The 54,973-nt window shown below is 62.9% G+C and carries 57 protein-coding genes and 1 pseudogene; 43 read left to right on the top strand and 15 right to left on the bottom strand.

Features of this window, described 5'->3' with window-relative positions; translation table 11 throughout:
- The first annotated feature begins 192 nt into the window (after positions 1-192).
- The 5 genes and pseudogenes from repA (at position 193) to DQ230_RS17520 (ending at position 5,661) form a co-directional block, all read left to right on the top strand.
- A complete protein-coding gene (gene repA / locus DQ230_RS12825) occupies positions 193-1,386 on the top strand; it encodes a plasmid partitioning protein RepA (RefSeq protein WP_009503867.1) in 1,194 nt (397 codons plus the stop codon).
- A complete protein-coding gene (gene repB / locus DQ230_RS12820; RefSeq protein WP_093744212.1) occupies positions 1,370-2,302 on the top strand; it encodes a plasmid partitioning protein RepB in 933 nt (310 codons plus the stop codon). The genes repA and repB overlap by 17 nt, the downstream gene beginning before the upstream one ends.
- Positions 2,303-2,515: 213 nt before the next feature.
- On the top strand, positions 2,516-3,730 hold the full coding sequence (repC, locus tag DQ230_RS12815) for a plasmid replication protein RepC (RefSeq protein ID WP_113913011.1): 1,215 nt from the start codon (positions 2,516-2,518) through the stop codon (positions 3,728-3,730).
- 169 nt (positions 3,731-3,899) lie between these two features.
- Positions 3,900-5,507, top strand: a pseudogene (locus DQ230_RS17490) (ParB/RepB/Spo0J family partition protein); the annotation flags it as partial.
- Between the two features lie 13 nt (positions 5,508-5,520).
- Entirely contained in the window at positions 5,521-5,661 is a 141-nt protein-coding gene (locus tag DQ230_RS17520; RefSeq protein ID WP_244512628.1) for a hypothetical protein, read from the top strand.
- A 156-nt stretch (positions 5,662-5,817) separates the two neighbouring features.
- Here DQ230_RS17520 and DQ230_RS12805 read toward each other — a convergent pair whose 3' ends face one another.
- On the bottom strand, positions 5,818-7,185 hold the full coding sequence (locus DQ230_RS12805; protein WP_113913010.1) for a sensor histidine kinase: 1,368 nt from the start codon (positions 7,183-7,185) through the stop codon (positions 5,818-5,820).
- Positions 7,182-7,841 (bottom strand): response regulator transcription factor, encoded by a 660-nt coding sequence (locus tag DQ230_RS12800; RefSeq protein ID WP_009503873.1) that lies wholly within the window; start codon positions 7,839-7,841, stop codon positions 7,182-7,184. Before DQ230_RS12800 ends, DQ230_RS12805 begins: the two co-directional genes overlap by 4 nt.
- 145 nt (positions 7,842-7,986) lie before the next feature.
- Here DQ230_RS12800 and DQ230_RS12795 point away from each other — a divergent pair, with 145 nt between their 5' ends.
- From DQ230_RS12795 to DQ230_RS12755, 9 genes are all read left to right on the top strand, one after another.
- A complete protein-coding gene (locus DQ230_RS12795; protein WP_113913009.1) occupies positions 7,987-8,304 on the top strand; it encodes a PepSY domain-containing protein in 318 nt (105 codons plus the stop codon).
- On the top strand, positions 8,261-9,646 hold the full coding sequence (locus DQ230_RS12790) for a ferredoxin reductase family protein (protein WP_113913008.1): 1,386 nt from the start codon (positions 8,261-8,263) through the stop codon (positions 9,644-9,646). The genes DQ230_RS12795 and DQ230_RS12790 overlap by 44 nt, the downstream gene beginning before the upstream one ends.
- Before the next feature lie 180 nt (positions 9,647-9,826).
- Positions 9,827-10,207 carry a PepSY domain-containing protein gene (locus tag DQ230_RS12785; RefSeq protein ID WP_009503876.1) on the top strand — a complete coding sequence of 127 codons (381 nt, stop codon included), beginning with the start codon at positions 9,827-9,829 and terminating at the stop codon, positions 10,205-10,207.
- 35 nt (positions 10,208-10,242) lie between these two features.
- Positions 10,243-10,713 carry a DUF2271 domain-containing protein gene (locus DQ230_RS12780; RefSeq protein ID WP_043872238.1) on the top strand — a complete coding sequence of 157 codons (471 nt, stop codon included), beginning with the start codon at positions 10,243-10,245 and terminating at the stop codon, positions 10,711-10,713.
- Between the two features lie 11 nt (positions 10,714-10,724).
- Entirely contained in the window at positions 10,725-12,932 is a 2,208-nt protein-coding gene (locus tag DQ230_RS12775) for a PepSY domain-containing protein (protein WP_113913007.1), read from the top strand.
- Positions 12,913-13,893, top strand: a complete 981-nt coding sequence (locus DQ230_RS12770; RefSeq protein WP_113913006.1) for an FAD:protein FMN transferase — start codon at positions 12,913-12,915, stop codon at positions 13,891-13,893. Before DQ230_RS12775 ends, DQ230_RS12770 begins: the two co-directional genes overlap by 20 nt.
- A gap of 5 nt (positions 13,894-13,898) precedes the next feature.
- Positions 13,899-15,806 (top strand): heavy metal translocating P-type ATPase, encoded by a 1,908-nt coding sequence (locus DQ230_RS12765; RefSeq protein ID WP_113913005.1) that lies wholly within the window; start codon positions 13,899-13,901, stop codon positions 15,804-15,806.
- Positions 15,803-16,504 carry a VIT1/CCC1 transporter family protein gene (locus tag DQ230_RS12760; protein ID WP_043872242.1) on the top strand — a complete coding sequence of 234 codons (702 nt, stop codon included), beginning with the start codon at positions 15,803-15,805 and terminating at the stop codon, positions 16,502-16,504. The genes DQ230_RS12765 and DQ230_RS12760 overlap by 4 nt, the downstream gene beginning before the upstream one ends.
- A 5-nt stretch (positions 16,505-16,509) precedes the next feature.
- A complete protein-coding gene (locus DQ230_RS12755) occupies positions 16,510-16,800 on the top strand; it encodes a hypothetical protein (protein WP_238987526.1) in 291 nt (96 codons plus the stop codon).
- A gap of 28 nt (positions 16,801-16,828) precedes the next feature.
- Here the strand turns inward: DQ230_RS12755 and DQ230_RS12750 are convergent, their stop codons facing one another.
- Positions 16,829-17,122 carry a hypothetical protein gene (locus tag DQ230_RS12750; protein WP_045685415.1) on the bottom strand — a complete coding sequence of 98 codons (294 nt, stop codon included), beginning with the start codon at positions 17,120-17,122 and terminating at the stop codon, positions 16,829-16,831.
- A 352-nt stretch (positions 17,123-17,474) separates the two neighbouring features.
- Between DQ230_RS12750 and DQ230_RS12745 the strand changes: the two genes are divergently transcribed.
- The 18 genes from DQ230_RS12745 to DQ230_RS12660 all read left to right on the top strand — a co-directional run bounded on the left by DQ230_RS12745 (position 17,475) and on the right by DQ230_RS12660 (position 33,709).
- Positions 17,475-17,945: a hypothetical protein gene (locus tag DQ230_RS12745; RefSeq protein ID WP_238987525.1), complete on the top strand. Its 471-nt coding sequence runs from the start codon at positions 17,475-17,477 to the stop codon at positions 17,943-17,945.
- Between the two features lie 40 nt (positions 17,946-17,985).
- Positions 17,986-18,924, top strand: coding sequence for an ArdC family protein (locus DQ230_RS12740; protein WP_113913003.1), 939 nt, complete (start codon positions 17,986-17,988; stop codon positions 18,922-18,924).
- 114 nt (positions 18,925-19,038) lie between these two features.
- Positions 19,039-19,473 carry an RrF2 family transcriptional regulator gene (locus DQ230_RS12735; protein ID WP_113913002.1) on the top strand — a complete coding sequence of 145 codons (435 nt, stop codon included), beginning with the start codon at positions 19,039-19,041 and terminating at the stop codon, positions 19,471-19,473.
- 12 nt (positions 19,474-19,485) lie between these two features.
- Entirely contained in the window at positions 19,486-20,382 is an 897-nt protein-coding gene (locus tag DQ230_RS12730) for an NAD(P)/FAD-dependent oxidoreductase (protein ID WP_113913001.1), read from the top strand.
- Positions 20,379-21,065: a class I SAM-dependent methyltransferase gene (locus DQ230_RS12725; RefSeq protein ID WP_238987524.1), complete on the top strand. Its 687-nt coding sequence runs from the start codon at positions 20,379-20,381 to the stop codon at positions 21,063-21,065. Before DQ230_RS12730 ends, DQ230_RS12725 begins: the two co-directional genes overlap by 4 nt.
- Before the next feature lie 139 nt (positions 21,066-21,204).
- On the top strand, positions 21,205-21,594 hold the full coding sequence (locus DQ230_RS12720; protein ID WP_113912999.1) for a DUF3768 domain-containing protein: 390 nt from the start codon (positions 21,205-21,207) through the stop codon (positions 21,592-21,594).
- A 152-nt stretch (positions 21,595-21,746) separates the two neighbouring features.
- Complete coding sequence (locus tag DQ230_RS12715) at positions 21,747-23,729, top strand: ParB/RepB/Spo0J family partition protein (RefSeq protein ID WP_113912998.1); 1,983 nt, start codon at positions 21,747-21,749, stop codon at positions 23,727-23,729.
- A 72-nt stretch (positions 23,730-23,801) separates the two neighbouring features.
- Positions 23,802-24,395 carry a hypothetical protein gene (locus tag DQ230_RS12710; protein ID WP_025042408.1) on the top strand — a complete coding sequence of 198 codons (594 nt, stop codon included), beginning with the start codon at positions 23,802-23,804 and terminating at the stop codon, positions 24,393-24,395.
- Positions 24,395-25,048 (top strand): DUF6927 domain-containing protein, encoded by a 654-nt coding sequence (locus tag DQ230_RS12705; RefSeq protein ID WP_113912997.1) that lies wholly within the window; start codon positions 24,395-24,397, stop codon positions 25,046-25,048. Before DQ230_RS12710 ends, DQ230_RS12705 begins: the two co-directional genes overlap by 1 nt.
- Before the next feature lie 126 nt (positions 25,049-25,174).
- Complete coding sequence (locus DQ230_RS12700) at positions 25,175-25,501, top strand: type II toxin-antitoxin system PrlF family antitoxin (RefSeq protein WP_113912996.1); 327 nt, start codon at positions 25,175-25,177, stop codon at positions 25,499-25,501.
- Positions 25,498-26,016 (top strand): type II toxin-antitoxin system YhaV family toxin, encoded by a 519-nt coding sequence (locus DQ230_RS12695; RefSeq protein WP_090270153.1) that lies wholly within the window; start codon positions 25,498-25,500, stop codon positions 26,014-26,016. The genes DQ230_RS12700 and DQ230_RS12695 overlap by 4 nt, the downstream gene beginning before the upstream one ends.
- Positions 26,017-26,271: 255 nt before the next feature.
- Positions 26,272-26,424 carry an antitoxin PaaA2 family protein gene (locus DQ230_RS12690; RefSeq protein ID WP_113912995.1) on the top strand — a complete coding sequence of 51 codons (153 nt, stop codon included), beginning with the start codon at positions 26,272-26,274 and terminating at the stop codon, positions 26,422-26,424.
- A gap of 102 nt (positions 26,425-26,526) precedes the next feature.
- Positions 26,527-30,789, top strand: coding sequence for a strawberry notch family protein (locus DQ230_RS12685; protein WP_113912994.1), 4,263 nt, complete (start codon positions 26,527-26,529; stop codon positions 30,787-30,789).
- Positions 30,790-30,910: 121 nt separating this feature from the next.
- Positions 30,911-31,297, top strand: a complete 387-nt coding sequence (locus tag DQ230_RS12680; protein WP_113912993.1) for a DUF6878 family protein — start codon at positions 30,911-30,913, stop codon at positions 31,295-31,297.
- Position 31,298: 1 nt separating this feature from the next.
- Positions 31,299-31,760, top strand: coding sequence for a DUF6915 family protein (locus DQ230_RS12675; protein WP_113913027.1), 462 nt, complete (start codon positions 31,299-31,301; stop codon positions 31,758-31,760).
- Between the two features lie 100 nt (positions 31,761-31,860).
- The gene (locus DQ230_RS12670; protein WP_113912992.1) at positions 31,861-32,181 is read left to right on the top strand and encodes a hypothetical protein; all 321 of its coding nucleotides are present in this window, start codon (positions 31,861-31,863) and stop codon (positions 32,179-32,181) included.
- 107 nt (positions 32,182-32,288) lie between these two features.
- Positions 32,289-33,017, top strand: a complete 729-nt coding sequence (locus tag DQ230_RS12665; RefSeq protein ID WP_113912991.1) for a DUF736 family protein — start codon at positions 32,289-32,291, stop codon at positions 33,015-33,017.
- A 155-nt stretch (positions 33,018-33,172) separates the two neighbouring features.
- Complete coding sequence (locus DQ230_RS12660) at positions 33,173-33,709, top strand: hypothetical protein (protein ID WP_238987523.1); 537 nt, start codon at positions 33,173-33,175, stop codon at positions 33,707-33,709.
- A gap of 399 nt (positions 33,710-34,108) precedes the next feature.
- On the opposite strand, the gene DQ230_RS12650 is transcribed toward DQ230_RS12660, so the two are convergent.
- From DQ230_RS12650 to DQ230_RS12630, 5 genes are all read right to left on the bottom strand, one after another.
- Positions 34,109-35,293 carry a TSUP family transporter gene (locus tag DQ230_RS12650; protein ID WP_162497440.1) on the bottom strand — a complete coding sequence of 395 codons (1,185 nt, stop codon included), beginning with the start codon at positions 35,291-35,293 and terminating at the stop codon, positions 34,109-34,111.
- Positions 35,290-36,390 carry a molybdenum ABC transporter ATP-binding protein gene (gene modC, locus DQ230_RS12645; protein WP_113912990.1) on the bottom strand — a complete coding sequence of 367 codons (1,101 nt, stop codon included), beginning with the start codon at positions 36,388-36,390 and terminating at the stop codon, positions 35,290-35,292. The genes DQ230_RS12650 and modC overlap by 4 nt, the downstream gene beginning before the upstream one ends.
- Positions 36,387-37,097, bottom strand: a complete 711-nt coding sequence (gene modB, locus DQ230_RS12640; protein WP_113912989.1) for a molybdate ABC transporter permease subunit — start codon at positions 37,095-37,097, stop codon at positions 36,387-36,389. The genes modC and modB overlap by 4 nt, the downstream gene beginning before the upstream one ends.
- On the bottom strand, positions 37,097-37,876 hold the full coding sequence (gene modA / locus DQ230_RS12635) for a molybdate ABC transporter substrate-binding protein (protein ID WP_113912988.1): 780 nt from the start codon (positions 37,874-37,876) through the stop codon (positions 37,097-37,099). Before modA ends, modB begins: the two co-directional genes overlap by 1 nt.
- A 64-nt stretch (positions 37,877-37,940) precedes the next feature.
- The gene (locus DQ230_RS12630; protein WP_113912987.1) at positions 37,941-38,312 is read right to left on the bottom strand and encodes a winged helix-turn-helix domain-containing protein; all 372 of its coding nucleotides are present in this window, start codon (positions 38,310-38,312) and stop codon (positions 37,941-37,943) included.
- 772 nt (positions 38,313-39,084) lie between these two features.
- Between DQ230_RS12630 and DQ230_RS12625 the strand changes: the two genes are divergently transcribed.
- The 6 genes from DQ230_RS12625 to DQ230_RS12600 all read left to right on the top strand — a co-directional run bounded on the left by DQ230_RS12625 (position 39,085) and on the right by DQ230_RS12600 (position 47,314).
- Positions 39,085-40,014, top strand: a complete 930-nt coding sequence (locus DQ230_RS12625; protein WP_113912986.1) for a DUF2493 domain-containing protein — start codon at positions 39,085-39,087, stop codon at positions 40,012-40,014.
- Positions 40,015-40,168: 154 nt separating this feature from the next.
- Positions 40,169-41,323 (top strand): SH3 domain-containing protein, encoded by a 1,155-nt coding sequence (locus DQ230_RS17515; protein ID WP_082899337.1) that lies wholly within the window; start codon positions 40,169-40,171, stop codon positions 41,321-41,323.
- A 359-nt stretch (positions 41,324-41,682) separates the two neighbouring features.
- Positions 41,683-41,889, top strand: a complete 207-nt coding sequence (locus DQ230_RS12615; protein ID WP_113912984.1) for a hypothetical protein — start codon at positions 41,683-41,685, stop codon at positions 41,887-41,889.
- A 502-nt stretch (positions 41,890-42,391) separates the two neighbouring features.
- Positions 42,392-42,985, top strand: a complete 594-nt coding sequence (locus tag DQ230_RS12610; protein ID WP_113912983.1) for a helix-turn-helix domain-containing protein — start codon at positions 42,392-42,394, stop codon at positions 42,983-42,985.
- Positions 42,972-45,305: a relaxase/mobilization nuclease domain-containing protein gene (locus DQ230_RS12605; protein WP_113912982.1), complete on the top strand. Its 2,334-nt coding sequence runs from the start codon at positions 42,972-42,974 to the stop codon at positions 45,303-45,305. Before DQ230_RS12610 ends, DQ230_RS12605 begins: the two co-directional genes overlap by 14 nt.
- Positions 45,306-45,313: 8 nt before the next feature.
- Positions 45,314-47,314, top strand: coding sequence for a type IV secretory system conjugative DNA transfer family protein (locus DQ230_RS12600; protein WP_113912981.1), 2,001 nt, complete (start codon positions 45,314-45,316; stop codon positions 47,312-47,314).
- Between the two features lie 469 nt (positions 47,315-47,783).
- Here DQ230_RS12600 and DQ230_RS17260 read toward each other — a convergent pair whose 3' ends face one another.
- The 4 genes from DQ230_RS17260 to DQ230_RS12585 all read right to left on the bottom strand — a co-directional run bounded on the left by DQ230_RS17260 (position 47,784) and on the right by DQ230_RS12585 (position 50,434).
- Positions 47,784-47,924, bottom strand: a complete 141-nt coding sequence (locus DQ230_RS17260; RefSeq protein WP_203228071.1) for a hypothetical protein — start codon at positions 47,922-47,924, stop codon at positions 47,784-47,786.
- Positions 47,925-48,032: 108 nt separating this feature from the next.
- Entirely contained in the window at positions 48,033-49,670 is a 1,638-nt protein-coding gene (groL, locus tag DQ230_RS12595; protein WP_113912980.1) for a chaperonin GroEL, read from the bottom strand.
- A gap of 44 nt (positions 49,671-49,714) precedes the next feature.
- Positions 49,715-50,002 carry a co-chaperone GroES gene (locus DQ230_RS12590; RefSeq protein WP_102869337.1) on the bottom strand — a complete coding sequence of 96 codons (288 nt, stop codon included), beginning with the start codon at positions 50,000-50,002 and terminating at the stop codon, positions 49,715-49,717.
- 195 nt (positions 50,003-50,197) lie between these two features.
- On the bottom strand, positions 50,198-50,434 hold the full coding sequence (locus DQ230_RS12585) for a hypothetical protein (protein WP_113913025.1): 237 nt from the start codon (positions 50,432-50,434) through the stop codon (positions 50,198-50,200).
- Between the two features lie 149 nt (positions 50,435-50,583).
- On the opposite strand from DQ230_RS12585, the gene DQ230_RS12580 reads away from it, so the two are divergent.
- Positions 50,584-51,318, top strand: coding sequence for a Crp/Fnr family transcriptional regulator (locus DQ230_RS12580; protein ID WP_113912979.1), 735 nt, complete (start codon positions 50,584-50,586; stop codon positions 51,316-51,318).
- Between the two features lie 58 nt (positions 51,319-51,376).
- Here DQ230_RS12580 and DQ230_RS12575 read toward each other — a convergent pair whose 3' ends face one another.
- The 3 genes from DQ230_RS12575 to DQ230_RS12565 form a co-directional block, all read right to left on the bottom strand.
- A complete protein-coding gene (locus DQ230_RS12575; protein ID WP_113912978.1) occupies positions 51,377-51,565 on the bottom strand; it encodes a hypothetical protein in 189 nt (62 codons plus the stop codon).
- Positions 51,566-51,778: 213 nt separating this feature from the next.
- Positions 51,779-52,192, bottom strand: a complete 414-nt coding sequence (locus DQ230_RS12570) for a hypothetical protein (protein WP_238987521.1) — start codon at positions 52,190-52,192, stop codon at positions 51,779-51,781.
- A complete protein-coding gene (locus DQ230_RS12565) occupies positions 52,189-52,614 on the bottom strand; it encodes a hypothetical protein (protein ID WP_113912977.1) in 426 nt (141 codons plus the stop codon). Before DQ230_RS12565 ends, DQ230_RS12570 begins: the two co-directional genes overlap by 4 nt.
- A 272-nt stretch (positions 52,615-52,886) precedes the next feature.
- Here DQ230_RS12565 and DQ230_RS12560 point away from each other — a divergent pair, with 272 nt between their 5' ends.
- The 4 genes from DQ230_RS12560 (at position 52,887) to DQ230_RS12545 (ending at position 54,863) form a co-directional block, all read left to right on the top strand.
- The gene (locus DQ230_RS12560; RefSeq protein ID WP_238987520.1) at positions 52,887-53,204 is read left to right on the top strand and encodes a hypothetical protein; all 318 of its coding nucleotides are present in this window, start codon (positions 52,887-52,889) and stop codon (positions 53,202-53,204) included.
- Positions 53,201-53,587, top strand: a complete 387-nt coding sequence (locus DQ230_RS12555) for a hypothetical protein (RefSeq protein ID WP_113912976.1) — start codon at positions 53,201-53,203, stop codon at positions 53,585-53,587. The genes DQ230_RS12560 and DQ230_RS12555 overlap by 4 nt, the downstream gene beginning before the upstream one ends.
- 92 nt (positions 53,588-53,679) lie before the next feature.
- A complete protein-coding gene (locus DQ230_RS12550; protein WP_238987519.1) occupies positions 53,680-54,057 on the top strand; it encodes a hypothetical protein in 378 nt (125 codons plus the stop codon).
- Positions 54,058-54,317: 260 nt separating this feature from the next.
- On the top strand, positions 54,318-54,863 hold the full coding sequence (locus DQ230_RS12545; RefSeq protein WP_203228070.1) for a hypothetical protein: 546 nt from the start codon (positions 54,318-54,320) through the stop codon (positions 54,861-54,863).
- Positions 54,864-54,973: the final 110 nt, after the last annotated feature.

Below are 54,973 nucleotides of genomic sequence, written 5' to 3'. Positions count from 1 at the left end.
GATATACGTCTTATAATGTATATCCGAAGGGTTCCGAAGACAAGCCTGCCGCAAACCCTAGCTACTCTTGTGCATGACGCAGCGACTGACACCAAATCTAGAAAGAGCTTGCACGAATCTGATAGCTCGGGCAATAGTCTCGATAAATAACGCGCGATCACATAAAAAACGCGCCCACGAATCGAGGCAGAGATGAGCGAAGCTGAGCAGGACTTGGACATTGCCATCGGGCACTACGCAGAGCTTCTTGCGTCCAATCTTCATGCGCAACGTGCTGCCCACTTCCCTCCCGACGCCAAAAAAGTCATGCGCAGCCTGACCAGCGGCGAGGCGGCCGAGTTGCTTGGCGTCGATCATACCTACCTTCGCAAGCTTCATCGAGAAGGAAAGATCGCTGACGTCGAAACCACTGCGGGCAGCCACCGGCGATATACCCTCGATGATATCTGGGAGATTCGCCACGCCCTTGAGGCAAACGCGAAGAAGCCTGGAACCTACGTTCCGGGGCGTCGTGCCGGTGACGAGCTTCAGATTGTTTCTGTTGTGAACTTCAAAGGCGGGTCCGGGAAAACGACAACATCCGCTCACCTTGCACAGCGCTTGGCTCTCAAGGGATATCGTGTCCTTGCGATCGATCTGGACCCCCAGGCATCCCTTTCCGCGCTGCATGGCATCCAGCCTGAGCTGGACCTGATGGAGGGTGGCACGCTGTATGATGCGGTTCGCTACGATGAACCGGTCCCGATCTCGGATGTGATCCGCAAGACCTACATCCGTGGTCTTGACCTGATTCCCGGGAACCTCGAGCTCATGGAATTCGAACATGAGACGCCGGCAGCCATTCAGCGTGGCGGCGCCCGCGCATTCTTTGCCCGTGTGCGCGACGCGCTCGACAGTGTCGAAGCGGACTATGACGTCGTCGTCATCGACTGTCCGCCGCAGCTTGGTTTTTTAACCATGTCCGCCCTTTCAGCATCTTCAGGGGTGCTTGTTACCGTTCACCCCCAAATGCTCGATCTGATGTCCATGTCGCAGTTTCTGCGAATGACCGCTGATCTGCTTGGCGTCATCCGGGATGCTGGCGCAAACCTTCGCTTCGACTGGCTGCGCTTTCTGCCGACCCGCTACAAGGTGGGTGATGCCCCGCAGACCGAGGTCATTGCATTTATTCGGGGTCTGTTCGGCAGGTCAGTCCTGACCAACCACATGGTTGAGTCTACTGCGATCTCTGATGCAGGGCTGACGAAGCAGACGCTCTACGAGGCCGACAAGAAGGACTTCACGCGTCAGACTTTCGATCGTGCAATCGAATCCATGAACGCCGTCAACGACGAGATCGCGGCGATCATCCAGAACACGTGGGGACGCAATGGCAAGAAAGCCTAAACTGGGACTGCCACTGCAGACCCTGCGCAACGCGCCCGACGCTCTTGAAGGGCGCAGGCTGCGCGGCGGCGTTTTCGAAATCGAGCCTGACCAAATCGAAACCACAGGTCGGCTCGATGACCGGCTGCAGATCGAGACTGCGGGCCTCAAGGCGTCAATTTCCAAGAACGGACAGCGAGTACCAATCCTCGTCCGGCCGCTTGATGGTGATCGCTACAGCCTGATCTATGGCCGTCGTCGACTGGAAGCTTGCAGAGAACTTGGGATCAAGGTCCGCGCCATTGTCACAGAGATGGAGGGCGATCAGGCACTTCGTGATCAGCTGTTAGAGAACCAGGAGCGGCGGGATCTAAGCTTCATCGAACGAGCGCTTGTTGCCGCAGCCTTGCTCGACGGTGACCATCTGAGCGCATCCGAACGCACTAACAAGGGTGTCGCCGAGGTTCTCAATCTGACCGAGGCAGGAGTGTCGCAGCTGTTAAGCGTGGTCCGCACCGTTGGGGAGGACCTGGTCCTCGCCATCGGTGCCGCTCCAGGCATTGGTCGGCCCAGGTGGGAAGAGCTCAAGAAGTTGCTGGGGGCTACGGATGCCGATCGCGAACTGCTTGCAGCTTTGGCGGCTGAGGCCAAGACATCCTACCAAGGCGGTATTGACGAGAAATCCGATCATGCATTTTTGGCCGTCCTCTCTGCTGCAGGGAAGCCCGAACAGACCACATCCTCGTCTCGCCCTCGCGGGCGGCCCGGCACGGTGATTCCGGGGGTCGGTGCCGCCACTGTCACGACCGGACGTCGTGGAAAGCAACTCAAGCTCGAGTTGAAGGCCGAGGAGAGCGATTTTGTCAGCTGGCTTGAGGGCAACGCCCCGCAGCTGATCGCCGAGCTTCACGAGCGCTGGAAGCGTTCGGAAGACTGAGGAAGAGCAACAATCAAAAAGGAGGCACGAGACAGGCAGAAAAGAAAAAGGCCCCGAGAAGCAAGCTTCACGAGACCTTTCTTAGGTTTCGTACGGGACCAGCCCGCTACAAAACTTCAGTTTTCGCACCTCTGAATGTAGCGATCTGGCCCCTTTCCCGCAAGCGCAAAGCGATTCGCGGGCCAGGGAAATTTTGCCTTCGTGAATGACATCATGGATTACACACCGATTTCGCCGTTTATGCGGCCGATATCGCACGCCCATCTGCGCGTGGTCGAGCGTCCTGAGGCGTCTGTTCTCGGCAGGCCCGTCAACAAGTGGGAGCTCCTCCGCGAGCTGTCCAAGGCACAGGCGGCCTTTGGGGTTTCCGAGCGCGATCTGACCGTTCTTCAGGGACTTCTCAGCTTCTTTCCGGACGATGCGCTTGGCGGGAACACCGAAATGGTCGTCTTCCCATCCAACAAGGCGATCTGCGAGCGGCTGAACGGCATGCCTTGCTCGACGATGCGCCGTCACCTCGCCCGGTTGGTCGAGGCAGGCTTGCTCATGCGGCGCGATAGCCCCAATGGGAAGCGGTATGTGCGCAAGCGTGGCGAAGATCGCGTGGCCTTCGGCTTTGATCTCTCCCCGCTCTATTGCCGGGCAGAGGAGATTGCACGGGCCGCAGAGGCTGTGCGTGAGGCTGAGGACCGTGTGCGGCGACTGAGGGAGGTGGTGAGCCTCATGCGTCGCGACCTAGCCGCTCTGGCGGAGTTCGGCGAGGAGATCCAGCCCGGGCTTGGCCTATGGGACCAGCTCAGCGATACGGCCGCCCTCACAGCCCGCGCTCTTCGCCGCAAGCTTTCGCTTGAGGATCTGTCGGCATTTCGGACTGAACTGGAGATCCTCCTTGACCAGGCGCGTAATGTCATTGACGGCCCTGAAACAGAAGAAATGAACACCAATGATGCCCATTTTGAGCGTCACCATCATAATTCAAATAAAGAATCTATAGATATTGAACCTGCCTTAGAGAAAGGCGGGGCGACGGCGGGCAGCGCGCTTGATGTTGATACGGGTGAGCCTGTGGCTGACGTTGAAGAGCCTGACACGAGGCGGGTGCCGAAAATCCCACTTCACCTGGTGATTGCCAGCTGTCCCTCGCTCAAGACTTTCTATCAGGGCGACGTTCGACATTGGCACCAGCTTTTCGACGCGGCTTGTCATGTACGGCCGGCCATGGGGATCAGTGTTTCCGCTTGGGAAGAAGCGCAGCGCTGTATGGGACCAGAGCAAGCCTCGATCGTCGTCGTGGCCATGCTGGAACGTTTTTCCGACATCAGATCACCGGGTGGATACTTGCGGGCGCTGACGTCCAAGGCTGCGGCTGGCGAGTTTTCCTGCGGGCCGATGGTCATGGCGCTGATCGGACGGCGAAGTGCGGCTTAACAGCTGTTAAGTTTCGACGTCGTCGGTGCTCAGTTGGCATGACTTAACAGCTGTTAAGTCGCCTCTTGGCAACCATACGATCATCGAGAGGGAAAGGAGTGTTGGTTTGAGGGTGACGGGAAGTGAGATCAGGAGAGTGGCTTCCGGCGCCCGTCGTGGAGAAGATCTGATGACGAAAGCTGTCCAGAAAATCACCCTGTTCCCGTCCCGGGATATCCCTTTTGACAAGCTGGTGCTGAGCCAGTCCAACGTGCGGCGCATCAAGGCTGGCGTGTCCGTCGAGGAACTGGCCGAAGACATCGCCCGCCGCGGTCTGTTGCAGAGCCTGAGCGTGCGGCCCGTGTTGGGCGACGATGGCAGCGAGACCGGCAAATTCGAGATCCCGGCTGGGGGCCGCCGGTTCCAAGCATTGTCCTTGCTGGTAAAGCAAAAGCGTTTGGCAAAGACCACGCCCATTCCCTGCATTGTGCGCGATGCTACGTCCGACATCCTGGCCGAGGACGATTCCCTTGCAGAAAACATGCAGCGCGTCGCCCTGCACCCGCTCGACCAGTTCCGCGCGTTTGTGTCCCTGCGTGACAAGAGTCAGACCGATGCGGAGATTTCTGCCGCCTTCTTCGTGACGCCGCAGATCGTGAAGCAGCGCCTCAAACTTGCCTCCGTCGCCCCTGCCCTGCTTGAGATCTATGCCGAGGATGGCATGACGCTGGAGCAGCTCATGGCCTTCACTGTCAATCCTGATCATGACCGCCAGATGCAGGTCTGGGACGTGATCCATTCATCCTGGAACAAGGAGCCATTCCAGATCCGGCGCATGCTGACCGAGACCTCGGTCCGAGCGTCCGACCGGCGTGTGGTCTTTGTGGGTGTTGAGGACTATGAAGCGGCGGGCGGCACGATGCTGCATGACCTGTTCCAAGGCGATGATGGAGGTTGACTCGAAGACCCTGCCCTGTTTGATCGGCTGGTGACAGAAAAACTCAAGGCCGAGGCTGAGACGGTTGCGGCTGAGGGCTGGAAATGGATCGAGGTCGCACTCGACCTGCCCTACGGCTACAGCCAAGGGCTGCGGTCGCTGTCCGGTGATCCGGCACCGATGACGGATGACGAAGGCGCGGCCCATGCCAAGCTTCTCGCCGAGTACCGGGCGCTGGAAGAAGAATACGCAGGTCAGGATGATATCCCTGAAGAGATCGATGCGCGGCTTGGCGTTTTGGAAACGGAGATGGAAAAGATCGAGACCCGGCCGTTGATCTTCGATCCCTTGGAAATCGGGCGGGCAGGGGCGTTCGTCACGCTCGACCGCTACGGCGCTCTGGCAGTTTATCGCGGGTATGTGCGTCCAGAGGATGAGCCCGTTGACGAGACCGCGGTCCAGGATGCTACTGATCCTGCGGAGGCGGGGCAGGGGGATGATCGTGATCTCACCGATGGCCATGCCAGTGCCGCTCATGTCGGAACCATCATCATGTCGGGTGGCCAGCCGATCGGAGCTGACCTGCCAGAGGATGAGGATGACGGGGGGTTGAAGCCGCTGCCCGAGCGGTTGGTCATGGAGTTGACGGCCCACCGGACGCTGGCGCTGCGTGAAGCGATCGGGCGCTCGCCCGACGTGGCGTTGATTCTGCTGCTGCTGAAGCTTGTGACGGATACCTTCCGCACTTCCTCTGCTTCGGGAAGCTGTCTCGAAGCCTCAGTGCGTCACGTCTACATGCCGGCGCAGGCGAGCGATCTGAAGGACAGCGTGGTGGCAAAGCTGGTCGACGAGCGTCATGCGCCGGAACGATCTCGTGGCGCTAGACGATGAGGACCATGCCGAAGGGCAGGGGGCGGATGCCGAAGCGGCTGACAGCGTCAGTGAAGCTGACCTTCCTGCATTTCTGACGGATGACCTGCCTGCTGAAGGCGCGTCGATGCTGGCCGCGGAATAACGTGATCCAGCGGGGGGCGGAGATTCCGCCCGCAATCACCCTATAGTGTAACAATATCAATGGGATGAGTGCGATTACTCGCATTCAGAATGAAGAATCATGTCTACAACAACCATCATCGACACCGCACCCCTCGGGGCGCTGCGACGTGAGACTTCAAGGCCAATGCTCCCGATCTTTCACATGGGCATTTGGAGCATCAGTTGGCAATCTGACGGATGCCTGAAATCCAGAAGTTTCACCGGGACGTGGTGACTGGAGCAAGAGAGAGGTTTCGATCCGTTCTGCGATGGCTGAGACGATAGCGAGGCCAAGCCCGCTACCATCAGTTTTTGCATCTGCCCTCTCGAAGCGCCCTGTCAGGCGTTCGAGTGTTTCGGTTGCTACCGCGGGGCCCTCGTTTGCCACGATCAACTGCCCCTCGCTCGTGAGTGTAACCGCGACTGGGGCATTCTGCGCCCCGTGGCGTAGGGCGTTTTCCACCAGATTCCGGCACAGAATTCCCAATGCGTCGGGGTCGATATCAGACAAGACAGGGGTGTCCGGCAAGTTTAACGTAAGGCGCCCGTTCTCTGTGGTGCGCGCGATATCTTCCACCACGACCCGAGTGATGGTTCTGACATCAGCGCTCTGGTCCATCCGAAGTCTACCGCCTTCCGCCCGCGCAAGCTGCAGGAGACGCTCGGAAAGCCGAGTGAGACGCTTGAGCGTTGCCTCGATCTCGGCGGCACGGGCGTCGATGGTCGGATCTTTGGTCTCTGACCGCAGTCGCTGCGCCTGGGCGATAGCGCCCGCCAATGGTGTCCTTAGTTCATGAGCCGCATTGGCTGCAAAACTTCGCTCAGCCTCGAACGCGTCGCGCAACCGAGCCAAAAGGCTGTTCAAGGTTGCGGCCAGCGGTCCGATTTCGGTCGGCAGGTCGGCCGCGGGTACTTCTGACAGGTCGCGCACGCCGCGCGCTTCAAGCCGCGTACGGAACCGATGGAGAGGGGCGAGGCTAAAGCGCACAGCGAGAATAATCGACGCGAGCGCCAACGGCAGCACGACCAGCAGCGGCAGGCCGAGGCCCATCTGGATTTCCCGAGCAACCGATGCGCGATGCGCCAACGGTTCGGCCACGGTGATGCTGATCGTCCCCTGGAGCGCCGCGTCGCTGTAGAGGCGATGTGTGGCGTTCTGCCCAAATCCCGGCCCGTCGTATGGAGGGAACACGGCAGGGTCCGCCGCATGGGATTGCAGCAGGATGCGTCCCTCGGCATCGCGTACGATGTAGGTAAAGAACTCGTCATGCTCCCGGATCGGCGCGAGGCGCTGCGTCACACCCTGATCTTCCCGCCCGACGATGTCGGTCACGGCCAGCGGCAGGATGCGCTCGGCGGTTTCGCGCAGGGCGCTGTCGAAGACCTCGTCCATCTCGCCCCGAACGATCACCGCGGTAACCGTGGCGGCGGCGAGCCAGAGGATCGTCAGCACAAGGCCGAGTGACAAGCCGAGCCGTACCTGAAGGCTGGAGGGCCACATCATGGTTTGCCCAGCCGGTAACCCATGCCGCGCTCGGTCTCGATGATGGCGCTCCCCAGTTTCTTGCGCAGGCGGCTCACGTGCACCTCGATGGTGTTGCTCTCGACTTCGGCGTCGAAAGCGTAGAGCTTCTCCTCCAACTGCGCCTTGGACAGGAGCTGCCCGGGACGCGCCAGGAAGGCCTCGAAGAGCGCCCATTCCCGCGCCGTCAGCGGCACATGTCTGCCATCCCGATGGACGCTGCGCGCGGCAAGGTCGATGTCGAGCGGTCCGTGGGTCAGGATCGGGTTGGGGTTGCCGCTGTAGCGCCGCGCGACCGATCCGATCCGTGCCGACAGTTCCGACAGGTCGAAGGGCTTCACAAGATAGTCGTCAGCGCCCGCATTGAGGCCTTCGATCCTATCGGACACCTGGTCGAGCGCCGTCAGGATGATGACCGGCGTCACGTCTCCACGCGTCCTGAGGCCCTTGAGGAACCCGATACCACGTCCGTCTGGCAGCATGAGGTCGAGCAGGAGCAGGTCGTAGGAGGTTGCGCTCATCGCGTCTGCCGCCGCGTCTAGCCGCGTGACCCAGTCTACTGACTGGCCATCAGCTGCGATCTGGTCGCGCACGGCAGCGCCAAGAGTCGTGTCGTCCTCGATCAGCAATATGCGCATGGTCGTACCCGTCCTTTCCTGATGTCCCTCCATGATCCGTCTGGCTGACACGAAGCTGAAGCTTGTGGGTCGAGCCCCTTCAGGCTGCCGTCAGCTTCGCGGCGCATAAATGGCATCAAGAGGCGAGCCACTAGGAGTGTGCCCCATGAAGAAGACATTGACAATTATCGGCTTTCTGGCGGTCTTTCCGGCCGGCGCGGCGCTGGCTGACGACGATTGCTTCGTGCCGATGGCCGACTGGCAGCCGCGCGATGCTGTTGCCATGCTGGCTGAGGAAAATGGTTGGACGGTGCGTCGGATCAAGATCGATGACGGCTGCTACGAGATCGACGGGAGGGATGCCGAGGGGCGTGCGATCGAGGTGACTGTCCACCCGGCCACGCTGGAGGTAATCGAGATCGAATACGAGGACGACGAGGATGATCGCCGCGAGCGGGATCACGAGAGACGCGACGATGACTGATGCAGCGCGTCGCGACGGTAATGTCCCGGTGCCGGGCCTGCCGCGACTCTCCCGGCTTTCCCTAAACTCTCCTCTAGCCCTGACGGGCCCGATGCTGGTTGCGTTGCCATGCCTACTGGCGGCACTGATCGGGTTCAACACCTATGCGCCCTATGGCGCGGATGCAGCACTTGGCATTGCCGTCGGGGCCGCGGCAGTTGTCGCGATGGCACAGACCCTGATCCTCGCCGCACGGCCGCCGCTGGTGGAACCATTGTTCGGCGGTCTCGATCGCATGTACCGGGTCCACAAGTGGCTTGGTATTTCCGCAATCGTCCTGATGATCCTGCACCAGCAGATCGAGCCGGATTTCGAGCGTTTGGTGCGTGAAACCTCCCTTGGTGAACTTGGTGAAGAGGCGGGCGAACTTGCCTTCAACGCGCTTCTCGCCCTGGTTGCTGTCAGCTGGTTCCGGAGATTGCCCTTCACCCCACTGGAAATCCCCTATCAGATCTGGCGGTTCAGCCATCGTTTCATGGGGGCCCTTTTTGCAATCGTGGTCTTTCACCAGTTCTTCGTCGACATGCCGACAGAGGTAGATCCATCGCTCTCGGTGCTACTGAACACATTCGGCATCGCCGGAGTGATCGCGTGGATATTTACCGAGCTTGTCGCCCCGTACCTGCGGCGTAGAGAATTCACCGTCACAGAGATCAGCCAGACCAAGGACACCACCACGCTGACCCTCCGCCCCGAGGGGCGGGCCATGCGGTGGCGGCCGGGGCAATTCGCCTTCTTCCGCGCACCAGAGGCAGGACTGTCCGAGCCGCACCCTTTCACGATTGCCAGCGCCCCGCGCCCTGACGGCACCCTGACGTTCTCCATCCGAGGCTTGGGTGGCTGGACACGAAGCATGCCCGCCATCTTGCGGACCGGAACGCGCGTGCAGGTCGAAGGGCCATATGGACGGTTCAATTTCCGCAAGGGCGGTGCGCGCCAAATATGGCTTGCCGGCGGCATCGGTATCACGCCGTTCCTCGCCTGGGCGGAAAGCCTGACAGAGGCGGAGAGTCGCGACATTCACCTCATCTACTGCGTTCCGACACAAGAAGAGGCGATTGGGGTAGAGACGCTGCGCGCTGCGGCTGCCCGCAACCCGAGGTTCAGTTTCGAGGTGGTCGTCACGACGCGCGATGGCAGGCTCACGGCCGAGCGCCTGATTGGCGCGGTCCCTTTCGCGATCCGGCAAGCCGATCTGTGGTTCTGCGGCCCAACCGGTCTGAAGGACGGGGTTCTCAAGGGCTTGAAAGCACAAGGCCAAACGCCTCGCCGTGTCCGCTTTGAGCTGTTCGAATTCGCCTGAACGCGGGGCAGGGCGCATAGCCATGCCAGCCCTGTAGCCTGCGCTCGCATCTTTTTGGCCCCGCCATCATCGGCGGGGCCATTTTCCTGACGGCAAGCTGAAGCAGGAATCGCTGGGGCGTCAGGATGCCCTCAGGTCGGGGTGCCAGATTGGTCTCATCAAACGAAAGGACCCCTTGCCATGAAAAAGACCCTGACCGCCCTTGCCCTGATCGCACTCTTGCCCGCCGGCGCTGCGCTGGCCGACGACGATGATTGCAATGCGCCCCGTGACCAGTGGCAGCCGCGCGAGGCCGCCATGCAGATGGCCGAACAGAACGGTTGGACGGTGCGCGACTTCGAGATCGACGACGGCTGCTACGAAATCGAAGGCCGAGACCAGGATGGCCGCGAGATCGAGGTGAAGCTCGATCCGGCGACGCTGCAGATCGTCGAGATGGACTACGAGGATGATGACGACGACCGCGGTGGCGCCCGCAATCCCGCGCCCGCTGGAACGGTCGCTCCTCCGCAGAACGGCCTCTTCGGAAACGGCGCCCCTCCGCAGGTTCAGGTGAACTGAACAGCTCCGAAGCACCCTGAACAAGGATCATTCCCATGAAATCACTTCTCGCAACGCTCGCGCTTACCACCGCACTCACGCTTCCCGGCCTCGCTATGGCACGGCCCGTGACGCTCACAACCACCCTTAACAACTATGGTGGCGACGGCGCTTACCTCGCGCTTTACGTTACCGACGCCTCGGGCGCCTATGTCGGCAGTCTCTGGATGGCTGGTGGCAAGTCCAAGTACTACGAGCATCTGAGCGACTGGTACCGTGCCACGGGCGGCGATACCGCGCAGGTAAACGGTATCACCGGCGCCAGCGTCGGCGCGGGCCGCAGTCTCGAGATCACGCTCGATCTGGCCGACGCGCTGTTCGATACGGGCTACACGCTGCACATCGACGCGGCGGTCGAGGATATGCGCGACAGCCCGAACGAGGTGGCCGTGCCGCTGACGACGGCGGGCGCGGGCACGCCGGTGAGCGGGCGGCGCTACATCTCCAACTTCTCCTACGACATGTGAGGGGCAGGGCCATGATCCGTACACTCCATCGCTGGCCGGGTCTTCTGGCACTCGCGCTCGTCACGATCCTGAGCCTGAGCGGCGCCGCGCTCTCGGTCTTTCCGACAGTCGAGCGCATCACCGCGCCGCAGGTGGAGACTGGCCTGACAGTCGCCACCCTCGCGGACCGCATCCAGGTCGTCTATCCGGGCGTCGAGCAGATCCGGCGGTCGCCCTCCGGTCGGATCACCGCCTATTGGTTCGATCAGGGCGCGCCGGGTGCTGCCGTGATCGACCCGGCGACGGGCGCGGGCGTGGCCTCGGCCGACCCGAACCAGGCCCTTCGCTGGCTCACCAACTTTCATCGCTCGCTCTTCCTCGGGGATGGCGGGCGCATCGCCATGGCCGCCGGGGCCGCGGCGATGCTGGTCCTCTCGCTCTCGGGTGCTATGCTGGTCGCGCGACGGGCGGGCGGATGGCGGCACTGGTTCGCGTCCTTGCGCGGTCCGTTCGCGGGCAGGCTGCATGTCGAGATCGCCCGGATCGCCGTCATCGGCCTCGTTCTGTCCTCCACCACCGCCCTCTGGATGACAGCCTCCACCTTCGATCTTCTGCCGGACGGTAGCGTCCTGCCGGCTGATCCCACCGAAGTGAGCGGAGAAATTGGGTTCGCTCTCGATCAGATGGCCACGCTGCTGCAGACCCCCGTCGCCGAGCTGCGCGAACTGAGCTTTCCCTATCCCGGCGACGCGACGGACGTGTTCACACTGAAGACCGACCGGGGCACCGGCTATCTTGACCAGGGAACCGGCGCGCTCGTGGCATGGGCCGACCTGACCGGGTGGGAGCGCGTCTCGGAAACCATTTACATGCTGCACACGGGGCAGGGGGCCGCGACGCTCGGCCTTGTGCTCGGGATGATGGCGCTCGGAGTGCCGGCGATGGGCGTTACCGGCGTCTTGATCTGGCTTGCCGGGCGGCGCGGGCGGCCGCGCATCCGGGGCAACCAGCCCGCGGGCCGTGCCGAGACGATCATTCTTGTCGGCAGCGAGGGTGGCAGCACCTGGGGCTTCGCCGCGACCCTGCATGCCGCGCTGACGGCAGCGGGGCAGGGCGTCCATGTTGGCCCGATGTCGGGCTTCGCGCCAGAGCGCTACGCCCGTGCCGAGCGCATCATCCTGCTCGCCGCGACCTATGGCGATGGTGCCGCTCCGGCCTCGGCGAAGGGCTTTCTCGACCGGCTGAACGCCACAGACCGAGCGCCCGACTTTCCGATTGCCGTTCTCGGCTTCGGCGACCGGAGTTTTCCGGCCTATTGCGCTTTCGCCAAGGACGTCACGGCAGCGGCAAAGGCGAAAGGTTGGCCCGAGCTTCTGCCGCTCGACACGATCGACCGGCAATCGCCGCAGGATTTCGCGCGCTGGGGCCGCGCGCTTGGCGAGATGCTTGGCATACCCCTTGACCTTGCGCACCAACCCGTCTTGCCGCGCACCGAACAATTGACCCTCGTCTCGCGGCGCAACTACGGGGCTGAGATGCAGGCGGGGGCCGCGATCCTGCGCTTTGCCCTGCCGAGCGCAACGCCGTGGCAGCGGCTGACGGGCGCGGGCTTCGCACGGTTCCAGGCGGGCGACCTGATCGGCGTCCTGCCGCAGGGCAGCGCCGTGCCACGTCTCTACTCGCTTGCCTCGGGCCGGCGCGACGGGTTCGTCGAGATCGTGGTGCGCAAGCATCCGGGCGGTCTGGCCTCGGGCCAGCTGACCGCGCTGGAACCGGGCGATACGGTCCGGGCCTTCCTGCGGCGCAATCCCGGCTTTCATGCCGGTCGCGGTCGCACCCCGCTGATCCTGATCGGGGCGGGCACCGGCCTCGGGCCGCTGGCGGGCTTCATCCGCGGCAATGCGCGGCACAGGCCCGTGCACTTGTTCTTTGGCATGCGGCATGCGGACAGCGATTTCTTCTATGGCGAAGAGATGCCCGGCTGGCAGGCTGAGGGGCGGTTGACCCGGCTTGTCACCGCCGTCTCGCGCGGCGCGCGGCGCAGTTATGTGCAGGACGCCTTGCGCGCCGACGCGGCGCAGGTGGCCCGGCTTATCTGCGACGGGGCGCGTGTGATGGTCTGCGGCGGGCGCGACATGGCCACGGGCGTGAGCGATGCGTTGGCTGAGATCCTCGCACCTGCCGGGCTTACGCCCGCAGTCCTAAAGGCAGAGGGGCGGTATGTCGAAGATGTCTACTGAGCGCGCGCGCATCGCCCTGAACGGCCCCACCATGGGCACGCGCTGGTCGGCGCTGTTCTTCGCGGATCGGGGCCGCGACACGGATGCAATCCGTGCCGCCCTTCAGGCGGCTGTCGACGAGGTGGACACGCAGATGTCGACGTGGAACGCGGAGAGCGCGCTCATGCGGATCAATGCGGCGCCGGTGGGCGATTGGGTGGTGGTGCCGGAGCAACTGCGGGCGGTCCTGCGCCTCGGGCTCGAGATCGGGCGCGCCTCGGGCGGGGCCTTCGATATCGGCATGGGCGATGCGGTGACGGCCTGGGGTTTCGGGCCCGGGGCCGCCGCGCCCGAGGGTATCCGCGCCGCGATGGACGCCCCCCGCCGCCCGGCGCAGGAGGTGCTGGAGATCGAGGGGATGCAGTTGCGCAAGACCGCGCCCATTGCGCTGGATCTGAACGGCATCGCCAAGGGCTATGGCGTCGACCGGCTCGCCGAGACCTTGCGCGATCATGGGATTGCCGACGCCCTTGTCGGCATCGACGGTGAGATGCGTGCTATGGGCCTGCGCCCCGATGGCGAGGCATGGATCATCGCGGTAGAAGCGCCGGACCCTGATCGCCGGACGCCGCATTCGGTTCTGGCGCTGCAGGACGCCGCCGTGGCGACCTCCGGTGACTACCGCCATTGGGTCGAGGTTCAGGGGCGCCGCCTGTCGCATACCATGGATCCGAGACGTGGCGCGCCGCTGATCGCCTCGCCGGCCTCCGTCACCGTGGTGGCCCGCACCTGTGCCGAGGCCGACGCCTGGGCGACGGCGCTGATGGTGCTCGGTGCGGAGAGGGGTGCGGACCTCGCGAGACAACGTGGACTCGACGCCCTCTTTCTTCTGCGCGATGATGAAGGGAATGCAATGGGCGTGGGAGTCGGGCGTCTTTTTTCCGAAGAACCAGCGGCAATCGCCTCAGCCGGGGGAAGATGAGCCGCATGGAACAGACCCGTACCGATCGCTTCAAGACCGCACTCCTGCTGATGGCCGCAACCGGGCTGATCGTGGGACTCGCATTCTACCTTGCGGGCCAACCAGAGATTGCGAACCTGATCTGGATTGCAGGAGTTGTTCCCGCGCTGGCAGCGCTTGTGGTCGAAATCGTCCGGAGCATTGGGCGCGGCGAGGTGGGCCTCGATATCGTTGCCGCGCTGTCGATGTCGGCGGCGCTTGTCTTCGGCGAGACCTTGGCTGCGGCTGTCGTCGCAGTCATGTATTCTGGAGGCACCTTCCTCGAAGCCTTCGCTGAGGGTCGTGCACGCCGTTCGATGAAGGATCTTTTATCCCGCGTACCCCGGACCGCGACGCGGCACCGGAACGGCGGTCTTGAGGATGTGCCTCTCGAAGAGATCGCACCGGGCGATCGCCTGCTGATCCGGCAGGGCGATGTCGTTCCCGTGGACGGCACGGTGGCGTCCGACACCGCCTTCCTCGACACCGCGGCGCTGACCGGCGAGTCCCTGCCAGTCCGGCTGGCGCGCGGGGCCGACGCCATGAGCGGATCGACCAACGCGGGCGAGGCCTTCGACCTGACGGCGACGCGCGAGGCCAAGGACAGCACCTATGCCGGGATCGTTCGCCTGGTGGAGGAGGCGCAGGCGTCCAAAGCGCCGATGTCCCGGCTGGCCGACCGCTGGTCGCTGGGCTTTCTGGTCGTCACCGTCAGTATCGCCTTCGTGGCGTGGTGGTTCACCGGTGATCCGATCCGCGCGGTTGCCGTTCTGGTCGTCGCCACGCCCTGTCCGCTGATCCTTGCTGTGCCGGTCGCACTGGTCGCCGGCCTGTCGCGTGCGGCGCATTTTGGCGTGCTGATCAAGGGCGCAGGGCCGCTCGAGACGATGGCGCGGATCCGCACGCTGATCCTCGACAAAACGGGGACGCTGACGGATGGCCGTCCGCAGATCGTCTCGATCGACAGCCACGATGGCATGACCGAGGACGACATCCTCCGCCTCGCCGCCGCGCTCGATCAGGCATCGAAACACCCCGTGGCGCAGGCCATCGTCGCTGCCGCAAAGGCGCGGGGCTTCACACTGCCCGTTCCGACAGAAGTGGCTGAGATCCCGGGCGAAGGGGTCTTGGGTCGTGTGGAGGACCGCGAGGTGATCGTCGGCGGCGACGGCTTCGTGGCGTCCCGTGTCGGGCGGATGGTGGGCGATCACCCCGCCAAGGGCGCCGGATCGGTCCTTGTCGCAGTGGCAGTTGACGGTCACATGGCCGGGCACCTCGTCATGTCCGACCCGCTGCGCGAGGGGGCGGGCACCATGCTGGACGGTCTGCGCCGTCAAGGGATCGCGCGCATCCTTCTGGCTACTGGCGACCGCGCGGACGTGGCCGAGCGCGTGACCGAGGGGCTGGGCCTCGACGGGCTGCGGGCCGGTCTGACGCCGGATCAAAAGGTGTTACTGGTGCTTTCCGAGCGTAAACACGGGCCGGTGATGATGGTGGGTGATGGTGTCAACGACGCGCCCGCCCTGGCCGCAGCCGATGTAGGCGTGGCAATGGGGGCACGGGGCGCCGCGGCCTCGGCCGAGGCGGCGGACGTGGTGCTGCTCGTCGACCGGATCGACCGGCTTGGGCCCGGGATCGAGATCGCGCGGGCGTCGCGCCGGATCGCTGTCGAAAGCGTGGTCGCGGGTATCGGTCTGTCGGTTCTCGGCATGATTGCCGCCGCTTTCGGGTATCTCACCCCGGTGCAGGGGGCGCTTCTGCAAGAGGTCATCGACGTCGCTGTTATCCTGAACGCCCTGCGCGCGCTGCGCATCGCGCCACAGGAGCCAGCTACGGGCAAACCACAGGCCATCGTGTCAGAGCAAGCTGACATCGTTCAAGGAGCCACGCCATGAGCCGTCTATCACATTCTGAAATCCATATGGTGCATCGCATCGGCTGGCTGCGGGCCGCCGTTCTCGGGGCCAATGATGGTCTTGTCTCGACTGCGAGCCTCGTCGTCGGCGTCGCGGCCGCAGGCTCCGGCAAGCCCGAGGTCATGATCGCCGGGCTGGCCGGGCTTATGGCTGGCGCGATGTCCATGGCGGCGGGGGAGTATGTCTCGGTCAGCTCGCAAACTGACGCCGAACAGGCGGACCTCGCCCGAGAGAGCCGTGAGCTCGAGGAAACGCCCGAGGCCGAGCTCGAGGAACTAACCCGGATTTATGTTGAAAGGGGGCTGGACCGCGACCTGGCGGAAAAGGTTGCCGTGCAACTGACTGAACGTGACGCGCTCGGATCGCATGCGCGCGACGAACTTGGCATTTCGGAAACCGTTGCCGCCCGCCCTATTCAGGCCGCTCTGGTGTCCGCACTGACCTTCGCCGTTGGGGCGGTGCTGCCCCTGATCGTCGTAATGCTGGTCCCGGAGGCGCAGATCGCTCCCCTGGTGGCGGGATCGACGATCCTTGGCCTTGCGGTTCTTGGCGGATTGGGTGCTTCCGCCGGCGGCGCAGGCATCGTTCGTGGGGCCGCAAGGGTCACGCTATGGGGCGCGCTTGCCATGGCCGCGACAGCCGGGGTCGGTGCGCTGTTCGGGGTCGCCGTAGGCTAGAGTCAATGGGGTGTACCCGAACCCCGCTCCGGCTGCTTGTTGCGGCAACGCTCGTCAACATCGTGCTGATCATCGAGGTGCCAAAGATCGAGTCGCAGCGCGTGGGGTTAGAAACCCATGTCCGCAAATGGGTCATGCTGGACGAGATCAACACCGATATTCTGGAGCGGTCCTATGTCTGGGAGGACCGCACGCCCATCGGCACGTTCAGTTCCGTCTTCACATCCAAAATCCAGTCCAGCCTGATCGCGCTTGCCAGGTCGGGCGGGGCATCGATTGTTAATCGGCTGAAATAGTCTCAATGACCGCAGGGGCTACCCAGCTTCATTTGTTCCCATCGATCCATTTTGACATCAGCCCCTTGTCGCGGAAACACTCATCCGGGACGGCGCGGCGTTTGATCCGGGCGAGACGCTCGGCGAAGGCGACCTGCTTCGATGTCGGGCGGCTGTCCTGCGCGCCCGGGTTCAACTTGGCTTGTGCGTCGATCCAGGCGCTCAGGGACCGCCGATCTTGCTGAACCTCCCACGGCAAAAGCGTCTGGTTGCGCAAGGCCAGCGCGCGCGCATAGGCGATCTGCTTGGGCGTCGCGGGCAGGGCGTAGGTGGTGCTTTCCATCGGGGATCTCCCTTCTTAGCGTGGTTCTTAAAATAGAACATAACAGGAACAAAATCAAGCCAGCTGCGGAAATCATGGGGTTTGAGAGGAAGAGGAGGGCCGGGGGAGGTCAGGCCTGAGGATGCCCGAAAGAGGGTGTCCGGGCCTGATCCTGTTCCTCATTGGGGTCTGATGCCGGAAAGTGCAGGATCCTGCGTTCTCATGAGCTTCGCATTTAACAATCTCCGGCATCAGATCCCTAAAGAGTGAAAGTGTCCTTCGGGTTTTGTGACTGACGGATGAGGGCCTTTAGGGTCCCTCAGATGGGTCCGGGCCGGGTTCCGGTCTGCCGTTCCTGATGAAGGGCATTCCGATGCAAACAGGTGTCTTGCGCGTGTTGCGCGCGACCGCTGCCTCGTGGTGGCGACACAAGGAACTACGCCGAACCGGCCAGACGGGGCAGGCACAACGGCTCGAGCGCGAGACCGTACTGCGTGACCTCGGCTATCTGAAGCAGGCGGCGACTTTGCCAAACGCGCATGTGATCTGCGGAGAGGGCGGGACATTCATCCATCTTGGTTGGACCACCGTGTCCACCCTCGCGCCGATCGAGCGCTTTCCCTTGGCCACTCTTGCGGTCGCACGAGGGACCCCGTTCATCGATATCCGACCCGTCACCGATGTCATCGCCTTCGCCAACTTCCCGCGCGTGACGCGCGACGGATCGATCGACCCTGAACCTTGCGGTCCTGGCTGGTCCGTCTCGCTGACCACCTACATCGACAGGGTCGAAGCGCTCGGCGCGCGGATCGCAAACGATCCACGGCCCCGTCAGTCAACCTGATCCCCATTCCCTCTCACCAACACTCGAAAGGAGGCCTGCCATGGCCCGATCCCGCACGCCCAAATTCGATGCCTCCGAGGTCATCACAAACGAAATCATCCGCATCATCGAGCGCGGCGTCCTGCCGTGGCGCAAGCCCTGGACCGCAGGTGGCAGCTCGCGCCCCCTGCGCGTGGGCGGTGAGCCTTACCAAGGCGTGAACAACTTCCTGCTGACCATGCGAACCGTGATGGCAGGCCACAGCTCGCCCTTCTGGATGACGTTGCCGCAGGCCAATGCATTGGACGCAAAGGTTCGCAAGGGCGAGAAGTCCTCTATCGTCGTTTATTACGGCCAAAGCCGGAAAGACGCGGGCGGCGAGGATGACCACGGGGAGAGGGATGATCACTCCGAGGAGGCCCGCGTCTTCCGCTTCCAGAAATCCTACCGCGTCTTCAACGCCTGCCAGATCGAGGGCCTGCCCGACAGCTTCTTCCCCGATCCGGAGCCCATGCCCGAGCATCCACCCTCCGAGCCCATCCCGCACATACACGCGGTTTTCGATGCCATCGACATCACAACCGTCTTCACGGGAACGGAAGCCTATTATCTGCCACCCGTGGACAAGGTCTACATGCCGTCCATCACGCGGTTCCAGGACCCGCGCAGTTTCTATGGGGTCTGGGCGCATGAGCTGGCCCATGCCACGAAAGCCCCGCATCGGCTGAACCGCGATTTCGGGCTCTCGAAGTTCGGCAATACGGCCTATGCCCGCGAGGAGATCGTCGCCGAACTGACCTCGGTGTTCCTGGGTCAGACGCTTGGCTTCACGGCGCATACGCTCGAGATGAACGCGGCGTATCTCTACAACTGGCTGCGCGTTCTGCGTTCGGACAAGACCGCGATCTTCAAGCATGCGGCCGACGCACAACGCGCTTGCGACTACCTGTTCGCCCGATCAGAGGCGGGCAGGGCAGGGGGCAGCGCCGAGGCCGCCTAACAGACCTGTTGCTGCGAAGCGGAAAATGGCAGGTGTGAGCTCACATCTAACCGTCTGCGGCTCTGAGAACTCGCTCATCTTGACAACAGATCAAATCAGAACTATTGAAGTTACATGAAGCGTGACAGCCGCCTTTCCTCGGTCCTCCACGCGCTCCTCCACATGGCAGAGCGAGAGGGCCCCATGACGTCCGACGATCTGGCGCAGTGCCTTGGCACCAACCCGGTCGTCGTGCGGCGCACGATGGGCTTTCTGCGCGAGGCCGGGATCGTGGCATCCGACAGGGGACATGCAGGCGGGTGGCGGATCACGGCGGACCTGTCGGCCGTCTCGCTCCGGCACCTGCATGACGCCTTGGGCGAGCCTGCACTGTTCGCCGTCGGCAATCGTAACGATGCTCCGGGGTGTCTGGTCGAACAGACCGTCAACGCGGCGCTGGACGAGAGTTTTTCCGAAGCCGAGGCCTTGCTGTTGGCGCGTTTCGAAAATGTCACCCTTGCCGATCTTGCCGCGGATTTCGCGGTCCGGCACGCCGCACGGCGCAACTAGAAAGAACCCTGAATGATCCACGATGTCATCGTCATCGGGGGAAGCTACGCCGGCATGGCAGCTTCCCTCCAGCTTCTGCGTGCGCGCAGGTCGGTCCTGGTCATCGATGCCGGGCAAAGGCGCAACCGCTTTGCCAGCCACGCACATGGCTTTCTGGGCCAGGACGGCGTCGATCCTGCTGTCATCGCCAGCACGGCCCGCCGCCAATTGGAAGCCTACCCGACGCTGACGTGGTTGGAGTCCGAAGCCACCGGGATCACGGGGGAGCAGGATGCCTTTGTCGTCACATCGGCCGAAGGGCAAAGCCATCGCGGTCGACGGGTCCTTTTCGCGACCGGGGTGACCGACCAGTTGCCAAATATCACGGGACTGGCAGAGCGCTGGGGGCAATCCGTCTTTCACTGTCCCTATTGCCATGGCTATGAGCTTGATCAGGGCCGCATCGGTGTCATCGCCACAGGCCCGATGTCGGTGCATCAAGCGGAATTGCTGGCAGAGTGGGGTAAGGCCACTCTGCTAACCAACGGTGCCCTGATGTTGGAGCCCGAGGGGCGGGATGGATTGGAGCGCAAGGGCATCACCGTCGAGGGCACGTCAATTCATGCCATCGCGGGCGACGCGGACGTGCAGCTGACCGACGGCAGGGTCCTGTCCTTTGCGGGACTGTTCGTCGCGACGACGATCACTCCATCCAGCAGTCTTCCCTCGGACCTAGGCTGCGAGATCATTGAGAACCCGATGGGCCGGATCATTACCGTGGATGCGTCGAAGCAGACGACAGTGCCCGGCGTTTTCGCCTGTGGCGACGTGGCCGTCGTTCCAGGGGCAGTCTCCTTCGCTGTCAGCGATGGGGCACTGGCCGGCATGCAGTTGCATCGCTCGCTGGTCTGGCCGGAGACGATGGCGTGACGGAGCGTGGGGTTACACATCATGCCTTTAGTCACGACACTGCCGGATATGCGGCACGGGCCGCGCGCCAGGTCCCCGGCCTGCATGACGTCTACCGCATGGCGGGGCTCCTGCTCGCGGAACGGGTGCCGCCGTCTGGCAGAGTGCTGGTGCTGGGCGCCGGTGGGGGCCTCGAACTGCGCGCCTTCGCGGACATGCAGCCGGACTGGCGATTGGAGGGCGTCGATCCGTCGGCCGAGATGAACGATCAGGCCCGGCAGACTCTGGGCGACATGGTTGACCGAGTGACTTTCACTGAGGGTTATATCGATGACGCTCCAATAGGCCTCTTCGATGGCGCAACCTGCCTTTTGACCCTGCACTTCCTGCCGCAGGAGGAGCGCTTGTGCACGCTGAGCCAGATCGCCCGTCGCCTGCGCCCGGGTGCGCCACTGGTAGTTATGAATCACAGTGTGCCGGACGGGCAGGAACGGGATCTCTGGCTGCGCCGCAACGCGGCCTTGATGGTGTCCCATGGGATGTCCATCGAACAAGCAGAAAAGAGTGTGGAGAACTTGAAGGCGCGCCTGCCGATTCTATCGCCACAAGAAGACCAAGCCCTTCTCGCGCAAGCCGGATTCACTGACATCCAATTATTCTATGCCGCGTTCACATTTAGGGGATGGGTCAGCTATCTTGGTTGATCGACAACTGCGGCTTTGTCCCGCTGAGCGGACTATCGGAACTGTTTGGTTCGGGCAGGTTTGGACGGGGTCTTCTACCAAGCAGAAAAGTGAAAGCGGGCTTTAGGAAGGGTGTTTCAACTTCTCAAAGGAGAGCCCCATGTCCATGACCGTGCAACCCCAGCCAGACCGTCCGGATCCGAGTGTGATCGCGGCGCAGAACGATGCCTTCCGCAAGCTCGCGTGCCTTGGGGTGCCGCCTGAGCAGCCCATCCAGGGCCGCATGCATGTCGCGCGCTCGCTCATTGAGGCCGATGACGGCTTCATGGCCGAGGCGGTGAAGGCCACCGGCGCATTCGATACGTTCAGGCCCGAGAATGATCCCGAGGGATGGCACGACTTCGGGGCGGTCGAGATCCGGGGCGAAACCGTGTTCTGGAAAATCGATCTCTATGAGGCAGATTCGGATTTCCGCTACGGGGCTGAGACCCCGGACAATCCCGCCACCACCATGCGCGTGCTGACCATCATGCTGGCGCGCGACTGGTAGGGGAGGGGAATCCTCCCCCCTGACATCTGAGACGATGAAGGCCCGCTGCCCCTCAAAAAGGAAAGCGGGCCTTTTGTCGTGGTGATCCCTGAAGCCGGGGATTGGTTACGCGCGCGCGCGGGCCACACCTCACCCACCTGGAAGGATATCCCATGACCACAAGCTTTGCCCCTCTCACCGTCGCCATCGGCGATCTGGTCCCGCATCCTGCCAATGTGCGCAGCAACTCGCCGGAAACCTATGATCCCGAGAACATCGCGCATCTGAAGGCCAGCATCGCTGTGCTGGGCCTGCTCCAGCCGCTCTTGGTCCAGAAGCTTGACGGCAAATATGCTGTCCTCGCCGGTGGCCGACGCCATGCTGCGCTGAAGGAGCTGGTCGCAGACAAGGCCACCAAGGGGTTCATGGCGAAAACCAAGGTCGACTGCCGCCTTGTCCCTGACGACTGTGACGTCACCACTGCGCTGTCGCTCGCCGAGAACATCACCCAGGCACCGATGAACGCAATCGACGAGTTCGAGGCTTTCGCGCGGATGATGGAGGTTGACGGCCAGACGCCCGAGACCATCGCAAAGACCTTCGGTACCACGGTGGCCGCCGTGAAAGGCCGGTTGCGCTATGGCCTTATCCACCCCGACATCCGCGCCGCGGCACGGGCCAAGACGATCACGCTCGACACGATGAAAGCCTTTGCCGAGCACCCGAGCCAAGAGGCGCAGCGCGAGGTCTTCGAGGCGCTCACGAATGACGGCGGCTATCTGCAGGCCTATACCGTTCGACAGGCGCTCAAATCCCGCGGGGTGCAGGTCAGCGACGATATCGGGGCTTTCGTGCGCGCGGACTACGAGGCGCGTGGCGGCGCAGTCGCGGCTGACCTTCTGGAAGAGCATTCCGTGCTCGAGGATGCGGCGCTGGTCGAAACCATCCTGCTCGAGAAGCTCGGTGCCGCCGCCGAAGAGGCTCGCATAAAGCTGGGCTTTGCCTGGGCCGATGCGATGGTCCGCTATGATTACGCGACCATGGCCGACTATGGCCGTGTCTATCCCGGCCCGATCGAGCCGGATGAGGCTGCGCAAAAGCGCGTGGATGAAATCACCGCCGAACTCGAGAAACTGCAGCTCGAGATGGAGGATGAGGGGCTCGAGGACGGTGCTTATAATGCCCTTTACGAGCGCGTGGACGCCTTGGAAGAGGAAGCCCGCGACCTGCAGGAGGCCTACAGCGCCGAGGACCTCGCGCGGTCTGGGGTGATCGCGTCCTGGTCGGCCGGTAAGGTCACACTCCATGTGGGTCTCGTCCGCCCGGAGGACACCGTGAAAGACGAGGGCGCGCGCGGCTCCTCGGCCAACCCGACCGGGGAGGAGGCCCCAGACGCCGGCGAAATCACCTACCCGACCTCACTGGCTGAGGACCTCAAGACCGAGCGAGCCATGGCGCTTGGGGCCGCGATGGCGCTGCATCCGGAAGCCACGCTCGATCTGACGCTCTTCAAGCTGGTGAGCGACGTTCTGGCCAGCGGCATGAGTGTCACGCAGGCGATCAAGATCGATGCCCGCAAGGAATACCGCAGCCATGCCAAGATGGACGAAATCGACGAGACCTCGCTCGAGCAGGTGGCGGCGGCGCATGAGGCGCTTGATCTGTCCTGGCTAGATGACGCCCGCGCGCCCGCTGATCAGTTCGCGGCGTTTCGCGCGCTGGAGGCCGGCGAGAAGGCCAAGCTCGTGGCCTATGCCACGGCCAGCACCACGCAGTCCTGCTTCGCGCGGGACCGCCAGCGCGACAGCCTGATGCATGCGTTCGAGATCGAGATCATGCCCGACATCCGCGCCCACTGGACGCCGAATGCGGCGCTCTTCAACCGCTTCAAGAAGGCCTGGCTCCTGAAGATCCTCGGCGAGGATCTGGGTCTCGCCCAGGAGGCGGTGACGCTGGCCTCGTCGAGCAAGAAGGAGATTGTCGCCTTCTGCGACAAGCTCTTCGCCGAACCCTTCGCCACGCTCACGGACGCGCAGCGCGCTGCCGTGGCCGCCTGGTGCCCGCCGATGATGCAGACCGCCGGTATCGCCTTTGATGAGGCGGAGCCCGCTGCGGAAACCCCCGAGCCTGACAGCGAGGTCGCGCAAGCGGCCTGAGCCATCATGCGACCCGCGCGAGGCATTCCTCGCGCGGGTCGACCCTCCCACACCCAACGGAAAGACATCCCTATGGCTATTCTCAAGTTCTCTGCCTCAGCTGTTGCCGCGCAAATCGCACATGCGCGCGCCTGCAAAACCTTCCTGCCCAACTGGAACGGGCCCGTGGACAGGCCCGCCCTGATCCTCATCGTCGGCAATGGTGTGCATCTGCGCTCAAACGGCATCGATGGCACGACCACCCGTATCGTCACCACCGAGCAGGCCGATCCCTCCTTCGCCTTCGCCGACGGCATGAACCCGTTTCGGGATACCGACTGGATGGCGCAGCGCCGCATGGCGTTTCGCGATCTGACCGGCCAGTTCTACACCGACATCCTGGATGACGTGCAGGTTCTCATCGACCGGGGGCGGGGGGCCATCCGGCTAGCCACCGATGGCCACAGCATCCGCGTCTTCGTGCGCCGGGCCTCGGACTATCTCATCGGCGGGACCTACGAGGTGCCCTCGGGCCTCGGCGGCACCTTCCGGGTCATTCTCAAGGATGCCTGCGACACCTTCGCGATCGTGCAGAACTGCGGCAATTGCGAGGATTTCGACGCCATGCAGCCCTATCGCGTGCCGCTGGATGCGCTGATGGAGATCGACGATCGGAGGGCGGCATAGTGGGATGGCTTTTCTACACCGACCGCCGTATCAAATCCTACGCGGATGAGAAGGCGGAAATTACACGGCTCTGCACCTTCGAGGGCGACACGCGCAAAACTGAACTGGTCAAGGCCTGCAAGGTCGCCTCCACCTGGTATGCGGCGGCAAGGGTCACCAATCTCGACGGCACCGCTGTCGAAGACACGACCTATGTGACCGATGCGGATGGCTCCATCACGTTCGGGGCTGTCTTCCTCACCCGATACGATGACGGCAGCTGGGGCTACAAGGACATGGAGGAAAGCGCGGGACCGGTCGAATCCCGCGCGCCACTGAGCTTATTGGCCCTGCTGTCCGAGCTGAAAGACCCAGACAGCTATGCTCATGCCTGGCGCCAGCGCTGCCAGGACTGGGCTGCGATCCCGGACTACGAGGAAGGCGACAAGATCAGGCTCGCCGCCCCCGTGACGCTCACCGATGGCAGTACATGCCAAATCGTCACCGCGACGCACTACAAGCGGGGGCGGCAAAAACGCCGCTGCTACCGCATCGAGGAAACCGGCGGGCTCGTACGCCTGTCGAAGGCCTCGCTTGCGGACTCGGAGCTGCTCAGCTCCGCGAAAGGTGCGGCTAGCCCGGTGCTGGCGGAGTATCTCGCGGGGCGAAATTAGGTCCTGCGCCGGACGGGTCATCGACCTGCCCGGCGACAGCAGATGCTGCGGCTTGTCTTGACAAGGCAATGCAAATGCATTACCTATCGCAGGCAGCAAAGACCCCCTTTCTTTCAGGAGACTGCCATGACAGCCCTCGCACAAGATGTCTCGAAACTCACGGATCGGTATCAGACGACCGTGCCGGCGGGTGTGCGCAAGCAGCTCAAGCTGGGCAAGGGCGACCAGATTCGTTACTGTACCGAGCCGAGTGGCAGGGTCTATATCGAGCCCGTGCGCAGCGACGAGGAAGATCCCGTGCTCGGAGCTTTTCTCGATTTTGTCGAGGCCGATATCAAGGCGCATCCGGACCGCATTCGGGCGTTCGATGGGGCTTTGCATGACCGTCTTGCAGCACTGGTCGAAGACGTTGACGTCGATCTCGATGCGCCGCTATCGCTCGAGGATGAATGAGCGGCGATAGCGTGCCCGCTCAAGCGCCCCTTGTCGTAAACGGATGGTCGATTTATGCGCATCCGCTCTTTCTGGACCAGCTCGAAGGGCTGATCGAGGAAGTCGAGGCGCGTAAGGCACGCGATCCCAAGACCTGGCGCAAGAAGAATTCCACGAAACGGCTGGCCGCCATCTTCAAGCTGGTCACCGAGGCCATACCGGCAGATCCGGGTGCCGCCGCCTTCCGGCAAGGCGGCACACTCGGCGATCACCGCAAGCACTGGTTCCGGGCGAAATTCTTCCAGCAGTATCGGCTGTTCTATCGGTTCAACAGCGATGCGAAGGTCATCGTGGTGGCCTGGGTGAACGACGACAAGACCCTGCGCGCCTACGGCAGCAAGACGGATGCCTATGCGACGTTCAAAGGGATGCTGGAAGATGGAAATCCACCTGACAATTTCGACGCGCTCTTGAAAGAAGCTGCAGCGGCGGACAAGCGGTTCGAGACGTCCCTTGAAGCGGCGCCCGATCGGTAAGTGGCCAGTAGAAGGCTTGCTGTGAACCTTACGGCATTGCCGTTTACGACGCCAGGCTGGGTGATGTAGCATCGACCCATAGTATAGTCGGAGAGAGCGCAATGGACCCAACGGGGAAGGAAGAGCCGCACCTTGGCACCGATGAGCAAGGCGCATCTCGGATGAAATGGAAGCATTCGCAATTTGCTGTGCGCGTTGCAGACATGCCCGATGACCTCGGCAAGCTGCTGGATATGGGGCTCGAGGAGTATGTCCGTGGCCGCTGAAGCGAATTCGTATGACGCGTGGTTTCGCGCGAAGGTGCAGGCCGCGCTGGAGGAGGAATGCACGGGAACATCTCAAGTTCAGGTGATGCAGGCCGCACAGGCATTGATTGATGCGAAACGGGAGGTCGAACCCAAGTCCTGACCAAGCCTTGGAGGTCAGCGCGGTCTGACCCCCGTCACCCTGAAAAGCGAAAGCGGGCTTTTTGTCCTTTGGAACTCAGACCCTGATCCAAAGGAATTCCCCATGTCCAAGCCTCTCTCAACGCTCCCCAATCCTGTTGAATCCGACGCTAACCTCACCTCTGCCCTCGCGCAGATCTGCGCGGAGATCGTCCACCAACCCCTGCGCAGTTCAGCGCTGGCGCGCATCATGCGCGAGACGTTTCATGGCAGCGATGCCGGCGGTGCCTGGGACTGGCGCATGGCCTATGACCTGATGCAGGCCGCGGCTGTCCAGGTGCTGCTGCGTGGGGACGGCGTGGCAGGTGACATCGCCGCTGCAAGGCTGCTTGCCTCGCGGCTGCTGACGGAAACGCGCCGGTCGGAGCAGCAAATCCGGTTGCAGCAGTTCTCCACGCCGTTGCCTTTCGCGGCAATGGTCGTGCGGGCGGCAGCCGTTCGCAAGGGCGAGACTTTGCTGGAGCCCTCGGCTGGCACCGGTGCCCTGGCTGCTTTCGCCGCCCGGGCCGGTGCCACGCTTCTGCTCAACGAGATCGACCCCGTTCGCCAGCGCCTCCTGCGCGCGGTTTTCGGCGGCGAGGTCACAGGCCATGACGGCGAGCATATCGATGATCTGCTGCAGACGCCGGTTCTACCCGACGTCGTGGTGATGAATCCGCCCTTCGCCTCCTCGGTCGATCGGTCGCGGGACAAGCACATCGCCGCCAAACATCTCATCGCGGCTGCAAAGCGTCTCGCGCCCGGTGGGCGGCTGATGGCGATCATGCCGCCGGGGTTCACGCCCGAACGCGATGCCGCGCATTGGTCCCGCGCCTGCGGTCTCCTGACGCCGCGATTGGCACTGACGATGCCGGGGCAGGTCTACCGCAAGCTTGGCACCTCCGTCGAAACCCAGCTGATGGTCTTCGACAAGGTGCAGGAAGACGGCGAAATGATCCGCGTCCCTGTGCGGGATCTGGATGAAGCCTTGGCATATGTTGATGCTGTGGCCTCAACCCGGACCGAGATGCGCCCCGTACAACAGGCAGCGGCGATCCCTAACGGGCGGCCGACCGTTCCATCCTCTGCTCCGCGCAAGACCGCCGCTGCGCCTGTCGCCGCCTCCAAACCCCGGGCCAATGCCGTTGTCCCGCTAGTTTTCACGAGCCTTGATATCCCGCGCGACAACACGCCGATCTCGGACATCTATGCGCGCTACCGTCCGCAGCGGATCGAGATCGCGGGTGCGCAGGAACATCCCACCCCGCTCGTCGAAAGCATCGCCATGGCCTCGGTTGCCCCGCCCATGCCCTCAAACACGGGCAGTGATGACTTGCGACTGCCTGCACGGTTGATCGAGGAGGGATATCTCTCCGAGGCGCAGCTCGAGACCATCATCATGGCACATGACGCCCATGGGCGCGACCTGCCCGGTCGGTTCTCTATCGATGACGACCAGACCAAGCTGACGCGCGCCGATGATGACCCGGATGCACGTGCCTATCGCCTTGGCTATTTCCTCGGCGACGGCACCGGTTGCGGCAAGGGCCGCGAATGCGCGGGGCTCATCCTTGTCAACTGGCTGGCCGGGCGCAGAAAGGCGATCTGGGTGTCCAAATCCGCCACGCTCATCGAGGACGCGATCCGCGATTGGACCGATCTCGGCGGCTCGCCAGCCGACATCCAGCCGCTCTCCAAATGGAAACCGGACCAGCCCGTCCCGATGGGCGACGGTATCCTCTTCGTCACCTACGCCACGCTGCGGTCCGCGGGCAAATGCGGCACCACGCGACTGAGCCAGATCCTCGACTGGATGGGCGAAGATTTCGACGGCGTCCTCGCTTTTGATGAGGCCCATGCCATGCAGAACGCGGCAGGGTCCGAGCAGGGCAGGGGGGTCAAACCCTCGCAGCAGGGCCTTGCGGGCCTGCGGCTGCAACTGGCAGCACCCCGCGGCCGCGTCTTCTACATTTCGGCCACGGGTGCCACGAGCGTGCACAACCTGGCCTATGCCGCGCGTCTCGGTCTCTGGGGGCAGGGGCCCGAATACCCATTTCCAAGCCGCGAGAGCTTCGTCTCGGCGATGGAGGCGGGCGGTGTCGCGGCGATGGAGGTGGTCGCGCGTGATCTCAAGACGCTCGGCCTCTACACGGCACGTGCCCTCAGCTTTGATGGGGTGGAGTATGACGTACTCGGACACGCGCTCACCCCGGCCCAGATCGAGATCTACGATGCATACGCGGGTGCGTTTCGGACGATCCACCACAATCTCGAAGCCGCGTTGACTGCGACCGGCGTCAACGATGCCTCGGGCGAGACCAATGCCTCGGCCGCACGCGCCTCGGCCAAATCTCGCTTCGAGAGCACGAAACAGCGCTTCTTCAACCATCTCCTGATGGGCATGAAGGCTCCAAGCATCATCCACGCCATCAAGGACGATCTGGCGGCGGGCAAGGCTTGCGTCATCCAGGTTGTCTCGACAGGTGAGAGCCTGCTGAAGCGCCGGCTTGAGACGATGGACCAGGAGGACGAGCTGGTCGAGGGCGCGCTAACGCCGCGCGACTACGTCCTGGGATACCTCGAACAGGCCTTCCCGATTCATGCGCAAAAGCTGGTCGAGATCGACGGCAATATGGTGGCCGAGCCGCTCCGCGATGAAACTGGCGCGCTGGTCGTCTCGCGCGAGGCGCTCGCTCTGCGTGACGCGGCCATGATGGAGTTGATGACGCTGGCCCCGATCCCTTCGGCGCTGGATCAGATCCTCTGGGCCTTTGGCGACGATGCCGTGGCCGAAGTGACCGGAAGGTCGATCCGACCTCTGAAGGCGGACGATGGCCACCTCTTCATCGAGAAGCGCGCCGCCAGCAGCAATTCATCCGAAACCCAAGCCTTCATGGACGGCGAAAAGGATGTCCTGATCTTCTCCGATGCGGGCGGCACGGGCCGTTCCTATCATGCGGCACAAACGGCGAAGAACCAGAAACGGCGGCGGCACTACCTGCTGGAGCCCGGCTGGCGCGCCGATGCGGCCATCCAGGGGCTCGGCCGCACCCATCGCTCTGCCCAGGTCAGCGCGCCTTTCTTCCGGGTCTGCACCTCGGATGTGCATGGCGAAAAGCGTTTCACCTCGACGATAGCCAAGCGCCTCGACCAGCTAGGGGCCTTGACCAAGGGTCAGCGCGAGACCGGCTCGCAAGGCATGTTCCGCGAGGAGGACAATCTCGAAAGCCCGATCGCACGGGCGGCGCTGCGTGGGTATTTCGCCGATCTTGCCGCCGGGCGCGCTGAGGCGATGAGCTACGAGAGCTTCACCGACTGGACGGCCCTGCGGCTGATCGACAAGGACGGGGTGCTCCTTGAGGAGCTTCCCCCGATCCAGCGGTTTCTGAATCGGGTGCTTGCCCTTCCCATCCACATGCAGAACGCGCTCTTTGCCGAGTTCATGCGCCGGATTGCCGATCAGACGGAACGGGCGCGCGCGGCGGGCACGCTCGATCTCGGCGTGGAAACCCTACGCGGCGAAAAGATCGAGCAGGTTTCCACGGAGGATCTCTGGACCTGCCCGAAATCCGGCGCGGTGACGCGGATCATCGGGCTCAAGGTGACGGACCCGGTTCATGTCCTGGGCGCCGAAGAGGCCATATCTCGCAATCCGGACAAGCTGCCGATGGTCAATCGCGCCTCCGGTCGCGCGGCGCTCATCTCGGCGCGGCCCATGCAGATGTATGACGAGGACATTGTCACGCTGATGCGCAAGGCGGTGCGGCCAAACGGGTCGAGCTATCTCGAAGAGGCGCGGTTCGAGTCCTCGGCTTGGGAAGATATTGAGCGGCGCGAGTTCACCCAGCTTTGGGACGCAGAGGCTGCGTCCCTGCCAAAAACCACCACGACCAAGCTCTACCTGCTGACCGGGCTGCTGCTGCCGATCTGGAAGGACATTCCGACCACCAATGAGCGCATCTACCGGGTCACGCCCGATGGGGCGACCGCCATGATCGGGCGCACGCTGAGCGAGGAAGGGGCGGCCGCGCTGCGCGCCCGCTTCCTCGTCTCCAACCCGCAAACACCGCAGGAGATGTTGACCGCCGCCCTCGGCACCACCGCGCCTGTCGATCTGGGCCGGGGTCTGACCCTGACCCGTCGCCGTGTCGCAGGCGAGATGCGCCTCGAGCTGGGCGGCGCGGATCGGGGCATGATTGATGGCCTCAAGGCAATGGGGTGTTTCACTGAGATCATCGCCTTCCAGCTGCGGGTGTTCCTGCCGCATGGGGACGGGATCGACACGGGAAGCATTCTGGCCCGGATCGTGGGTCAGGAAGCCGCCATGACGTCAGAACAAGCCGCCTGAAAGGTCAAAGCGAGCTTTCGGTCGGGCGTCGCGGATCGGGGTTTGCCCGGGCTGCGCTTTCCGGGCGCGGGCAGACCAATGCCACGCCCGGCCCCCCAAATTCAGACAAGAGGACAGACCCATGACCAATCCCAAGATCGACTATGCCGCAATGGCGGCTCAGTGGCGTGCAGAGCGCGAAACCACCTTGAAGGCATCCCGAACGGAGCTGCTCGCTCAACTACGTGCGCTTGGCATCAGCGAGGTCACTGCCGAATACGAAGGCTATGGCGACTCCGGCAATGTCGAGGATGTGACGGTGCAGCCTGCAGAGGTCCAGCTGCCGGAGGCGCTTGCCGCAGAGGTTGGCGACTTCGCCTGGTCGCTGGCCTATCACCATCACCCGGGGTTCGAGAACAATGAGGGCGGCTATGGCACGCTGACTTGGGACATTGCAGCAGACAGCATCACGCTCGATCACGCGGACCGCTATGTCGAATGCTCGCACAGCTATGACGAGGGGCTTTGAGATGGCCCATCCTCTTCATCATGCCGAAAGCTCCGCCCGGAAATTCGGCGGGGTGCCGTCTGACTATCAGGCTGTGCACGATTGGTTTGACGCCTCAAAAGAGCACCTCGCGCTCTTTACGCACCGAGCCATGCGCCATCATGCCCAAGGCCTGTTTGAAGCCGAACGTGTCTTCGGCCTGACCCTGACCAATAGCGCAGGTCGGGACATTCCCGTGCGCTGGATCGGCGAGCAGCATATCCGTGAAGACTGCCAGGGCCGCATTCCGAGCATGGCGGACTGGCTGCGACGGATACAGCCTGAGCCATGGATGGCCAATGGCCACATCGACCGGCATGTCGGCTCCGAGCCCTGCGGCGACCCAAGGGTTGCCTGGGCCTCCGAGGTCGCCGCCGGAAGAACGGTTCTTGGCCTGACGGATTGGATGGCGGCGCACGCGACGCAAGCCACGCAAGTTGCCTGACAGCACTCGGCCGTTTGCCAAACGAATACTGCATGGAAGCCCGGTCGGACGATCGGGCTTCTTGCGTCGTTTCCCCACCATTCTTCGTAAGGAGGATCGCATGACACTCGAAGACATCAAGGCCGCCGTCGATGCCGGCCAGACCGTGCATTGGGCCAATACCGGCTACGTTGTCCACAAGGACCGGCTCGGTCAGTACCTGATCACCTATTTGCCGAATGGTAGCTGCATCGGCCTGACCGACCGGGAAGGGCAACGGTTGAACGGCAAAGAGGCGGAGTTCTTCATCGCGCGATCGAAGGACAGTGCGGAAAATCCGGGCAGCCAATCAAGATCAGACGGGCAGGAGAGGGGCGCAGCACCCGGGGGCGCGGCGGCACACCTACTCAGACGGCATCGCGAAGCTGAGGGCGGGGCATAAAGGGAAAGCAAGCTTTCTGATTTGTGATCCCTCAAGGGGTCGAGAAAGCAATCCCGGATGCGTTGGCAAGAACGTCAGGCACCGGCCAATCCAAAAGGAACCATCCCATGTTCGCAGGAACCCTCACCCGCAACGTCGAGACCGCAGCCGCCGAGTACACCGGCATGATCCACTCGTCACGCTTTGACATCGCCATCCAGCTTGAGGCACGGGCCAAGATGTCCGCGCGCAGTCCGGATTACGACGTGACCGCGGTCAACAAGTCTGGCCGCAAGGTGCGCATCGGCACGGCCTGGAACGAGACGGGCAATACCAGCGGAAACCCCTATATCTCGATGCAGATCGATGTGGGCCTAGGCCCGTTCCGGGTCAACGCGGTGCAGACGAAAGAGGCGCGCGCGGCCCAAAGCGGCGAATTCGAGATCATCCCGTTGGTCTCGAACGGTCTGATGAAATCCGGCTCGATCTCGGGCGAGCTCACCGCCATGGACGCTGACAACGCCTTCACCGGCTACATCGCCAATATGATGTTCGATCTGGAGTTTATGTTGATCGAGAACAGCTACAAGACCGAGGAGACCCACCCTGACTACCGCATCGAGGTCAGCTCGCCCCGGGGCACGCCGATCCGCGTTGGCTCGGCGTGGATGGCCAAAAGCAGCCGCACGGGCAATGACTACCTTTCGCTGCTGATCAACACGCCCGATGGCGACCTGCGTGTCAACGCCGTCCAGAACGAAGAACAGCGCGGCGGGCAGACCTTCTCGATCATCCCGTTCATCGACAGCGGTGAGCAGCCGCAGGACGCGGGCGCGGGGCTCTCCTTGGTCGCCTAATCGGCGCGCGAGGGGAGACGATCTGAACCGAAAGGGGAGCCGTGGGATCACGGTTCCCCTTTTTCCATGTTTGGCTGCATGACGGGCGCCATCTGCTTGCGATCTGCTGAATATGATATACGATAATATATTATTGAATGGACGAAGGTAGGCGCATGGTGGCGAGACTGGGAAAAGCTCCGTGGTTCGAGAGCTTTGATGTAGAGGCAGAGGTTGCAGAGCTTCTTGCTCATATCGAGCGTTGCACCGGATTTGCGCTACCCGCCCGAAAGCGCGATGTCATCATGACCCATGCAAGGGCAAAGCTCGACAGGACAAGGCAGGCATTTCTGGAGGCCAAGGCGGCGGGAAAGCCGGTGTCCACATCGCGCCGCGCTTATCTGACCGAAGTTCAGGACACGATCTTCATGGCGATCCCGGAGGAGAACCTCGCGCGGATGCCGCTGCGCGAGCAGGTTCTCAACGACCCGTCATTTTACGCGGATGCCATGCACCGCGCCGCCGCGATTAGCGAGGATGAGCTTTTCATGGCGCTGTCCTCTTCGCTGAAAGACATGACAGTCCAAGACGCCCGGGCCTTCGTCTCGAAGCTTTGGCACGGCACGATTGACGAAAATGCCCGCAAATACGCCGAAGCCCTGAAGCGCCCCGAGCGTGAACCGCAGCCCTTTCGCCCAGGGAACACCGTGTAAGATCGGAGCCATTCTCTTGGCTTGAGCCGTACCGAGGTTGGCCGCCTCAAACCCCCTTTCCCAAAGGTGGCACCCTGTGCAGCGCGCGAAAGCCGTTGAAGGCGCTGTGGTGACGTCTACGGCGCTGCGTTCCTGGTCCGAACGCATGTCCATGCGCCGCGCCTCGGCGGCGTCGATTTGGACTGAAACAGTGCAATCGGCCCAAAGCCGCCGGAGGCTCTATCTCGCTGGGTCCTCCAATCGGCATGCAGCGCAATTCGGCAGGTAGTTGCTGAACGGTAATGTTAGGTGCTGCTGGTCCATCGCTCCAAACATCGTCAAAGGGGCTTATTGTGTGGCTGAACCTTTGGCGGTGCATCTGTTGCCAGCGCCACTAACTGTCCCCTGTAGTGCGGCCTGTCATTGTATCGCCGTCGCCTTGAACCGTGCGATCACCGGCGCTCCCTCGGTCAGACCGAGCGCTGCAACGGAGCGGCGTGTGACCAGCGCCGCGATCTCGCCCGCATTCGCGATGGCCACCCGGACGCGGGCGGTCGTGCCGTCGGCCAGCGGCTCAATGCCCGCGACCCGTCCCGAGAGCGTGTTGAGCGCGCTCGATCCGGCTTCGACGGCCAGCGCGAGCGTCACGTCGCGGTCATCGATGGTGAAGGAGGTTTCCGATCCGGGCAAGAGGGGCCTATGCGGCACGGTGACGGTCTGGCCATCCACGGCCAGCGTCGTCAGGCCCCATTCGGCGTCATGCGCCGGCACGCGCGCGGGCAGGCCGCGCGGTGCGCTCGCTGCGGGCGCTGGTTGCGGCAGGTGGCGGAACACGCCCCAGGCTGACCAGATCAGGATGATGCCAAGGCCGATCTTGAGCGCCTGCGACGGCACAAGGCCAAGCGCCAGCGCGCCAAGGATCGAGCCTGCGCCCAAGGGCAGGACGGTCCTGCGCCAGACCGCGCCTTCGCGCAGCACCGATCCAGCCCCGAAATGCCGCAACAATCCCACGGCGATGGTCGGCATGCCCACCAGCATCGACATGGAGCCTGCGACCTTCGCATCAACCCCGAACAGCAGGATGAAGACGGGGATGATCAACTCGCCCCCGGCGACGCCCAGAAGCGAGGACACAAGCCCGATCCCCACGCCGCAGGCAGCGGCGACAAGGACCGTGGGGATCAGACCTGCCCCGACCAGCCGGGTCGGTTCTGCTACGAACAGCCCCTCGGCGATCAAGACCAGCCCCAGCGCTATGAGCAGGATCAGGATCAACCGGCCCAACAGCTTGTCCGAGGCGCGACGTAGCCAGCCCGCACCAATCCAGGCCGCCGACATGGACCCCGCGAGCATGCCCAGCACCGCCGGAAGGTGTGGCGCGATCTCGCCTATCGGCACGCTGGCCGCGCGGAAGGGAAAGGCGGCGGCCAGTACGATGAAACTGCAAACAAGGTTCACCGCCACCGCCTCGCGCGCTGAAAAGCGCAGCACACCCACCAGCGCCGGCAGCCGGAATTCGGCCCCACCAAGGCCGATCAGCCCTCCGGCCGTTCCGACCGCGGCGCCAAGTCCGAAGGAAAACGCTGGGCGTGCGGGTCGGGTCATTCTGCAGCCTCCTGAATGCGCCCGGTGCCCACATCCTCGGGCGCGACAGCGACGGATTTGATGATGGCGTGGCAGGTCTGACCTGCCGCAAGGCCCATCGCCTCGGCTGAGCGGCGGGTGATGCGGGCGGTCAGACGGTCCTCGCCGACGGCAAGCACCACCAGCGCCCCGGGACCGTCGCCCAGCCGGATGTCGATGATCCGGCCGCACAGGATGTTGAGCGCAGATAGGCCCTCGGGCCGCGCGCGCGACAGGATGACTTCCTGCGCGGCGATGCGGACGCGGATCGTCTTGCCGGGGGCCTCATCCACACGCGGCAGCCACAGGGGCCCTGCGGCGGTGGCCAGTTCGCTCAACCCGTCGGCGTGGTGCGCCACCACCCGCGCAGTAAGCACCGACGCCGCGCCGCGCGCTCCAACCACTGCGACATCGCCCAGCACCTTCGCGGGCGGGCCGCAGGCGACCACGCGGCCCGCCTTAAGCGCCACGACCGTCGTCGCCAGCCGCGCCACCTCGGACGAGGAATGGCTGACATAGAGGATCGGTACCGACACTTCGTCGCGCAGCCGCTCGAAATAGGGCAGGATCTCGGCCTTGCGGGCCTCGTCCAGCGCGGCCAGAGGTTCGTCGGCGAGGATCAGCTTCGGTCCGGAGAGCAAGGCGCGGCCGATGGCGACCCGCTGCTTTTCGCCGCCCGACAGCGCTCCGGGGCGGCGCTCCAGCAGCTGGCCGATGCCCAGCATCTCGACCACGCGGGGCAGACGTTCGCTGCGCGCGTCGCGGGGCGCGAACCAGCGACCATAGAGGAGGTTCTGCCGCACCGTCAGATGCGGGAACAGCCGCCCCTCCTGAAAGATGTAGCCGATGCGGCGCCGGTGCGGGGCGAGGTTCCGGCGGGCGTTCGTATCCAGCAGCACCCAACCATCCGCCGCGATCCTCCCGCTGTCGGGGCGCAACAAGCCCGCCACGGCGTTGATCAGCGTCGTCTTTCCCGATCCCGACGGGCCGAACAGGACAGTGACGCCCGGTGGCGCCTGGATGCCCACGTCGAGGTCGAAGCCCGTGAAGGCATGCTTGACCGCGATCTGAAGCGTCATGACCCGGCCACCACGTTCGCCACGCGCCGGGCGACGAACTCCGACAGCAGCAGCGCGGCCATGGCGATCACGACAGCCACGATCACGAGGCGACTTGCCGCCTCCTCACCTCCCGGCACCTGAAGGAACGCGTAGATCGCCGAGGGGATGGTCTGGGTCTGGCCTGGGATGTTCGACACGAAGGTGATGGTGGCCCCGAATTCGCCAATCGCCTTGGCGAAAGCGAGGATCGCCCCGGCAATCACGCCCGGCAGGATCAAAGGCAATGTGACGGTGACGAACACCCAAGGCTTCGACGCCCCGAGTGTGCTGGCGGCCGCTTCCAGCTTCGGGTCGACAGCCTCGATTGCCAGCCGGATCGCGCGCACCATCAGCGGAAACGCCATGATCGCGGCCGCCAAAGCGGCCCCCGTCCAGCGGAAGGACAGCACAATCCCGAACCACTGGTCCAGAAACTGCCCTACGGTGCCCCGCCTCCCGAAGGTCAGAAGCAACAGGTAGCCGGTCACGACGGGCGGCAGGATCAGCGGCAGATGTACGATCCCGTTCAACACCTGCTTGCCCGGAAATTCCCATCGCGCCAGCGCATAGGCGATGAAGATACCGAGCGGCAGGCTGGTCAGCGTCGCCCATAAAGAAACCTGGATCGACAGGCGCACCGCCTGCCATTCGTCCGGTCCAAGCCAGCTTGCCACCGTCTCCCACATCAGTTCAGGACCGTAAAACCATACTCCTCCCAGATGGCGCGGGCCGCGCCGGACGACAGGTAGTCGAGAAAGGCCTGCGCCTGGCCGCTGGTGGCCTGCGCGGTGATCGCGGCGGGATAGGTGATCGGATCGTGCGTTCCGGCCGGAAAGGTACCGACGATGCTAACATCGTCCTGCACCGCAGCGTCGGTGGCATAGACGATGCCATAGGGTGCCTCGTTCTGCGCGACAAAGGCCAACGCCGCGCGCACGTTGTCGGCCTGCGCGACCAGTGGCTCGACGCTGTCCCACAGCCCGAGCGCGGTCAGCGCGGCCTTGCCGTAGACGCCGGCGGGCACGGAATCGACCAGCGCCATGGCCAGCCGTTCGTCGCCCAGCATTCCCGCCAGATCGAGGTCCGCATCAATCGTCACGGGGGCGGCGTCTTGGCCGTGCGCGATCAGCACCAGCGTATTGCCCAGGATGTCGCGGCGCGTACCGTCTCGCAGGTCGCCCGAGCCTTCGACCTCGTCCATCCACGACACGCTGGCGGAGATGAAGATATCGGCCGGCGCGCCTTCCTGGATCTGGCGGGCCAACGCCGAGGATCCGGCGAAAGAGAAGATCGCGGTGTTACCGGTTTCGGCCATCCACGCCTCTCCGACGACGCCAAGCGCGTCGGTCAGGCTGGCTGCGGCGAAGACGGTCACTTCGTCCGCCGCTGCACGCAAGGGGCTTGAAACGAGGGCCAGAGCCGTGAGCGCCGCGACAAAAGGCCGGCGTGAAAGGAACGTCCGCATGAGTATCTCCCTGCTGATATGTTTGATGAAACATATCGCAGGAAGATCGCTTTGATGGCAAGCGTTATTTTTCTTCGGGAATATCCCGCAGCATGGACCGCATTGCATCCAGACTCGTGGCACCGCCCGCTGCGGCCTCCGTCTCAAACGCCCTGTAGAGCCTCAAGACCGTGCGTCCCGCTTCAGTCAGCACCGCGCCGCCGCCACCGGGTCCGCCACGGGTGCTGTCGACAAGCGGCTCGCGGAACATGGCGTTCAACGTGCCGATCAGCTGCCAGGCACGCTTGTAGCTCATGCTCATTTCGCGACCGGCAGCCGCGATCGACCCTGTCCGGTCGATACGCTCCAGGAGTTCGGCCTTGCCCGGGCCGATCATTTCCTCATCGCCAAAGACGATGCGGATGCGGAGAACAGGGCGTTTGGTATTTTCATTCATAACGGTACATTCAAACGCTTGTTGCAGAAATGCAAGTGGCGTGGAGCATTGTCCGCTCCTTCCGCACATTGCTGGTGTAAAAGCCAAGCGTCGTGAATTGCGACTTTGGCCAGATTCTGCGGACGCAATTTTGCTACACCACAGTCAGTTCTTTGCTCATCACGTCGAATCCCTGGACAAGCAATCCCTATAGTCGGCAGCGTAGTCCCTGCACATCAACCGTGGCCAGAGCCTTACGGCCTCCCCAGCTCGGCTTCGCGTGTCGCAGGGGAGAACGGCCCTTCGGTCCGTCGCGCATTCGGCCATGCGGCCTCACCGCGGCGTCGCACCCAGGCCCCCGGTTTGCCCGCCTCGCGAGCACGTCCCTCCCTGGCTGCTCCGCCGGATTGCGCTCTGGTCTGTTTTGCTTGAGCGCAAAACGATCCCGCCGCTCCATCCGTCTTCCGCGTCCGGTCGGGCCGTTTGCCTGCTCGGGTCGGGCAAACCTACCGTCAAAACACACACACATGAGTGCGGAAGCATATCCTCCGGATGGCCCCCAAATCAGCCCGCGTCAAGGATCGCAAAACTTTTCGGCGAGGGCGGCGCTTGTGGTGCGGCGCGGTCCCGTGCGTGAGCGCGCGCATGTGTCGGGTGCCGCGCTCGGAAAACTTTTGCGCCCGGCAAGCCGGCGGCTGCGCCGTCCCTGACCCGGGCAGATTCGGAAACCAGGCATTCGGCCATGCCCCCACACTCACGTGGTGGCCTTGGAAACGAACACTGGAGACCAGACATGGCTTACGACAACGCAAACACCTACGAGACCATCGAGCTTTTCGGACTGACCGAGAAGGACGCGCACCTGCCGATCCCGGAGGATCACGTCCTGACCGACCACATCATCCGCGAGAGCTTCGAGGCTTTGCTCGGTCAGCTGCGCGGGACCGGGCTTGAAGCCGAAATCGAACCGCTGGCCCATGGGCTCGCGACGATCCTGCAGCGCCGCAAGGTGGCACTCGGCAAGGAGGTCGACCGCACCGCGGACAAGATCGGCGCGCTGGCAAAATCCCACGACGGATCGGAGATCGCCGAGACCGCGCTCGAAGAGGCGCAGGCGCGCTTTGTGCAGCTGCGCGAGATCGTCAGCGCCATCGAGGTGATGAGCGAGGCGGCGGCGGAATGCTACGAGAGCGAAACGGGCCACGCCTTCATCCCGGCAGCCGGGTCGCGCGCAAGCGTCCGGGCGCAAGAGACCGGGGCGGTCTTCGAGGCGCGGCAGCTCCTGGAGCAGCACGACCGTGAAACCGCCGAGAAGTCGAAAGTCGAGGGGGTGCCCCTGATCGTCTCAGGCGCCACCGACTGGACCGATGTTGATGTGATCTTCAACACGCTCGACAAGGTTCGCGAACGGATCAAGCAGAACCGCAACCAGGAGATTTTCCTCTGCCACAAGGGTGGCAAGCACGGGGCGGAGATGATTGCGGCCCGGTGGGCCCGGGCACGCGGGGTCGCGCAGGCGCGCTTCGATCCGCGCTGGTCCGCGCACGGGCGGGCGGCACCGTTCAAGTGCAACGACGAAATGCTGGACGACAAGTTCGCGGCGACGGGGGTTGTACTCTTCGGCGGCAACGGGGTCGCGCTGAACCTCGGGCAGAAGGCGGAAGCGAAAGGTCTGACGGTCATGCGGGTTGCGGACCCGGCGAAGAAGGCGTCGCAGGATTGAAGAGAGAGGGTCGCCTTCGGGCGGCCCTTTCGTTGTTTTCCCAGTTGTGTGCGAACCTCGGCGGTATCGCAGTGAGCTCCAGCAACGGGCATCGACAGGCTTGGTGATCGCAATCCGGTCAATCTGTTTTTGGGAATGGCTGGATGGTATCTCGATGCAATCACAGCTTAATGTGGCCGTGCGGCAGAAGACATTTGTTGCGCAGCTCAACACCCGAACAGGTTTTTCCTCGATGCCTTTTTCTCCGGAACGCACCAAAGAGATCCAATCACGCATTGATGCGCGTTTGCGGTCCGGGCAGGCAAACGATTGGGAAGTGTCTTTTCTCACAAACATGGCTGAACGGTTTGAGCGTCACGGGACGGAGACGCGTCTGAGCAAAGCTCAGTACGCCAGCCTGCACAAAGTCCTGAAACTGGAAGGGGAAAAACCGGCCCAGACAAGGGCAGCTGCCGACGACGGCACTTCGAAACCAGCACCAAAGCGCAGCCCCAGAGCCGTTCAGGCGAGACCCCGTTCGATCTCCGTGAGCCGCGCAATCACCGCACCTCGGCGTGCCGTGCGCAAGGCTCAACGCCAAATCATGGTGCCGTTGGTGATCGCTGTCGGGTTCTTCGCGTTGGTTGGATCATTGTTTGAGACGTCGAGTTCACGATCCACGCCCTACAGTCCGTCAGCAATTCCCACATCGCAAACGACAAACACCACTTACGTCTATGTGACAGGGACACGTGTCAACCAACGTTCTGAGCCGTCTACCGCGAACGCTGTGATGGGCGTCTTGAGCGAAGGGACTCGCGTCGAAATGCTTCGCGATGAAGGGCAATGGACCCAAATTCGGTCTAACTTGGGAGTGGGCTGGATGTCTTCCAGTTTCCTATCGCCGGTCGCGCCACCTGCAGAGCGACCCGCCTCGCAAGACCGGTCGCTTCGAGCCAGCGATGTGCGGATCATTGATGGTGATACGATTGATATTCGAGGCATGACAGCGAACGTGCGTCTCGTCGGGTTTAACGCGCCTGAGACATGGAGACCATCCTGCACTGCAGAGCGCCAGGTCGGGGAACAGGCAACAGCGCGTCTTGGTCAATTGGTGCGGGGTGCGGCGTCAATTGAATTTGAGCGCGTGGCCTGTTCCTGCCGGCCCGGGACTGAAGGCACCGATCGATGCAATTTCGGGCGGCTTTGTGGCTCGTTGTTCGTTGACGGTCGGGACGTGGGCAGTACGCTCATTGCTGAAGGTTTGGCCGTGCCATACCGATGTGGCCGCACCAGCTGTCCCCCACCCCCTCAATCCTGGTGCCGATAGCAGGGGCACTCACCCAACACAGACGACGGATCATCGCGCGCGGCTGAACGCTGTCCCGCTGTGTGGTGCGCGTGACGGATCATTATCCAGATGCATTGGATCAGAACGAACCAAGCCACCTCAGACCGGTATCGACGGGTGCGAACGCGACTGCAAAGTGGCGGCACAAATTTGGGTCTCTCCTTTTTGCTCATCGATGTGGATCGCACGGGGTCGGCCCGTCCGTGCCCTCAGCTCACGCTTCGGCAAGCACAAATACGGCTTCCACGGCGGAGCCGCGGACCCTCCGCATTTGCGCTTGCGACCGGGCCTCTTGCCCCCGCGCCGGGTGATCCCCATCGCAACAAGGAGTAACCCAAATGACCCACCACTACGTCGCCACCGTCCCCGTCAAGTTCACCGACACCGATGGCCAGGAGCGCACCCGTTTTCAGCGCGTGGGCGCGATGTTCCGCAACACCCGCAACGGGGACGGCTCGGAGTTCTTCAGCCTCAAGCTCGACTTCCCGGTCGCGGTCTCGGAGCTGGTGATGTTCCCGCCGAGCGCGAAAGATCCCCAGGACTAAATCCTCTGACGAGGATGGGCCGCCCCAGGACGATCTTGGGGCGGCCCGATGCCTGTACCAGGGATGCCGTCACCGGCGCGGGTGATCGCCGGCAGCGACCTCGCCTTGGTGCCGGTCCCTGCGCGTTCAACGGACGCACTCCGCCCGGAATGATCAGGCCGCGACAGACCGGCCAGTCAGCCTCAAGGGGGCCATCCACAAAAACCTATCGGCCAAGGCCTCCCGGTTTTTGCGGCAGAGATTTGGTAGCCCAAATCTGGCCCTCCTTGACCCTGCCTGTCCGCTCTGTCGGCGGGGCTTGTGGACGGGACCCCTAGGACAGGTGGGTCGCCCGGTGGTGAGGGCGGCAGAGCCGCGTCCCTGCGGGCCGCGGCGTGAAGCGGACACCAAGGCTGCCTGAGCCTGAATGCGACGTAAGTATATAATTGACAGCTAGGTATATTATCGTAAGGTAGGGGCAGCCTTGGTGGAAGGTGGCAGGAAATAGGGGGTCTTTCTTCGCATGTCGCGCTCAAAACGTCTCACAGATGCGGACCGCATGGAGATCGTTCGCGAAGCTGCGGAAGGCGTTTCCACTTCAGTGCTTGCGGAACGGTTTGGCGTGTCGGTGCGGGCGATCCAGTACACGCTCAAAGCCGATGCCGAACGCCAGACGGATGCCGCAATTCCGGTCTCAGCGGTCACTGTGAAGGTCACGGCTGCGGAGCTTGCGGCGTTCGACGAGGTGCTGGCCGAGGCCGGGATCGAGAGCCGTGCCGAGGGGCTGCGGCGGCTCATTCAGGCGGCAGGCGGGGTGTTCGTTCCGGACGCGCAGATGGCAGCAGAGATGGCGCGCTACCGCGCCTCTCTGCACGAGGTCGGTAATGGGGTCGCGCAGATCGCCAAGCAGATGACGCGGGCCAACCGGCGGGAGCAGGGGGCCGTGGGGGGCGCGAGTGCCGAGTTTACCGAATTGCGCCTTGCGCAGATGCGCGGGCTGGCGCGGTACATTCTGGATTCCGCTGACGAGATCGATCTGCTTCTGCGCCGCCGTCGCGATGGGATGCAACTGCAGGCCACGGCCGCGCTGAGGGAGTTTGCCCATGCGGCTGAATGATGCCGTCCATGCCGTCACGGGCGAGGTCTTCCGGGATGGCTGGAGCCGCGTCCGGGGCTCGATGCAAGGGCTGCACGTGGCCAAGCAGACCCAGCTTACGCGCGCGGCAGCAGGGCATCGGCCAGCGGTCTTCAAGGCGATCCGGGGCGGGGGGACGCATACCAAATCGCAGCTTGCAAACCAGCTCGACTACCTTACCACCAAGTCTACCCATATCGTCGACTCCAGCGGGTTCTTGGATGGCAAGGCGAAGCTCGAGGCGGGTGACATCAAGGATCTGACCGAGCGCTTTGCCAAGCGGTGGGATGCGGGCTTCAAACCCAAGCTCGGACAGACGACCCATATGCTCATGTCCTTCCCCATCGGCACGCGGGGCGAGGATGTGCGCGACATCGCGACGGACGTGGCCGAGCGGTTCTTCCAGACTGATAAGGGGCATTTCGACTACATCATCGCGGTGCATGAGGACCGCGATCACCCGCATGCGCATCTGGTGCTGAACCGCCGCTCGCAGGAAGGCGAGTTCTTCTTTCTGGGGCGCAACCATCGCTTCAACTATGACGACTTCCGCCTCGCCATGGTCGAAGAGGCGGAGAAGTATGGTGTGCGCCTGGAGGCCACGCGGCGGGTGGAGCGCGGCGTCGTGCATTACCCAGCCCGCACCAGCGAGGTTTATGCCGCGAAAGAAGAGGGGCGCGCGCCCCGCGAGCGCGAACGCGTGGGGCAGGACCTGACCCGGACGCTGGCGGAGATCGCCAACACCAGAACCGTCTACCATTCACTTGCTGCGGAGGCCTCCCGGGAGGCCCGCGAGGATATTGCGGCGGCACTCTTCCGCGCGGGCGAGGTGCTGGCGCATGGCGGACAGATGGACCGAACAGGAGATGTGTATATGGCCGAGGATCAAAGCTTCGAGGATCTGAGAAGCCTCTATGCGGAAAAGCTCGCGCGGGTGCAGGGCATGATCGCCGAGAAGTCTGACGCGGAACGTCCCGTGCTGGAAAAACGCCTTATCGAGATCCAGACGCAGGTCCAGCACATGCAGCCTCTCGGTTTGCGATCATCCACGCTGTCAGAGACCCCCTCGGAGGGCGGGATCTATTCCGAAGCCAATATTGACGCCAGCCAGCGCGAGCGACTGGCCGAGCCCGACCTGAGATCGCGCATTGACGCGGCACTACGGGGCACCGGGATCAGCACATCGGAAGTGGTGGCCCGGATCGAGACGGGCGCCTCAAATGCAGCGCTCGAGCATCAATGGATCGCCAATGATCTCTCCAAAGTGGCTGAGGCGCGCGATCTGAACCTCGAACGCCGCGCCGATCTGGAACAGGCGCGCGACATTCTCAACGATGTGCACGTCGAACTTGGCACGCTCTTGGAGCGGGAGAACGTGCTGCGCCGGGATGGTGTCATGGAAGCGGAACCGGTCAGCGAGCAGTTCCATTATCATGAGGACGCGGTCCGGGCGATGGAAGGGACAATCCGTCAGGAGATGCGCGCAGACGGCCTGACCGCGCAGCAGATCGAGGATCGGGACTGGGAGGTTGTCTCAAGGGCGGAGCGCCGGATCGAGACCGAGCAGCGCGCATATCTCGAGGCACACCCGGATCTGCTCGCACGCCCTGGCGATGTGATTGACCGGTCTGAGCCTTACAGGGAGACCATTACCGATGCGGCCCGCGCCAGCGAGATCACCAGTGAGGTCGACCGGATCATGGAGGGACGCGACGTCCGCACGCCCGTTGCAGATGCTGTCACGGATGACTTACGAGCGCGCTATCCGGACATGCCGTCCCACCTTGCCCGTGGTCTCGGCGCGACCTATGCGGCCGTCGTCGAGATCCGGGACACGGAGGCCATCAATCAGGTCCGCCGCGAAACCGAGATGCGCGAGGGGCTCGGTTCTGGCACGCGCGACGACATCCTCGCGACCCGCGATGAAACTGCGCCGCAGTCTGCCCGTACCGACCGCCTTGCAGACGAGATTGCGCGTGTCCTGGACCATGAGCGGGCGGGGGAGTTGTCCGCGCCCTTCGAGACCGAGGCGGAGCGGGACGCTTTCCGAACCGAGATCGCGCGGGTGCTGGACGTTCGCCAACTCGAGCGGCTCACATCCGGCGATGCCGATGCGCTGGAAAAGGTTCTCGAGGACCGTCTCGACCGGCTCTATGTCGCCAAGGTCTATCTGCAATCGGATGCAGCGACGGCCAACACGGAGGCCTTGCGCCAGGTGGTCGATGATCTTGCCGACACCGAATATGAAAAACACCGCGCGACAGATGTGGATGGCGAGACCGAGCGGGGTCAGGTCCATTGAGCGCCGCCATGGGAAAAGCGCGGATCGCCACGGGCGTCCTGCTGGTGACGCTTGTGACCGGGGCCATGGGCTATACCATCGCCTCGGCGGTGCTGACCTACCAGGATCTCGGGTTCGGGGCCGAGATCGACTTTGCCTATATCGCGCAGAACTATCTGGCGATCCTCGATCGTCGCCCGGAGGACGCGCAACTTATTCACCTGATCATCGGCAGCTTCGCCGCCGCCGGCCTGATGCTGAGCCTCGCCCTCTCGGGGTCCGCCCTGACACGCTTTGGCCAGACCCATTGGCAGACCGCGCGCGAGATGAAGGCCAATGGGTTCTTCGGGGCGCCCGGGACCGGGTTCATCCTCGGCAAGCTTGGGCCGCCCGGCTCCCGCGCCAATTACATTTGCTCGAAGGTTTTTCCGCATGCGCTGATCGTTGCGCCCACGGGCCGCGGCAAGACCACGGGCTTCGTCATTCCGAACCTGCTGACCTGGCAAGGCTCCGCCGTGACGCTCGATGTGAAGGGCGAGTGTTTCGAGGCCACGGCCCGGCACCGCGCAGCCCAAGGCGACAAGGTCTATCGCTTTGCCCCCACCGATTGGGAGGGCAGGCGCACGCATCGCTACAACCCGCTCCTGCGCATCTATCAACTGAAAGATTCCGCGCGCCAGCAGATGGAACTGCAGCTTCTGGCGACGCTCTTCCTGCAGAGTGACAACGACCGGGTGCAGGGCCTCCTCAAGGGCGGGATCGATCTCTTCGTGGCGGCGGGGCTTTTGGCCTTCCAGCGCAAGCGCCCCACCTTGGGCGAGATCTACCGCATCGCGGCCTCGGGCGGGAACAAGCAGAAGGAGTATTTCGCGCGGGGCCATGAGGTGGACAACAGGGCGGCCAAGCTGATCTTCACGCGGCTGGCGTCGACCAACAACGACACACTGACCTCCTACGTCTCGCTCCTGATGACCTCGGGGCTCGACCAATGGCAAAACCCGGCCATCGATGAGGCGACGGCAGTCTCGGACTTTGACTTCCGGACGATCCGCAAGAAGCCCTTTTCGGTCTATCTCGTGGTCCAGCCGCTGATGGTGAAGCCGCTCGCGCCGCTGATCCGGCTGTTTTTCTCCGACCTGCTCTCGGCCATGCAGGAAAAGGATCCCGGGCCAGACGAGCCGTGGCCAGTGATGATCATGCTCGATGAGTTCAACCGTCTCGGCAAGATGCCCATCGTGGTCGAGAGCATCGAGACCCTGCGCACCTATCGCGGTCACCTGGCCGTGGTCACGCAAACCATTCCCGCCCTCGATGAAATCTACGGCGAGAACACCCGACGCGCCCTGCAGGGCAATGCGGGCGTGAAACTCTATCTCACGCCCTCGGATGAGAAGACCGTCGAGGAGCTGAGCAAGGCGGTCGGCAAGACCACGAAAACCGTCGTCACGCGGTCTCAGTCCATCGGCAAGAACCCCTTTGAAGGGCGCAGCCAATCCACGCGGACTGAAGAAAGCTCTCTCCTACCCGAGGATGAGGCGCGCCGCCTACCGCTCGACGAGATCGTCATGGTCATCGATGCCCAGATGCCGGTCCGTGCGAAACGGATTCAGTATTTTGACGACCGGCTCTTCAAGGCGATCCATGCGGCGCAGACGGGCGAGTTGCCGTTTCCGAAGCCGGGGGGAGGTGGGTCGCAGGGTACGCTGCCGCTGAGTGTGCGCGCCATGCCGATGACTCCGCCCGTGAACGGACCAGGTGGGTCTGACGCCGTTGTGGATACCACACGCCAAGAAGCGGGCAGTCAAACGTCAGGGCAAACCGACGTCGCCCCAAAAAAGACCGCGCCTGTCGTTCAAGCTGTCATCGCCGAGGAACAGCGACAGATGGAGATGGATTTTGGAAGCCAGGTCGCGGATGCCGAGGCTGCGAGCGTCGTTGATGAGGTGCAGATGCGCTCCGCCGTCGATGGCTTGGATGAAATGGAAGCGATGCTGCAGGAGGGGGATGGCGAAAAGTTGGTTGCTCGATAGGGTGGTGAGGGTGGCTTGTCTGTCGAGCAGTGTGCAAAATGGACTTTCTCTGCAAGCGCGAGCGGATAATGCCGTGAAGTAAGAAGCTGACATTCGGCTCACTCCAAATTGAGAGGGTATTATGCACCGCCGCAGGTCGGCTTGCAGCCCAAACTAACGAACGCTGCAATCTTCAAAAATGCCTCCAATTCAAACAAAAGACGCTTTTGAGCCCGTCCAGTGATGGATGGTGGCGATTTCTCTGAAATTTCAGACGCTTAAATAGTCCCGTGTGCAGCACATGTTCATGTTTCGATCGCGTTGTTTCGTGCTATGTCGCGCTTGCCACGACAGGCTGGTTCATCCGCTTCCGAGCGACATTCTACCTTGCTCGGCCCGAGATGCGATAGCGGCTGCGGTGAAGAAAAGGTGACAAAGGGCAACTCTGCGTCATGTCTATTCAGTTCACAGAATAGGATTCCACCACCACCTATTTTTTCTTGTGCTCGCCAAGATTGGTCAAGGCTTTGCCCTTAGTGAAGTCGGCTGTTGCAACGACCTTCTCCTTCTCCTTCACCTTCTTGGGCTTCTTCGCTTCTCTATTGCCGCGTTTCTTGTCACCTTTTGACACGTCAGATCCTCCTGATCCAAGTTTCAGTTTATGATGCTGTTTTCGTCTTTAGTCTTCGTCAGTTTGCGATTTGGTGGCCAAAGGCCACTGCGCTTTAGAAGGGGGCGCTCAAATCATTCCGCCCATTCCGCCCATGTCGGACATTTCGCTGCCGGCACCGGCCTTCTCGGGCTTTTGCGCGACCATCGCTTCGGTCGTGATCAATAGCCCGGCAATGGACGCGGCGTTTTCGAGTGCGATCCGAACGACTTTCGTCGGATCGATGACACCGGCCTTCAGCATGTCGCCGTATTCTTCGGCCTGTGCGTCGAAACCGAAGCTCGGGCTGTCGTTCTCGATCACCTTTCCGACGACAACCGATCCGTCGACCCCGGCATTTTCGGCGATCTGGCGCAGCGGTGCCTGGATCGCGCGGCGGACGATCTTGATGCCGGCATCCTGATCACCGTTCCCACTCTTCAGCGTCGCCAGCACCCTGCCAGCGTGAACCAGTGCCACGCCGCCACCGGGCACGACACCTTCCTGAACCGCAGCGCGGGTAGCATTCAGCGCATCTTCCACGCGGTCCTTGCGCTCCTTCACCTCGATCTCGGTTGCTCCGCCGATCCGGATCACGGCAATGCCGCCGGCAAGCTTGGCCAGCCGTTCCTGCAGCTTTTCCTTGTCGTAGTCCGACGTGGTCTCCTCGATCTGCGCCCGGATCTGGGTGACGCGCGCCACGATGGCGTCCTTATCGCCGGCACCGTCGATGATCGTCGTGTCATCCTTGGTGATCGCGACCTTCTTGGCGGACCCGAGCATGTCCATGGTGACATTCTCCAGCTTGGTGCCCATTTCCACGGAAATCACCTGACCGCCCGTGAGCACGGCAATGTCTTCCATCATCGCCTTGCGGCGGTCTCCGAAGCCGGGCGCCTTGACGGCCGCGACCTTCAGCCCGCCGCGCAGCTTGTTGACGACCAGCGTCGCCAGCGCCTCGCCCTCGATATCCTCGGCCACGATCAGCAGTTGCTTTTCGGCCTGAATCACAGCCTCCAGCAGCGGTACCATGGATGCCAACGAGGTCAGTTTCTTCTCGTGCAGCAGGATGACGCAGTCATCCAGTTCGACGACCATCTTCTGAGCGTTCGTGATGAAATAGGGGCTCAGATAACCGCGATCGAACTGCATGCCTTCGACCACTTCGGTTTCGGTCTCCAGCCCCTTGTTTTCCTCGATGGTGATCACGCCTTCGTTGCCGACCTTGGCCATCGCATCGGCGATCTGGCGGCCGATGGCGACCTCTCCGTTGGCGGAAATGGCGCCGACCTTCGCGATCTCGTCGCTGTCGCCAACCGGTCGGGACATGGCCTTGATCTCGGCCACGACCGCGGCGACGGCCTTGTCGATCCCGCGCTTGAGATCCATCGGGTTCATGCCGGCGGCGACCGACTTCATGCCCTCCCGGACAATCGCGTGGGCGAGCACGGTGGCGGTCGTGGTGCCGTCTCCAGCCTCGTCATTGGTGCGCTGCGCGACCTCCTTGACCATCTGCGCGCCCATGTTCTCGAAATGGTCTGAAAGCTCGATTTCCTTGGCGACGGTCACGCCGTCCTTGGTGATGCGCGGTGCTCCCCAGGATTTGTCGAGTATGACGTTTCGGCCCTTGGGTCCGAGGGTGATCTTCACGGCGTTGGCCAGCGTGTTGATGCCTTTCAGCATGCGGTCGCGGGCATCGGTACTGAATCTGACGTCTTTGGCGGACATGGTCGGGTGCTCCTGAGAATGAAATGTCGGCGTCGCTTTCGTGCTCAGGCCATCACGCCGAGAATGTCGCTCTCCTTCATGATCATGAGGTCTTCGCCGTCGAGCTTGATTTCGGTGCCCGACCATTTCCCGAACAGAATCCGGTCGCCAGCCTTGACGTCCATGGCGATGCGCTCGCCATCCTCGTCCTTGGCGCCGGCACCGACCGCGACGATCTCACCCTCCTGCGGCTTCTCTTTTGCGGTGTCGGGGATGATGAGCCCGCCTGAGGTCTTCGCGTCGCCTTCTATGCGGCGGACGAGAACCCGGTCGTGGAGTGGAGTGAACGACACTTAAGTGCTCCTTCTTCGGATTTCCAAGGGAGCATGGCGATGTTCGAACGTGCTTTGGCACTCGCCATACCGGAGTGCCAATGCCATTAAAATGATGGCTCAGCAGGGGTTCTACAATAGCGTCTCAAAGAATATCTTTCGGGTTCCAATCAATTGATATCCATAAATGCTTCCGCAGTTCGACGAAGCTCGACTTCACAAGCGTCGAACTGAATTACCCCCGGCGATGATCGCGTTGATCAGGTCCGCGACAGCTCGGTGGTTTTCCGACTCATGGTCGGTGCCGACCGCGTTCTCATGGGTCGCTGCAGCGTCGCGAAGAACCCCCACGATCTCGTGCTCCGGCAGTAGCCCGCGATCGTTCATGGCAAGCAGCAGCGCTTCACAGATCGAAAGGGCAGCCTGGCCAGCATGTTCGCTTGCGGTCGACATCCGGGTTTCCTTCCTTGGCATCGTGAACCGGTGGAAGGTGAGGCTCAGATGCATCCGTACTTTTCGCAGGAAGTGCCTTATGCTGGACTGATCCAGAGCAGTGTCCCGGCCGATTTCCGCTCTTGGGTCACGACAGGCCCGGAGGCCCCATGAAATCCGTAGAACTCAGCCCCCTGACCCGCAAGCTCTCGGCCTTCGTCGCCCTGTCTGATGTCGAGCTGGCCGTGCTTAAACGACTGCACCAGCGCCGCCGATCCTTCGTCGCGGGGCGCGATATGGTGCATCAGGGCCAGACGGCTCAGGCAGCCTATATCCTGTCCGCGGGTTGGGTCTGTTCCTACAAGCTACAGGCCGACGGGACGCGCCAGATTGTGGATCTCCAGGTGCCGGGGGATTTTCTGGGGTTGCGGAGCGTTCTCTTGCGCACCTCAGACCACAGCTTCGAACCCATCGTAAAAATCGAGGCCGCCGAAGTGCTGACGAGCGATCTTCTCGATGCGTTCGCGCAGACCCCACGCTTGGCGACCGCCATACTCTGGGCGGCGTCAAGGGACGAGGCGATGGTCGTGGAGCACCTCGTCGGGATCGGTCGGCGTGATGCGGACGCCCGCATGGCGCATTTCCTGCTGGAGCTGGGGTCTAGGCTGGCGTTGGTGGGCATGGGCAGCAAGGAAGGGTTCGACTGCCCGCTGACGCAGTATCACCTCGCCGATACGCTGGGGTTGAGCGCGGTCCACGTGAACCGCGTCCTGCGGCAGCTTCGCGAAAGTGGACTTGTGACTTTTCGGGACGGACATGTGACGTTTCACGACTATGGCGGTCTGGTAGAACTTGCCGAGTTCGATCCGGCGTATCTGGACCAGACCGGTCCGCTCCTGAAATAAGAGGTCCGCCCTCCCTTGTTTGGCAGGCGGCCCCGGTGATCACGTCAAACGCCGGAGGTCACGCGAGGGCTTGGGTCGCCGCATCGAGTTCCTTGTTGGTCTCGGCGTCGTTCTTCGCCGTGTGCGCTTTCTCGGCCGCCTGGTAATGCTTCAGAGCGGCGTCCTTCTTCGGACCAGCGGGCGCCTTGTCCCACGTGTTCTTGACGGATTTCATCTTGTCGGCGGTTTTTGTTTGTTCGGGAGTCATTGGGATTGTCCTTTCTGGACGTTCCGAGAATAAAAAGCGTGCCGACATGCCGATCCTTTGGCGATCGGCACGCCCAAACGCTTCTCTGCTACTCGGAAAAAATGTCCCACCAAATATTCGGCGGGCACATCTCACCTAGCCGATGTCAAACCGCTGCCGCACTGACGCAGGTTAGTCCCGGCGCCTGCGGCATGTCGATTGTCTCTGCGGTTCTCAGGTCACCGCAGTTTGCTGGTGGGAAATCCTCAGCCAGGTGTCGTCATCGTTGAGGTAGGTCGAGGCGCAGAGCGCCTTGTAGATCGGCACATCGGGTTTCTCCGCCGAGACACGGTAGGTGAGAATGGCGAAGTCGCGACACCGCGTGATGCGCCGCTCGGCCATGACGACGGAACGCCAGCCGGTCCTCTGTCGAAGATGGGTCCAGATCTGGTCACCCTGCAGGATGCCGGGCGGATAGGGAAAGACCATGACGGCGTTGGTTGCTGTCGTTGCCCGCGCATTTTCGGCGCCACTGGTCCAGAAGTGTTCCTCCATGTCCCAGAGAACGCCCTGTTCGCGCGGCGACAGCGTCCCGGTTTTGTGTGCCGCATGGGCCGGTCTCCTAGCGGTCTCGATTGAACCGGTCATTCGCCTGACCCCGACCCGCCAACCATGAGCATCTGAAACAGCAGAAAGATGATCGCGAGAACCGCCCAGATCGCGCCGCTTATTCCCGGGCGGCCGTCGGCGACGGTCGAGGGGACTCGCTTCAGGCTACCTGATGTCGGGCCATCTGGGAGCAGTTGGCTCAGGTCTCGCGCGACCTTGCCGTGATCGCTGGCGAGCGCAGGAACGTCGCGAAATCGAGCAAGCAGTGTCCCCAACCGCGCTCGCGCGGCCTCGCGCCCCAGCGTGACCAGTTCAGCGATTTCGTTCCATGGATCGACGCCGAGCCGCGCGAGCGTGGAGAGGACCGTCACGACATATCCGTGTCGGTCCTCGCCGACTGACGCATAGAGAAATCGCTCGGATTCGGGCGGGTGCGGGTTGTGAACATAGGGTGTGGTCATCGTGGTTCCATTCCTTGGTTGCAGGGACGCAGTTCGCCTCTGTTTCCCCATGGATAGACGCAGGTCGATACTGGCGCCCTTATACAGGTCAGTGTCGGCAACTGTGCCCAGTGAGTTCGCACACGATTCGGTGCCAGGGACTAACCTGTGTCAGCACAAGGCGAACAATCATAAGCTAAAAAAGGGGAAAGCGTTCGACACGTCGGGCCCGGACTCCAAGTGGCCCTCGGCAGTGATGAGCGACGAATCTGCCAACATCGCGGAGACCAGAGATGACCATGCGGTCGACCAGATCTACGGTTAAATTTTCGAACCCGTTCACCTTGCCAGGATACGCCGGCGAAATGCCTGCCGGCGACTACGAAATTCTTATCGAAGAGGAGCTTCTTCAAGGCCTCAGCTTCGAGGCGTATAGACGGACGGCGACTTACCTGACGGTGCGCGGCAGGGGTAACCATGCCGGAAGTACCGCATTGCGCACGATATCCGAGAACGACCTGAAAGAGGCGCTGAGGCGGGATCAGGCCGCGACCGAGAACAGGAAAGTTCACAGCGATGCGACGCTTTCTCCGCAGGAGGACTCGAAATGAAAACTCCCGAATGGCTCAAACCCGGTATCTATGGTGCCGTGATCGGCGCGGTCTTCGTCGGTGTCGTCGGATTTTCGTGGGGCGGCTGGGTGACCGGCAGCACCGCAAATGACAGGGCGATGGCGATGTCCCGAAACGATGTCGTCGCCTCCATGGTACCGGTTTGCCTCGACATGGCGCGGTCCGACCCGGCACGGGCGGACACGCTGGCCACGATCCGGGCTGCCTCGACCTACCAGAGGCGCGACGCGCTCATGACAGCCGGCTGGGCAACTATGCCGGGAACCGACGCCCCTGACCGAGACATCGCGCAAGCTTGCCTGGCAGCCCTCGATGTCGATGGGTCGCCGGACCCTGCGGAAACCGCGGTCGATGAAGGATGAACCGCGCCATGCCGGTAGCTTCCCCCGAGACCACCGACCTCGAACGGCGTGTGCTGACCCACGAACGTATCCTGTAAGCTCTGATCGCCTACATGGCCCGCACGGAGCCGAGGTTCATCGATCATTTGAGAGCACGGTTCGTCGAGCCGATGAGTATGGCCCGGCACGAACATGAACACCGCGAAACAGATGACTACGCGGAAGAATTCATTCGCGCCGTGATGCTCATCGGAGAAGCGCGCGCGCCCAAGGCGAAGGAGCGGGAAATGACCAACATGAAACCCGTGCTGCCGAAAAGCAAAGGAGCACAAAATTCTTCCATGAACCGACCGGCGCAGCGAGGAGGTGTTCAGGTACGCGAAAGAAACGGAATCTGGGAGGTGCAGGTGGATGGCAAGTTCCGCGGCGATTACCACCAGAAGGAACATGCTCTTGCCGCTGCGGCCTTGCACAAGTTGTCGCCCCGATGACCGGTAGCACTCATCCGACAGTTCCGCAGGACTTCTCGATCCAGGTCTCCGAGAACGAAGGCATGCCGCCGAGACCGGGTTTCAAGGGCTCCTCGCCACCAATTGCGCCCATCCGACGGGTCACAGGAACGCTCACACTTGGGCTGTCGAAGACATGCGCGGCGACCGATGGACTCCGGTCCGCAAAGGAAAAGCTGATGAGACACCACGACGATCGAACGAAACACCCACTGGCAAGGTTGATCGCCAGGATGGCAGTCGTGGCCGGTATGATCGCGTCCTTCGCTTTCCCTGCGTTTGCGCAGGATGCGCCTATGCCTGCCAACGCCACCGCCAGAAGCTATGGCGAGGGATGGGAATGTGATCGTGGATACCGACGTGACGTCGATGCCTGCCTTGCCATCATCGTTCCAGAGAACGCCTATGCCACCAACCGAACCTATGGCGTAGGCTGGGAGTGCTTACATGGGTTTCAGGAGGTCGATGACGCGACGTGTCTCGAGGTCGTTGTGCCCGATGGCGGATATCTCGACTCGTCGGGACAGAGATGGAACTGCCTTCGTGGCTACACGAAGGTCGATGATCTCTGCCTGGAGATCGATTTGCCACCAAATGCTTACCTGGCAGACCGCGGCTATGGGGCGGCATGGCTGTGTGACCGCGGCTACGAGGTCGAGGGCGACGCTTGCGTCGCTATCGCGGTCCCGGAGAACGCCTTTCTGAATGGCTCCGGATACGGGCAGCCATGGACATGTGAGCGAGGCCATTTTGAACGCGATGACACCTGTGAGTGCGGGTTTCGCTAATTCCCGGACACGGATTTCAGTAATTCCCGGACACGCGTTTCGGTAAATCCCGGACAGGGATTTCGGTAATTCCCGGACAGCTCCGGGGGCCTTGGGTACGGTTGGTCATC

It is taken from the genome of Roseovarius dicentrarchi (assembly GCF_003316635.1).
GTDB lineage: Bacteria > Pseudomonadota > Alphaproteobacteria > Rhodobacterales > Rhodobacteraceae > Roseovarius > Roseovarius dicentrarchi.
Note: the sequence above shows the minus strand (reverse complement) of the source record. Positions and strands in the feature narration are given on the sequence as shown.

Excerpts from the sequence above, each read along its gene's own strand:
- repA (WP_009503867.1), top strand. The coding sequence starts at position 193 with ATGAGCGAAGCTGAGCAGGACTTGGACATTGCCATCGGGCACTACGCA.
- repB (WP_093744212.1), top strand. The coding sequence starts at position 1,370 with ATGGCAAGAAAGCCTAAACTGGGACTGCCACTGCAGACCCTGCGCAAC.
- repC (WP_113913011.1), top strand. The coding sequence starts at position 2,516 with ATGGATTACACACCGATTTCGCCGTTTATGCGGCCGATATCGCACGCC.
- DQ230_RS12805 (WP_113913010.1), bottom strand. The coding sequence starts at position 7,185 with ATGATGTGGCCCTCCAGCCTTCAGGTACGGCTCGGCTTGTCACTCGGC.
- DQ230_RS12800 (WP_009503873.1), bottom strand. The coding sequence starts at position 7,841 with ATGCGCATATTGCTGATCGAGGACGACACGACTCTTGGCGCTGCCGTG.
- DQ230_RS12795 (WP_113913009.1), top strand. The coding sequence starts at position 7,987 with ATGAAGAAGACATTGACAATTATCGGCTTTCTGGCGGTCTTTCCGGCC.
- DQ230_RS12790 (WP_113913008.1), top strand. The coding sequence starts at position 8,261 with ATGATCGCCGCGAGCGGGATCACGAGAGACGCGACGATGACTGATGCA.
- DQ230_RS12785 (WP_009503876.1), top strand. The coding sequence starts at position 9,827 with ATGAAAAAGACCCTGACCGCCCTTGCCCTGATCGCACTCTTGCCCGCC.
- DQ230_RS12780 (WP_043872238.1), top strand. The coding sequence starts at position 10,243 with ATGAAATCACTTCTCGCAACGCTCGCGCTTACCACCGCACTCACGCTT.
- DQ230_RS12775 (WP_113913007.1), top strand. The coding sequence starts at position 10,725 with ATGATCCGTACACTCCATCGCTGGCCGGGTCTTCTGGCACTCGCGCTC.
- DQ230_RS12770 (WP_113913006.1), top strand. The coding sequence starts at position 12,913 with ATGTCGAAGATGTCTACTGAGCGCGCGCGCATCGCCCTGAACGGCCCC.
- DQ230_RS12765 (WP_113913005.1), top strand. The coding sequence starts at position 13,899 with ATGGAACAGACCCGTACCGATCGCTTCAAGACCGCACTCCTGCTGATG.
- DQ230_RS12760 (WP_043872242.1), top strand. The coding sequence starts at position 15,803 with ATGAGCCGTCTATCACATTCTGAAATCCATATGGTGCATCGCATCGGC.
- DQ230_RS12755 (WP_238987526.1), top strand. The coding sequence starts at position 16,510 with ATGGGGTGTACCCGAACCCCGCTCCGGCTGCTTGTTGCGGCAACGCTC.
- DQ230_RS12750 (WP_045685415.1), bottom strand. The coding sequence starts at position 17,122 with ATGGAAAGCACCACCTACGCCCTGCCCGCGACGCCCAAGCAGATCGCC.
- DQ230_RS12745 (WP_238987525.1), top strand. The coding sequence starts at position 17,475 with ATGCAAACAGGTGTCTTGCGCGTGTTGCGCGCGACCGCTGCCTCGTGG.
- DQ230_RS12740 (WP_113913003.1), top strand. The coding sequence starts at position 17,986 with ATGGCCCGATCCCGCACGCCCAAATTCGATGCCTCCGAGGTCATCACA.
- DQ230_RS12735 (WP_113913002.1), top strand. The coding sequence starts at position 19,039 with ATGAAGCGTGACAGCCGCCTTTCCTCGGTCCTCCACGCGCTCCTCCAC.
- DQ230_RS12730 (WP_113913001.1), top strand. The coding sequence starts at position 19,486 with ATGATCCACGATGTCATCGTCATCGGGGGAAGCTACGCCGGCATGGCA.
- DQ230_RS12720 (WP_113912999.1), top strand. The coding sequence starts at position 21,205 with ATGTCCATGACCGTGCAACCCCAGCCAGACCGTCCGGATCCGAGTGTG.
- DQ230_RS12715 (WP_113912998.1), top strand. The coding sequence starts at position 21,747 with ATGACCACAAGCTTTGCCCCTCTCACCGTCGCCATCGGCGATCTGGTC.
- DQ230_RS12710 (WP_025042408.1), top strand. The coding sequence starts at position 23,802 with ATGGCTATTCTCAAGTTCTCTGCCTCAGCTGTTGCCGCGCAAATCGCA.
- DQ230_RS12700 (WP_113912996.1), top strand. The coding sequence starts at position 25,175 with ATGACAGCCCTCGCACAAGATGTCTCGAAACTCACGGATCGGTATCAG.
- DQ230_RS12695 (WP_090270153.1), top strand. The coding sequence starts at position 25,498 with ATGAGCGGCGATAGCGTGCCCGCTCAAGCGCCCCTTGTCGTAAACGGA.
- DQ230_RS12685 (WP_113912994.1), top strand. The coding sequence starts at position 26,527 with ATGTCCAAGCCTCTCTCAACGCTCCCCAATCCTGTTGAATCCGACGCT.
- DQ230_RS12680 (WP_113912993.1), top strand. The coding sequence starts at position 30,911 with ATGACCAATCCCAAGATCGACTATGCCGCAATGGCGGCTCAGTGGCGT.
- DQ230_RS12675 (WP_113913027.1), top strand. The coding sequence starts at position 31,299 with ATGGCCCATCCTCTTCATCATGCCGAAAGCTCCGCCCGGAAATTCGGC.
- DQ230_RS12670 (WP_113912992.1), top strand. The coding sequence starts at position 31,861 with ATGACACTCGAAGACATCAAGGCCGCCGTCGATGCCGGCCAGACCGTG.
- DQ230_RS12665 (WP_113912991.1), top strand. The coding sequence starts at position 32,289 with ATGTTCGCAGGAACCCTCACCCGCAACGTCGAGACCGCAGCCGCCGAG.
- DQ230_RS12660 (WP_238987523.1), top strand. The coding sequence starts at position 33,173 with ATGGTGGCGAGACTGGGAAAAGCTCCGTGGTTCGAGAGCTTTGATGTA.
- DQ230_RS12650 (WP_162497440.1), bottom strand. The coding sequence starts at position 35,293 with ATGACCCGACCCGCACGCCCAGCGTTTTCCTTCGGACTTGGCGCCGCG.
- modC (WP_113912990.1), bottom strand. The coding sequence starts at position 36,390 with ATGACGCTTCAGATCGCGGTCAAGCATGCCTTCACGGGCTTCGACCTC.
- modB (WP_113912989.1), bottom strand. The coding sequence starts at position 37,097 with ATGTGGGAGACGGTGGCAAGCTGGCTTGGACCGGACGAATGGCAGGCG.
- modA (WP_113912988.1), bottom strand. The coding sequence starts at position 37,876 with ATGCGGACGTTCCTTTCACGCCGGCCTTTTGTCGCGGCGCTCACGGCT.
- DQ230_RS12630 (WP_113912987.1), bottom strand. The coding sequence starts at position 38,312 with ATGAATGAAAATACCAAACGCCCTGTTCTCCGCATCCGCATCGTCTTT.
- DQ230_RS12625 (WP_113912986.1), top strand. The coding sequence starts at position 39,085 with ATGGCTTACGACAACGCAAACACCTACGAGACCATCGAGCTTTTCGGA.
- DQ230_RS17515 (WP_082899337.1), top strand. The coding sequence starts at position 40,169 with ATGCAATCACAGCTTAATGTGGCCGTGCGGCAGAAGACATTTGTTGCG.
- DQ230_RS12615 (WP_113912984.1), top strand. The coding sequence starts at position 41,683 with ATGACCCACCACTACGTCGCCACCGTCCCCGTCAAGTTCACCGACACC.
- DQ230_RS12610 (WP_113912983.1), top strand. The coding sequence starts at position 42,392 with ATGTCGCGCTCAAAACGTCTCACAGATGCGGACCGCATGGAGATCGTT.
- DQ230_RS12605 (WP_113912982.1), top strand. The coding sequence starts at position 42,972 with ATGCGGCTGAATGATGCCGTCCATGCCGTCACGGGCGAGGTCTTCCGG.
- DQ230_RS12600 (WP_113912981.1), top strand. The coding sequence starts at position 45,314 with ATGGGAAAAGCGCGGATCGCCACGGGCGTCCTGCTGGTGACGCTTGTG.
- groL (WP_113912980.1), bottom strand. The coding sequence starts at position 49,670 with ATGTCCGCCAAAGACGTCAGATTCAGTACCGATGCCCGCGACCGCATG.
- DQ230_RS12585 (WP_113913025.1), bottom strand. The coding sequence starts at position 50,434 with ATGTCGACCGCAAGCGAACATGCTGGCCAGGCTGCCCTTTCGATCTGT.
- DQ230_RS12580 (WP_113912979.1), top strand. The coding sequence starts at position 50,584 with ATGAAATCCGTAGAACTCAGCCCCCTGACCCGCAAGCTCTCGGCCTTC.
- DQ230_RS12575 (WP_113912978.1), bottom strand. The coding sequence starts at position 51,565 with ATGACTCCCGAACAAACAAAAACCGCCGACAAGATGAAATCCGTCAAG.
- DQ230_RS12570 (WP_238987521.1), bottom strand. The coding sequence starts at position 52,192 with ATGACCGGTTCAATCGAGACCGCTAGGAGACCGGCCCATGCGGCACAC.
- DQ230_RS12565 (WP_113912977.1), bottom strand. The coding sequence starts at position 52,614 with ATGACCACACCCTATGTTCACAACCCGCACCCGCCCGAATCCGAGCGA.
- DQ230_RS12560 (WP_238987520.1), top strand. The coding sequence starts at position 52,887 with ATGACCATGCGGTCGACCAGATCTACGGTTAAATTTTCGAACCCGTTC.
- DQ230_RS12555 (WP_113912976.1), top strand. The coding sequence starts at position 53,201 with ATGAAAACTCCCGAATGGCTCAAACCCGGTATCTATGGTGCCGTGATC.
- DQ230_RS12550 (WP_238987519.1), top strand. The coding sequence starts at position 53,680 with ATGGCCCGCACGGAGCCGAGGTTCATCGATCATTTGAGAGCACGGTTC.